Genomic DNA, 54097 nt, shown 5'->3' with positions numbered 1-54097 from the left:
ACTTCGCCAAGCATTTGCGGTGGTCAAGTTTAAAGAAGATTTCAATCCGAATTATCAACCTATTTTACGCTCAATGGCTTGACTTTTAACACAGTTCATGTAAATTTCAGGAGTAGCCATGGAAAATCGAGTGAAGAATTTGAAGGCATCACGTGGAAGTGCAGATGTTCGATCGTTTGGCCAGCTGATTTACCATTTTTTAACCAAATTCTGATCCCCTTCGCCTGGTAGGTATAGCGTAGTAAATTAGCTGTTTTTATTACCAGATTCATCAGTTCATCACTTAACGGTTTTTCAAGATCATAGATATAGGGGATGTGCTGCTTTGTACAAACCATGCAAATAGCGCCAGCTCTCGCCAATTTATGTTCATTCAGCATCACATAAAAATTTGTCGTCTCCATGATAATTTCAGTAATTTCCTGTCTAGAGGTGATATTACAGAAAAAGCAGTCCTTCATTGTACGGTAAAAATGGATTTAGTCGTCTCGTTTAGACTGTGACCCGGATGTCCATCCAGGTGGGGCAAATAGGTATTTCAGCACTTGTTTATACGAGTTTGCTTTGCGAATATCCCGGCCAATTGCTACCCATTCATGAAAGGCTAAGCTAATGGGATTATCTGCCGACACCGGGTTCATTAAGCCGTAGGTTGGTTGCCGTCCTTCTTCGACAAATGTGCCGAACAGTCGATCCCAGACAATGAGTACTTCTCCAAAATTGGCATCCAGGTAAACTTCGTCCGATGCGTGATGAACCCGGTGATGCGATGGGGTAACAAAAATATATTCAATCGGCAGCCAAAGTTTTCGGACCAATTCCGTATGGACACAATAGGTATATAAAAAATTCAGCTGCATCGTCGTAAAAACCAGTATCGGGGGCATCCCCAGAAACGGTAGCCAGCTATAAAAAAGCAGGCCCCCTGTAAAATTTGACGTCCAACCATGTCGTATACCTACCAATAGATTAAATTCCTGCGACGAGTGGTGGGTAACATGGGATGCCCAAAACCATCGTACTTTATGCGAAATGCGATGAAACCAATAATAGCTGAAATCAGTCGCTATAAAAGCCAAAAACCATACAAACATTGTTGGCTCCCAATCGAATAATCTATATTCTTCATAAATTAATAAAAACAGACCAACGCTCCCTGACTTTGTTAGCAAACTAATACCAATTTTGATTGTTCCCAAGATTACAGAATTAATCGAGTTTTTTACATCAAAAGTCTGTTTCCTGATTAAAAAGAATACCAACCACTCAATAACAATTGCAGCAACAGAAAATGGTATAGCATAAAATAAGATATTTGGAATGTTCATACAAACTACTCGTTAATACGTTAGTGTCAGTTTCTGTATTTTTGCAGCCATAAATTCTGGTTAAGAATACCTTCTGACGGTTAGTAACGTAACAGAATCGATCTATGATTTGGTAATTTCTATTTATGTATTGAATTGACTTACTTATAAAAGATGTATTCATTAAATTCACCAAAAAAATAAGGCAGCTTTGTATAGCCACTAAAACCCTGCTTTTTCAACAGGGCAATTATTTGTTTTATCGTCGCCTGATTTTGGTATTGATCATTAAAATGATTTTCAAGTTGTAGGCATTTTATGCTGAATAGACTGTCCTGATCTGAAAACAAGCCTGATAAACAGCTGTATTCGTGGCCTTCTACATCGATTTTTATAATATCGATTGTTCTTTTCAGCGAGACAGTTTTAAGAAAATCACTAAGACTAACGACACTAACTTCGTAGCTTTTTGAAATTAAATCGGTGGTTTTAATACCTAGTAAATTAGCTTTTTGCGCCGTGTAAAGGGACGAATAATTTATTTTCTCGAACGTGGATGTACTCATCAAGTTATTTTCGTAAAACAGCTTACTTCCACTAAAGTTCGAAACGCCGAGTTTGTAAATTTTTACATTGGTCAAATGGGAGTATTTGTTAACTAATTTAGTGTATAAATAAGGAATAGGTTCAAACGCGATTATCTCACAAGCAGGATTCAGTGATAAAAAGAAATCAACACTATGGCCTTTATTGGCACCAACATCAATAATAAATTGAGGTAGCGGGCATATTGCCTTGTATATTTTCCGTAAGGTGGGATATAAAAATAGTTTATCATGTAATTCTATTAATAAGGTAATCGTTTTGATTCGTCTACGTGTAATTGTTTTCTTTAACATTCTTATCATACAAGTACGATTTATGCTTATTACCTGATGCAAATAGGTTCGCCATTTACTGTGTATGCCTGTAATGCCAACCAGGAGGCATAATCAGATGCAATACTTTCAATTTGACTGTAGGCGCCCGCACAATATCGTTCCACAATAGTTTTATTTCTCCAAAGTGTACATCCCAAAAGCTGGAGGTATCAACCTGTCTGGTGACACCAAATTTCGTTACTCCGGATTGCTCAGAAACTTTATGAGTTCCAAAGACATAATCCCATAGAAGAGTTATTGAGCAAAAATTTTTATCTATATATCTTGGCTCTGATGAATGATGAACCCGGTGATGATCTGGTGTCTGAAAAAAATACTCAAATGGGCCAAGTTTTTTATTGAATGTGTCTGCGCTTATGTGTAACAGACATCCCCACACGGTATCTAGTATGTTGCACACGATAAGTATTACAGGATTAATGCCCAGTACTAATGGAAAAAAATTGACAAATACCGGTCTGATTAATAGACTTTCCAGTACGGAATGATTAAAGCCTACAAATAAATTCATGTGATTGGGGGAGTGATGTGGAGCATGTAAGCACCACAAGAGACGCACTTTATGGGCTAAGTAATGGTGAAGCCAGTAAAAAAATTCATAGATGATCAATCCAGCTACCCACCAGGCCCAGCTCAGCCTATAGGAATAAGGCAGATACCCCTTAATCTCGTCAAATAGTACGAGTATATTCAGGTTTGTAAATAAAACAATACTAGCCGTATTCGTAAACAGCAAGACAAGTAAGCCGATACCAGTTGTTCGTATTTCAGCTTTGTTTACAGTTGTCCGCTTCCAGACAATATAGACAACCTCGATTATGCCTATGAATAGAACAAACCCAAACAAAATACCTTTATAAAACACTAATTGACTGGTAAGCGAGTACAGATACTGATTCAAGATTCGTCGTGAGTATGGCCATTGTAGCTACTAGTTCATCACAAAAGTATACCTTTTTGCAGTATTTATTTTATATACTAATAATCTTATTAGCAATTAATGGTTATTTATACATGAACGCTCTATTTTATTGTATGAATGTGCGGTTACTCTTGTTTCATAGTTCTCCTGTATGGCTTTCCCACTCGATGTGTCTTACTTTCTAAAAACGGTTTGTTTAGTATTGTCAACTGAACGCCTGATCTATGGCAGATTTCCTATGTGTGCGATGCCTGCTTTGGCTACTATTTGTCTTTCTTCTACTAAATCAATCGAGCTCAGGTAACTAAGCAATTCATGGCAAATGGAAGAGAAATCCGATTCATATTAAGGTCCTTGCCAATCTGGGGATATAATTTCTAACGCGATTCTCTATACGTTTCTTGATGAAGTAAAGATTACTGGTTACCCGTTGTCTATCCTGTACGAATTGGTTCCGCACCAATGTCCTATTTAAATGAGTACGTCAGTCTGGGCCTATACCGTCTCGACGACTTCTCTACATATTTATTCTACACGCATGCGTCGCAACTTCTTAGGTCTTGTCAGTCTCCTCGTCGGCTTAACGATTCCGATCGTCTGGGAATATTTCCGGCACGGCCAGCCGTTTCCCAATGCCTTTGGGTGGCTGTTAATGATTTTTGGTCTGGGCCTGTCCGCACCGCTTTTAGTTGTCTATAGCCTGCTTGTCTATGTCTATACCGAGCTTCCGCAAAAGCGTTGGCTCTCCGGTATCGCTCTACTAATCGGCCTGGGCTGGATTCTGTTTATGATCTACAGTTTATCAACAGCCGTTGATTAGTGTCGATTTCTATATTCTACTAGAACAGGCCGACTGCCTTTTATTCGCTACAATCTGAAGCAATAAGTACAATTTACCAAACGGAATTCTGGTTTTCCCAAAAGTATACTACCACATGTCAATTAAATTCGTCACTTCAATTTGACCTTGTAGGATAATCCCCACTAGGCTGAGGCCTCCAACAAAAAGCCGAAGATTTGGGAATAAATAGCCTACTGATACTTTATCGAAACCGAGTGTATCTGGCTATGCGTATTCTGTATACCTGACACGCTAATGCCGACGCGGGGTGCTCGATCCCAACGGGGTAGAAATGAACCACTTATTGGCTGTGTTGTGATTGTTTGCGGGCTTCCGCCAGCCGTCAGCCAACTAAATTCATAAAACTGACCAACGTGACTCTTCGCTTGCAAGGTAACTGTCGCCGTTTTTTCGGAGATACGTTGTGTGCTAAGGACTTGTCGGATACCATCTTTCACTTGCCACAGTTCAAGCGAGTCATTGCATATGCCAAAACCAAGTGCATTGTCGGCGTCGCCATACAAGCAAATGCTCTGTAATACGTTTGGCTGCGGGGTTACTTCAGTCGAAAAGATATACGTTCCTTTTTTGATGACTAAACCCAAAAAGCTCCCCGTTGGGCTAGGCGCCACGTCGGTGATTTGCAACTGACCATCCTGAATTTTGGTCGGTGGTTCGGGCTGGCTTACGTCCCAAACCCAGGGAATAGAATTGGTTGAGTTGGAAAATTGAGCCGTTAGTCCGGGTTCTTTTTTCAGTGGGTCACCGCCAAACGATTCGGCTTGTGCGGGCGTTGTGACACCATATCGAAAAGTGGGCCACTGGGTTTTGTCATTCCAAACCAGCTCACTCAAAACTCCCTGCCGACCCGTAAACGTAAAATCGGTTCCGTTATAGGCATGATGTAAATAAACATATCGGTTATCGGGCGTGGTCACTACGGTGCCATGACCAGGACATTTCCAGGTATCATCGCTAATTAGTACCGGATTGCCTGAGAATTTCTCCCAGGGGCCACGTAGTGTTTTGGCACGGGCCAGGCCAACCTGATAGTTACATTTTGGTCCGCAACAGGTATTGCCTGAATACGTCATATAATAATAGTTGCCCCGTTTGAAAATGGCCTGCCCTTCGGCTCCACCAGCTTCCCAATTTGTGCGATCAGCGCTAATTAATGAAAAGTGCTGACCAATCAATTTTAGACCATCTGCTGACAATTCCGAACCCAAAATTTCAATGGATTTTCCCTTGTCGAGCCCGTACGCTTTCCAGGTGATATAGGGTTTACCACCTTCTTCAATAATAAACGGATCAATTGCTTCACTTGTCCACTCAATGAGCAGGCCATGATCGGTAAATCCACTGCGAATGTCTTTGGAAGTAGCTACGCCGATAAATGAGTGTTTGTCTGACTTCCGGCGAGCGGTGTAATAAAGGTAGTAAGTACCTTGTCGGTAGACTAGTTCGGGTGCCCAGAAGCTACCCATTGTCCAATCTGGGATTTTCTGGAAAACGGGTCCGACATACGTCCAGTTGACCAGGTCTTTTGAGGTATAGATTGGAAAGGCTGGTCCCCACTCCGACGAGGTTCCCACCGCGTAATACGTATCGCCAACGCGAATAATGGATGGATCAGCAAAATCACCGGCAATAACCGGATTTCGATAGGTAGCTGTAACGCCCGATTGTTTTGCAGGCTGCGCTATAGATTGTACTGCAATCAGGAAATAAAAAAGAGAACCTAATAAAATTTTCGGCATAAATGCTCTTGATAAATAGGGGCTATTGCGCAAAATAAGCCCTTTTTTTTGTGATGACAGATAAAAGCAGCTGACATCACTGTGATCACTAGAAAGAGTCTTAGCGGATTCAGGCAACGAGGGTTCGCCCTTTTTTTAGATACTGTCGTTTGTATTCCAGTGGAGTCAGACCCGTTACTTTTTTGAAGTGCCGGTAAAAATTCGAGACGTTATTAAAGCCGCAATCAAAGCAAATAACCTCCGTCGGAATTTTATCTTCGATCAATGCCCGGCAGGCATGGCTAATTCGTATTTCAATTAGAAAATCGTAATACGTTTTGTTGGTCATTAATTTAAAATAGCGACAGAACGACGTAACACTCAGGTTGCTGATCGCTGAAATTTCTTCCAGTGTAATATCCTGTTTGTAATTAGTTAGCGTGTAATTGCAGACCTTGTTCAGACGTAACGTATCGGACTCGTTCGACTGATAAAATACGGCTTGTCCATTCACAATCGGCTCGTATTCATCCGTTTCCGCCAGTGTTTTAAGGATCGAAAGCAGAATCATGATTTTATCAAGATTCGTGGCTTCGATAGCCCGGTGCATCAGTTCGACCAGTTTGGCATTGGCTTTCCCATTGATAACCATACCGCTTTTTGCCTTTTCAAAAAGCCGGGGCAATAGATACGCTTCGGGTAGTTTCAATAAATAATCACCCAGGCAAGTCGGCAGAAAATGAATAACGATGATTTCGATATGCTTATCCGGGTCATTCTGAAAATATTCGTCACCACTACGCCAGGTATGTGGCAAATTTTCGCCGACCAGTACAATCTCACCAGGGGAGAAATTACTGATTTTATCGCCAATAAACCGGACGCCCTCGCCCTTGATAATATAGTGTAATTCAAGTTCAGGGTGGTAATGCCAGATGTTTTTGAAATGAGGCAATACATCGTGCCGAACGGTATAAGAACTAGCCGAGTTGGCGGTTACTCTCCGAAATAAAGGTTTCATAGGACGGGCAAAAATGCTATTGCGAGTTTCATGTTTTATGTTTCAAGTTTCAAGCTCCAGACCGATTGCTCTTAAACGCTCGTTGGCCAGCCGCTAGATGGGCAGTTTGGAACTTGAAACCTTAAACCGCAAACCGTAAACCCTGATTAAGTGTACAAACCTAAACGAAATAATCCAAATTATTCATATTTTCTCTATGATAATTTCCTATAATGAATTGGTAAAAAAATGCAGTTGAAGCCCTAAAATGTACTATATTTTTGTATCGAATTATAGAAAAGTATAGTTTATTCCTGCTTTCGTCTGCTTTTAAGGACTTTCGACTGAAGATTATTACCTAAGCGAAATGGTCACCAACGAATCAGGGGAAATCGCCCTAAAAACCACTTTTGACAGCCTTTTCGATTATGAAACGTACGGTGCAAAACTCCCTTCCTAGCCTGTTTTTGGCCCTGATTAGCCTGGTTTCTGCCTTTGCACAAGAGCAAACGAAAGAAGAAAAGGAAGCGGCTTACGCGAAAGTAGCGAATGAGCGAGCGGCTAAAATCGTAACTGCATTGAGTTTGGCCGATTCGAAAGTAACGGCTCACGTTCAGGAAACAATTGCTCAGCAATATCGGAATCTGAACACTATTCACGAGAGCCAGAGAACGGCCCTGAGCAACGCAACCGAGCAGGTACAGAAAGATGCTGTCGAGGCCGAAACCGCGAATAAAATAGCTGCTTTACATAAAGATTATCTAGCTGCGCTTGGTCGCGATTTAACACCGTTACAAATCGATCAGGTGAAAGATGGGATGACCTATGGCGTAGTACCGATTACGTTTAAAGGCTATCAGTCCATGTTGCCCGACTTGACCGATGAACAGAAAAGTCAAATCATGGCCTGGCTGACCGAAGCACGGGAACGGGCGATGGATGAAGGAACATCGGAGAAAAAACACGCGATGTTCGGCAAATACAAGGGACGTATTAATAATTACCTGTCGGCGGCTGGTATCGATATGAAAAAGGCCAGCAAAGAATGGGAAGAACGTATTGCCAGAGAAGCTGGGAAAACCAAAAAGTAACCCCTGCTTACACGTATTTACTCAACTATAAATTAACGCTTTGCCTTAACTTTTAACTCACTTGTTAGTCATGAAATTGGCTTTACAATTGCAAAAACAAACAATCGTAACCAGCGCCTACAAGCTGGTTTGCGTACTGATTCTGGGCGGATTAACTGTAAATTTCGGTTATGCTGAAAAAACAGGAGCCTATTTTCCGTTGACCTCGCCGAAAAACGATGCCCCGCTAGAAAATATCACGGGTGTAGTAAAAGACCATAAAGGTGAGCCACTACCGGGTGTAAACGTCCTGATTAAAGGGACTAAAACGGGTTCGGTAACCGATATCAAAGGAACCTTTCGGCTCAACTTGCCGACCGGCAACGAGACACTGATTTTCAGTTATATCGGCTTTAAAACTCAGGAAGTGGGTGTAGCCGGTAGAACAAATCTGACGATCCAACTGGAAGAAGATGCCGCTGCGTTGGGTGAAGTTGTTGTTGTCGGTTATGGCGTACAAAAGAAAGCCAGCCTGACGGGCGCCGTTGTTGCGCTGGATATGAAAGCCGTACAGGATTTGCCCGTCAACAATTTATCGGCCGTACTGACCGGGCAATTACCGGGTGTTGGCGTTTCGGGGGGAACCAGCCGTCCGGGCGACAACGCGGTGATTACCGTTCGTAACCCAATTATTCTATCGAAAGATGGTGGTACGCTGCAACCGCTTTATGTTATCGACAATGTTATCCGCACGGCTGATGATTTTAACGCCATCGACGTATCGGAAGTCGAGAACATTTCGGTTCTGAAAGATGCGGCAGCCGCCATTTATGGAGCTCGTTCGAACCAGGGCGTCGTTGTCGTACAGACGAAACGGGGGAAAGCAGGAGCGCCAAAATTCAGCTACAGTGGATCTACGGGTATTTCCGATGCAACCCTACCGACCATGATGAATGGCGTACAGCAGGCCACTTACCTCAACGATCTGAACTATGCAGCGGGTAAATTGGCCTCTGATCCACTGATTTATACGCCTGATGAACTGGCCTATTTTAAGAACAATAATTACAATTGGTTGAAGACGGCCTGGCAGCCCTCAACGGTTCAGCGTCATGCTCTAAACGTGAGCGGTGGTAACGATAAAGCTACCTATTTTGCCGGTGCTTCGTATAACGCCCAGAATGCAAACTTCGACAATATCAATACGGGGAAATGGACATTCCGGGCGAGTGCTGATATGCAGATTACCAGAGGTTTAAAAGCCGCTCTGTCGTTGAGCAGTTATCTTGGTAACAAACGCATGTACTACTTAAAGCAGGGTGGTGAAAATGCAGAGAACGATATGAAAAGTCTGCTATATACACCCCAATTCAACCCACCTTATGTGAACGGATTGCCGATTCTGTTATCGAATTCAAGCAATACGAATACCATCGATGCCTTTAACTTCTTTGAGGTTCAGAACTCCGACAACTATACACAGACCAAAACAACCGGACTGAACGTAACCGCCAATCTTGATTACGAAATTCCTGGAATCAAAGGTCTGAAAGCCAGAGTACTTTATAGCCGCACGTTCGATAACAGCTTTGGGAAACAGTATGGTACGAAATACAATGTATATAGCTTCTCGATGCTTGGCGATCACAAGCACATTTACGGCGGTGATGTGATCAAAACAACCGTTCTGAACAATGGGGATCGCGTCCGGATAAACCCGAGTTATATCGATACGTATCAGTTCAATGGATACCTGAACTATGATCGTCAGTTTGGCAAGCATTCAGTTTCAGCCATTGCTTTCTTCGAGCAGGCCGAAACCCATACAGATAATGTAGCGGCTATGGCTGAGGGCGTAATTATTGGCGGACTGGATAATATGCGTTACGCAATCGGTACGCAGACGACCTCAGAGACCGAAACCGAAACAGGCTTCCTGTCGTACGCTGGTCGTATCAACTATAGCTACGCAGGCAAGTACTTGTTTGAAAGCGCCATTCGGTACGATGCGTCTACCAACTTCGCTCCTGAATATCGCTGGGGATTGTTTCCATCCTTCTCTCTGGGCTGGGTTATGTCAGAAGAGCCGTTCTTTAAGAATAATGTTCGCGGAATTGATTATCTGAAATTACGTGGTTCGCTGGGCTTTATGGGTGGAGATGCCACCAAACCGTACAACTGGTTGACCAGCTATTCAATCCAGACTGGTAAGGGCGCTGTATTTGGTGGAAACTCTGATCGTCCACTGATCGTATCGCCCAACAACGCGATGGCGAACCGCCAGGCTCGTTGGGATAATAACACTAAATACAACATCGGTTTAGACGCACAGTTCCTCAGAAATCGTCTGTCGGTTACCATTGATGGTTTCTATGATCATCGCTACAACATGCTGACGGCCTTAACCTCGTCGGTGCCGTTGCTGGTTGGCGCGACATTGCCTTCTGAAAACTATGCCAGTGTCGATGGCTTTGGAACGGAACTTTCGTTAGGCTGGAACGATAAAATCGGTAACGACTGGTCGTACAAAGTCAATACATTCTTTACCTGGAGTGATAACAAACAAATTCTGGTCGATGTCGATAGAGGTAAAATTGGTACTTATTTAGACCCAACCGGCCGTTCGACAGATGTAGGTGTTCTGGGTTATCATTACCTGGGCATGTTCAGAACGCAGCAGGACGTGGATACGTATCTGGAAAAAAATCCAGGCTATACACTCTTTGGAGCTGCACCAAAACCGGGTATGTTATATTATCAGGATGTACGCGGTCCGAAAGACGCTTCAGGGAATTATACAGCACCCGATGGTAAAATCACGACCGACGACCTGGATTATCTGAATAAGAAAGCCAGCAATCACTATGGATTTGGCTTCAATTTCAGTGCTTCGTACCGTAATCTGTCAATTGCCGCTACAATTGGTGGATCGTTTGGTGGACAGGCAATGGTGGAAGGTGATGCTCGTTCGCAGGCTACCGCTACGGCAAACCGGCCAGTGTTCTGGGCAGAACACTGGACCCCGGAAACACCGAATGCTGCCTATCCAAGCCCGTATTACAAAGACATCTATACGGTCGATTCTGAATTCTGGTACAGAAGCTCAACGCAGGCATCGGTTCGTAACCTCAATATTTCGTATGGCTTGCCAAATCGGTTAGCCGGAAAAGTTGGATTGAGTACGGTTCGTCTGTACCTCGTTGCGACCAACCCACTTAATCTGTACAATCCATACGATTATAAGGCGTATGCAGGTAACTATAACACTTATCCTGTACTTCGTTCGTACTCACTGGGCTTAAATCTTGGCTTATAACATCTTCAGATACAATGAAACTCTCCTATAAATTCCTGGCTGCTTTCTGCTCAACCCTGGCCTTGTCAGGTTGTATGAAAGTACTCGATAAAACCGACCTTAGTTCGACGAGCGGAGATCTGATCTTTAAAGATTCAACGCTCACGCAGATGAACCTCGATTACATCTACGACCAGAATTTGCCTGCTCCAATCGGATCTCTGGGACCAGAGCCAACGGGTATTAGTGGGTTGTCGGACGAATCTTTTGCGGAAAGTAAAATCCTCCAGGGTTCATTGCTGGTCAATGAAATTGGTGATTTTGGGACGAAACTCGATGCTACCAATAATTATGGTAAGATTCGGGTCATCAATACGTTCCTGAACGATGTGAAAAACGGCACGCTTCCACAGTATACAAAAAACAAGCTCCGGGCGCAGGCTCAGTTTTTCCGGGCCTGGCGTTATTTCGACCTCGTTCGAATATATGGCGGTGTCCCGCTCGTATTGAGTCCGCTGGCGGCCGTTGGGGTTGAAGCCAAACAGGCGGCATTTCTGCCCAGAAACAGTACCGCCGAGAGTTTTGCACAGATTGTTAAAGACTTGGATTCTACTATTGCTTCCGTACCCGGTCGCTGGGCTACGTCGAGCGATTGGGGGCGGGTTACCAAAGGAACAGCAGCTGCGTTAAAAGGGCGGACATTGCTCTATGCGGCTAGTCCACAGTTTAATCCGACCGACGACGTAACGAAATGGCAGACTTCCTATGATGCAAACAAACAGGCATATGATCTGCTGACCGCGAACGGATACGGGCTACACGCATCATTTGATCAACTGTGGTTCCAGGAGGTAAATAATCCTGAAGCTGTATTCATTACGGGCTATAACACGGCTACGGGCGATCAGTTGAAGAAAAATAACGGGTATGATAACGGAACCCGACCATCCTATGCCGGAACGGGTGGCGGTTCTAACCAGCCATCGTGGGAGATGGTCAAAGCCTTCCCGATGCTGGATGGGAAAAAGCCTGGTGAATCGACAAAATACACCTACACGGATCAGCTGTTCTACAAAAATCGCGATCCTCGATTCGATAAAACGATTGCCTATAATGGCGCAACCTGGCCATTAAATGGCAATACAGCCAACAAACTCTGGACCTATTTTGTAGGAGGCAAAACGATCGAATCTAGAGCAACAAATACTGGATTCTACACCCGTAAAGCCATTAACCCATCCGTGTCGGCTGGTGATGCGCAATATTCAGGTACCGACTGGATCGAAATTCGCTTTGCCGAGGTAATGCTGAATCTGGCTGAAAGCGCCGTGGGTATCAATAAATTAGAGGAAGCCTATACTCAACTGAAAGCCATTCGGAAACGGGCAGGTCTGGAAGCGGGCACTGATGGTCTGTACGGTCTGAAAGCGAATATGACCCGTGCCGAATTATTCGACGCCATTCTGTACGAGCGTCAGATTGAGTTTGCGTTTGAAGGCAAACGATTCTGGGATTTGCGTCGCTGGAAACTGATCGAGAAAACCTTGAATGGCAAACGGAGAACGGGCGTAACCATTAACCTGAAAACCACGGGTGTACCTGCCGATTTCGCCACCACACGCGATAATCTTAACTTGGATCAGGTATATACTGACTACTTTACAATAGCCTTCAAACAACTGGATACGAAGTACGATATCGCCTGGAAGCCAGAATATTACTTCTTCGCTATTCCGCAATCGGCCATCGACAACAACCCTAAACTGATTCAGAATAATACCTGGGGTGGTGCATTCGACCCGTTGAAATAATCTTGCAGAGAGTTAATTGGATTGTAGTCACCCTGCTTACCTTGTGTGGATATCACCAAGGCAGGCAGGGTTGATTTTTATATGTTATCGGTACTTTTTAATGCCCAATAGACGAGCACAGGTTGGAAAAATAGCCGTATAAATCGTTTCTGATCCGTATCTAAGCCGAAAGCACTTCGATGGTGAACATACTGAGCAATATTACCAGGGAAAACGGCTGTAAAGAATGAAGCGGCTACTTTGCCTATTGCCTGCTGGTGCTTTTCGTCGGTTAATACGAGACTACTTCCTAGCGCGATCTCGGCTATACCTGAATAGACAACTGTATCATCTTTCTTCAACGGAACAAAGTTGGGAACTTGCGCCCTGAATGCTTTACGGGCAATTGTTAGATGACTGATTCCAGCGAAAATTAAATTAGCGCCTAATAGAACCCTGGCGATTTTTTTTACATTTTTCTCATTCATAACCATAATGTCGAGTCGAAAAGATGAATGAGGCATAGTCAAGCGCCTATAGCCTCGACTATACTAACTTGTTGGAGCATTCCAGGGTTTTGGCGATTACGACTTTGGCACGTTATTACAGTTGTTACTCAACAATCCAGCGATTTAACAGATTATATCGCCCTTCCAGCACAACCTTATAAAAGCCAGTAGGCAACTTCGATACGTTGATAACGGCTTTTGATGAATTAAGAGGGACTTCAGTCATCAACTGATAAGAATCGGGTTTGCCTTCCTCAAAATGATTGGTTGTCGAGAGCCAGATTTTAACCGTCCCTTCTGGTTCGACCGGCGTCCAGGTAACCGTGATTGTTTTACTTTCCTTTTTCACTACAGGCTGAATCAGAGAGAGTTTGCCTGTTAGCGGAATACCATCGATTTCGAAAGATTTTTCTTTTGGAAGTTTAACATTCAGGTGATTGGCCATTGTCGGCATAATGTCGACAATGCCCGGTACTGATTTTCGGAAGTAATTATTGAGTCCTTTCGCATTGGTAACGATCCATGTACTACGCTCCCGGTCCGACTGACCGCCATGGTTTTTACCCGTATCAGCCGTCCGTCCGTGGTCGGTTGTGATAAACACTTGCCAGTCTTCGCCGTAGGTTCTTTGACGGTATTGTACCGCTTCCCAGAGACGACCCATCTGATCATCCATGATTTTTACGGCGTCGTAAAGCCGATCGCTATCGCCGTACTTATGGCCCATGTCGTCAGTATATTCAAGATAAACCCAGGTCAAATCAGGTCCTTGTTTTGTTAGATAAGCGGCTGCTGTATTGACTACTTTCTCGTCGATTTTATGAATGTACTGGGAATCGTTATCGTGCGGAAACTGAACCGTATCTTTCTCTAAACCATCCAACTTATAATCAATTCGCAGCGGTTGTGTTTCCTGTAATCCTTCGCCAACAAGCTTGGTCCGGTTGTCGAGCCAGGTTGAAAAAATGGCGGTTTTCTTTTTCGGATATTGATTTTTGAAAAATCGAAAAATTGTCCAGTAGTTATAATTCGGGGCTTTAATGTTGTTGTCCCAGACGTTGTGTTTATTTACCCAGGTTCCTGTTAATAAACTATTGTAGCCTACAGCCGAAATGGTCGGCGTTTGGGAATAGGTACCTTTCTGACCACCAACATGTGCCCGGGCGTAACCGCCTACTTTAGCAATAGCATCTAAATGCGGAGTTTCTACCTTTTCAATTACATCGGTCGGAATGCCATCGACAATTATAAATAGGGCTTTTTTCTTAACGGCCTGTCCATTGATTACCGAGATCTGAAGGAGACTGATAATCAGTAATAAAAATGCTTTATGAGTAGGCATTGAGTGGCTAAATAGACTTTTACGCAAGTTAGACGATAAAACCTCAAAAGCGCCACTAACAGAATCGTATGATAGTTATGATTTTTTAAAGATTTCGTTAAGGCATCGTTACCGTAAAAAGCATAACTATCATAAATTCTATTTCTATCTAAACAATGACATTCAAACGGAGATCTTTATTCTTAAAGCTGCGCCAGAAATGCCATCGTATCTACGCCATCTGCATAATCGCTCAGACTAGGCCTCTGGGTCTGCCCAAAGGCAACTGTTGATAACGTTGTATGTCCAGAAAACCAGTTTTGTGCAGAGGCAACAACCTGAATCTGTTCGCTGCGTTCGACTAGCCAGGCAGCTGCGTCGGCCTGTGCTCGATATGGTTGATAATACAAGACCGAAATAGGAGAGACTAGTCCAGTATTTTCAGTGAGCAACATATACCCATTGTCTAAATGGGGAACGGCATTGATAAGGTAAATCGACTTATTATAATCGTAATTATTCTGGTATTTATGGTTATCCAGGTAGGCTTTTGCGTTGGGTTCCAGGGTTCGTAGTAACGGCGTAAAATCGTAATCGTCAGGAACGAGTATTGTCGATACATTACGGCAGCCAAGGCCGTAGTAATCAGATATATCGTGACCTAATTTCTGGAATTCATCCTCATTTTCTTCGCCCATTAATAAACCGACCGATGTGCGGTTTTTACGGATAATATGCGGCTTTTTCGCAAAGTAATACTCGAAATAGCGCGATGTATTATTACTGCCGGTAGCAATAAATGCATCGGCTGCATTGAGCCGTTCAGCCTCTTCGATCCATTCTGTGAAGGCAGGATTGAGCTCCTTTAATTTTTGTATTAAATAGTGGATAAGTACAAAATCCTGACTACTTAGTTTGGCCAATAATTTATGCCCACTGATGAGCACGCAAAGCAGATCGTGGAAGCCGACAGCTGGAATATTGCCTGCCATGACTACCCCAATCGAACGGGGTGTTTCGGGGGTAGATTGATAGGCACTAAGCCAAGCTGTCAGCTTATCTGCCGAAAGAAATTCGTCTGCAATGGCATGTAAGGCATTCAACGAATTGGCAGGTGTAAACCAGTTATTTTTATGATGAGCCCGGTACGCAATTTCCAGTAATTCAGGTTGCGCGTCAGCGGAGCGTAGAAAGTCGCCCAGGGCTACGAACGTTTGCAGGCGTTCTGTTTGAAGCATGAATTGGATAATCAAATGGAATACACCATCAACTAATGTAATTTAATTTTAGTTTGACGCCAACCTTTAAATAGTTATATTTGTTGTCTGATTCAAGAAGTTACAGAATTACCGTACATAAATTTGTATTGCTCATGGCAATCATGATTACCGACGAGTGCATCAACTGTGGTGCCTGCGAACCTGAATGTCCCAATACGGCCATCTATGAAGGTGGTGTTGAATGGACATGGGGTGGTGGAACTGAGCTGACCGAAGTCGATTTCGGCGATGGAACCGTAGTGAGTGGTAAAGATCCTCAATCTCCTGTTTCAAACGAGTTCTATTATATTGTAGCCGACAAATGCACAGAATGCATGGGCTTTCACGAAGAGCCTCAATGTGCTGCTGTGTGCCCGGTTGACTGCTGTGTGCCAGACCCGGATCACGAAGAAGACGAAGAGACGCTATTGTCGAAAAAGGCATGGCTTCATGCTGAAGCTTAGTTAGTTATAGGTTTATCATTTTTGGCAAGGCCCGCTCATGAATTTGAGCGGGCCTTGTTGTGTTTTGCCAAATCTTAAAGCCGTGAAAAGGAAGAACTTACCTGATAAAATAGTTAGTTTTTAAAATAAAATAATATTTGGCGAATAGATTAATATGCCAAATATAATCTATTTAAAGATTTTATTCAATATTTCAGTATTTATACCAGATTTAGTAGCATATTTTAAACAATATTGATAAAAAAACACAAAAACACCTATTTTTTTTGGACTATTACTTGCGGATAATAAATTATGTAACAAAATTTGCTTCGAAATAAGACCACGGTAACCGCTCTGCACAACCAAATTTATAGTATGAAAAAAGCAATTTTACTTCTTAGTTCTTTGTTTTTAGGTTTTGCCGCTCAGGCACAGGATTCCACAGCTACTTCGGGGAAATTTACGTTCTCTGGATACTTAGACACGTACTACTTCGGGAACTTCAATAACCCCAAAAGCCAGTCGAACTTAGGGTTAAGCGGACCTGGAGTTGCTGGTACTGCTCGGGCATTTGACCAAAAAGCTGGCCAGTTTGGTATCGGTTTAATTCAGGCAAAAGCAGTTTACACAGCCGATAAAGTTGATGCTGTAATGGACTTGGCATTTGGTCCATTTGCTGACTTAGGGAACTACGGCAACAATGTAGGATTTCTGGGAGCTGGCTCAACCTCGTTAGCAATCAAACAGGCTTACATTACCTTCAAGCCATCCAGCAAATTCTCCATTACGGCTGGGCAATTTGGTACCCACATCGGCTACGAAGTCATCGACGCTCCTGTTAACTACAACTATTCGCTTTCCAACCTATTCAATAATGGCCCATTCTATCACATCGGTTTAAAAGCACAATATGCGTTCAGCGATCGGGCATCTTTAATGGTAGGGGTTGTCAATAACGTTGATAACATCTTTGATAACAACAAAAAGAAAGGCTTGATCGGCCAGTTCTTCTTTGCGCCGGTTTCTGGATGGAATGTATATCTGAATGGTATCTTCTCGAACGAAGCATCGAATGATATCACTAACCCGAACGGAACGGTAGCCGTGAAAGCTGACGATGCCAGCTATATGGTGCTTGATTTAACGACCACTTATCAGATTACATCGAAGTTCTTCCTGGGGTTGAATGCTGCAACTGGTTCGCAAAAAGGTGATTATCAGGGTTACGGTGGTCCGGCTACTTCAGGAACCTGGGGTGGGTTTGCCGTCTATTCAAACTATGCCTTCACGGATAAATTTGGTCTAGGCGTTCGGTATGAGAGTTTCGACAACAAAAAAGGCGTACGGGCTCTGCTTGATGCAACTGGTGCCGGTGCTAGTGTGAACTCAATCACTGTGACAGGCAATATCACGGCTGCTGACGGTCACGTGCTCCTTAAGCCTGAACTCCGGATCGATAGCTACTCCGCTAATAAATTCGAGAAAAACGATGGTTCATTGTCGAAATCGCAGGCCACGCTGGGTATGGCAGCCATCTTTAAATTCTAATCCGTATCCCCCGTTTTCTTAACCTATTTTTCAATTATTTCAGTACAACAAAAAACCTCAATTATCATGCAAAAGCCCAATTACGTTCCTCTGATTTTGCTGGGAATATTCGCTGTTCTCGGCGTGTTGCCTGGCTTTAATGGCGTTCCTACGCAAATCGTGACAGAAGGTATCAACAGTGGTGATACAGCCTGGATGCTTGTTGCGACAGCACTCGTATTGTTAATGACGCCTGGTTTAGCGTATTTCTATGGTGGTATGGTCAACAGCAAAAACGTGATCTCTACCATGTTGCAGAGCTTTATCGCCATGGGAGTAATCAGTGTGTTGTGGGTAGTTGTCGGATTCAGCCTGGCGTTTGGTACGTCGATTGGTGGATTCGTTGGTAACCCAATGGATCACTTCATGTTCAAAGGCGTACTCGACGGAAAACCCTGGTCGCTGGCGGCTTCAATTCCGTTGGTTGTCTTTGCGTTCTTCCAGCTGAAATTTGCCGTTATCACCCCTGCTCTTGTAACGGGCTCGATGGCTGAGCGGATCAACTTCCGGTCGTACGTATTATTTATGATTCTGTTCAGCCTGTTCGTTTATGCTCCATTGGCGCATATGACCTGGCATCCAGAAGGAATTCTATTCAAGCTCGGCGTACTTGACTTCGCTGGGGGTACAGTTGTGCATATGTCGGCCGGTTGGGCTGCTCTGGCGGGTGCTTTGTATCTGAAACGTCGGAAGTCGCAAATCGAAGCCAGCTATTTCCCACCAGCGAACATTCCATTCGTTTTGTTAGGTACAGGTTTGCTGTGGTTCGGTTGGTTTGGCTTCAACGCGGGTTCTGCTGTAGGGGCTACTCCGCTGGCTGCTTCGGCTTTCGCTACAACAAACACGGCTGCTGCGGCTGCTGGTCTGGCCTGGGTATTGTTCGATGCGGCTAAAGGCAAGAAAGTATCTGCTCTTGGTTTCTGTATCGGTGCTGTTGTTGGTCTGGTTGCTATCACGCCAGCGGCTGGTTTTGTCACGGTTCCAACTGCCATCTTTATCGGAACTGTTGGTGCGATCATCTCGAACTACATTGCTCATCTGCGGTCGAAATCAACGCTGGATGATACACTAGACGTATTCCCTTGCCACGGTGTTGGTGGTATGGTTGGTATGGTTATGACGGGTATTTTCGCTAGCAAAGGTGTAAACTCGGCTGTTGTTGACGAAGGTCTTGCATTTGGTCAAACTACCTTGTTCGTGAATCACATGATTGCGCTGGTAGCTGTATCAGTCTTTGCTTTCGTAATGTCGTATGTCCTGCTGAAGGTAACGGATCTGATCCTGCCATTGCGTGTAACCGAAGAAGATGAGAAAGTTGGTCTGGACGTAAGCCAGCACGATGAGTTCCTCATTGAAGCAGAATAATTGAATGGGTATGATATAGGATATATTCAACAAAGAGTATATCCTATATCATACATCATATACCATACATCTAATAGTAGCTATACGTAGTAGTCATACCTAATACGACCTATACTAGCATTCATCGACAGAGCCACAGGCACCCTGTCTGGCCATATGTCTGGCAGTTTTATCTGTGGTTTTGTTGTACTCATGGAGCCGCTCCCGCTTGGGGGCGGTTTCCTGTTTTTACAGGATCAGTTAATAATTGGTCGGGGTTAATCTCAAATAGCTTATAGGTGAACCGCGATTAAAGCGACTATCGCTGGCATTGCCTGTACCCAAAAAATGGATTTCTGCGCTGTGAGAGCACCAAAAACGCCAGCTACGATAACGCAGCTAAGAAAGAATATCGCAACATATATAGACCAGGCAGTATTCTGAATCAACAACGACCAGATCAGGCCAGCCGCTAAAAAGCCATTGTAAAGTCCTTGGTTGGCGGCTAGCGATTTGGTAGGTTCGAATAAATCAGATGGGAACGACCGAAATGTTTTGCGCCCTCTGGTTGTCCAGGCAAACATTTCCAGCCATAGAATATAGATGTGCTCAACAGCAACAAGGCCAATCAGAATTTTTGCGATAAGATTCATAGGAATTAGTGTAGGAAAATATGGAGTATGCTAGCGCATAAATACCTAATTGGTTGGTATTTACTGTGTGACGATTTAACGTTCTGCGAATTAGTAACGCTCAGTGATGCTCCAATACAAGTTCAGGCTCCTCAACTTCCACTAACCCTTCCGCATTAATTGCTGTTAAACGCACAGGAAGCGTTTCGTTGATGAGTAGCGGGTCGTATTTAGCCACAACCCGAACGTAATTTTCGGTAAAGCCCTGCATAAGCCCATCCTGAACGTCCTCTTCAAATAAGACAGTAGCTTTCTTGCCGAGTTGAGATTCATAAAAAGCTCTACGCTTCTTATCGGATAAAATATGCAGCATTTTCGACCGTTCAGCACGCACATGGCCAGCTACAACTGGCTTAATACCTAAGGCTGTTGTAGCTGGGCGTTCGGAGTAGGTAAATACATGCAGATAGGAGACAGGAAGTTCATTTAGAAACAAATACGTCTCTTTGAACTCCACATCGGTTTCGCCGGGATGACCCACAATTACATCGACCCCGATGCAGGCATGGGGCATCAACTCCTTTATTTTCTGTACGCGATCAGCATACAGTTCGCGCTTATATCGGCGACGCATCAGGCCCAGCACTCGATTACTGCCCGATTGCAAAGGCACATGAAAATGAGGAACAAATCGCTTCGATTGGGCCACAAACGCAATTATTTCATCCGTAAGCAGGTTGGGTTCGATGCTCGAAATTCGGAAACGCTCAATACCTTCTACCTCATCCAATGCTTTTACCAGATCGAAAAAAGTTTCCTGCCGGTGGGGCGCCACCCCAGTGCCATTGCCCAGCCCAAAATCGCCGATATTTACGCCCGTCAGGACAATTTCTTTTACACCCCGCTTTGCAATTTCGTGGGCCGCTTTTACAACGTTGGCGACCGTATCGGAACGACTTTTTCCCCTCGCCAATGGAATTGTACAATAGGCACAAGGGTAATCGCAGCCATCCTGAACTTTCAGAAACGTACGAGTTCGGTCGTTAAGCGAGTAGGAGGCATGGTACTCAATAGCTTCTTCAATTGGTGAGTTAAATACCTGCGCTGGTTGGCCCGTCGGCACTTTCTCGAACGTCGACATGATTTCGTGTAGCCGAAATTTCTCAGAAGCTCCTAAAACCGCATCGACGCCCGGAATTTCAGAAATTTCCTGTGGTTTCAATTGGGCATAACATCCCAGAATAGCCACGTACCCATCCGGATTTATTTTCTGTGCTTCGCGAACGATTTTCCGGCATTTCTTGTCGGCGTTATCGGTTACGGAGCAGGTGTTTATGATGAAGATATCGGGTTGCTGGTTGAATTCCACACGCTCATAACCATGCTGCTCCATCAAACGAGCAAGGGTCGACGTTTCGGAGAAATTCAGTTTGCAGCCGAGTGTATAAAAAGCAACTTTTTTCACAGCGAATAATATATCCTGCAAAGTTACAAAAAAACGACGGGCTGGGTTCCGTTCCGGCGACTGCAGGGGGTAGGTTATTGTAGTTTAGGAGTAATGTAGATGCCAAATAGCGAATGAAACTCGTTGTGTTTGTATTTTTGATGTACGTATGCATTTGTTTTATCAGCCTCACATAGATTCGTTACAGTCAGTTAATGTCTTATCCGACGATGATTCTCGCCATGCGATCAAAACGCTGCGCCTTGGCATCGGTGATGCGATTGCCGTAACAGATGGGCACGGAAATTGCCACTCAGCCGTTATTAGTCAGGCAGATGCCCGCCGATGCGGATTTCGGATAACGGATACCCAAACAACGGCACCGCGTCCATTTTCCATCCGAATTTGCGTAGCACCTACAAAAAATCTGGACCGTATTGAATGGTTCGTCGAAAAAGCTGTTGAAATTGGAATTGAGCGAATCAGTTTCTTTTTCGGACAGCATTCTGAACGGCGTATACTCAAACTGGAGCGGTTGGAAAAGATTGCCATATCGGCGATGAAACAATCGTTGCAATCGTTTTTGCCCCAATTGGATGAGGCTGTTCCGTTTACCGAACTAGTAAAAACAATCCAGGAAGAAGGCCGGTTTATTGCACATTTGCCTACAAACAAACCACCTGTTAACTTAGCAAAAGTGGCAATGCCAGAAAGTCAGTACGTTGTGTTAATCGGTCCGGAAGGTGATTTCTCGGAACGTGAAATTCAACAAGTTGTTGACGCTGGATTTCGGATGGTAACGCTCGGATCGAATCGATTACGTACAGAAACTGCCGCCCTAACAGCTTGTCAGTTACTCAATTTTATAAACGCATGAAAACACTTCTTGCTTTAGTTCTCTTACTGCATTCGTCATTCCTGGCGCCGAATTCGCAATATGCTTATAAAATTGCCAAGCTGAAATATGGTGGTGGGGGCGACTGGTACGCTAATAAAACGGCATTGCCTAATCTGATCAAATTCGCCAACGCTAACTTACGGATGAATATATTTCCGGAAGAAGATATTGTTGAGCCGGGCAGTCCTGACATTTTCGGCTATCCGTTTGTACATATGACCGGCCACGGAAACGTGACGTTCAACGATAACGACGTACAGAACATACGCCGATATCTGATATCGGGAGGGTTTTTACACATTGACGATAATTATGGTCTGGATAAGTTCATCCGCCGGGAGATGAAGAAAGTATTTCCTGAACTAAATTTTGTCGAGTTGCCTTTCAATCATCCTGTGTATCAGCAGAAATTTAAATTTCCAAACGGCTTACCCAAAGTTCATGAACATGATGGGAAAGCTCCGCAAGGTTTCGGTTTGATTTATCAGGGACGATTAGTGTGTTTCTACAGCTACGAGTGCGATTTGGGCAATGGCTGGGAAGATCAGAGTGTATACAATGATCCTGAACCTGTTCGCCAGCAGGCTTTACGCATGGGCGCTAATCTGTTGCAGTACGCAACAACAGTAATTAATTAAAGTATTATTTTGAGATAGGAATCTTAATCCGACGAAAATCCGTTAATTTTGTAGGAATATTCTCAGTGACTTGTTATTTCACCCTTTAATCAATCAACATTGTGATTGTACTGGCCGCGTTCATTGGGCATTGGTATCTGTCCCTGTTCTGCCAAACTTTTTTTCTACACCGATACTCAGCCCATAAAATGTTCTCAATGAGCAAATTTTGGGAGCGGTTTTTCTACGCCTTAACCTATGTGTCCCAAGGTTCGTCGTATTTGAGTCCACGTGCGTATGCGGTATTACACCGGATGCACCACGCCTTCAGCGACACCGAAAAAGATCCTCACTCCCCTCATCATACCAAGAATGTGTTTACGATGATGTGGAAGACGAAAAATATTTACAACGCTGTTCTCCACCGTAAATACGCGATCGAAAAGCAGTTTGACCGGAATTACCCAGAATGGAGTTTCATTGAAAAAGTGGGCGATTCGTGGGTGTCGCGGGCTGGCTGGGGCGTTCTCTATAGTGTATTCTATATTTTCGCTTTCATATACCTGGATATGCACTGGGCGTTTTTCTTCCTGTTACCTGTGCATTTTGTAATGGGACCTGTGCACGGTGCGATCATCAACTGGAGCGGTCATAAATACGGCTACTCGAATTTCGATAATCAGGATAAATCGAAGAATTCGCTGATTCTGGATGTGGTTATGATGGGGGAGTTGTTCCAGAATAATCACCACAAACGTCCAAACGCTGCCAATTTTGGAGCCAAATGGTTTGAGTTCGATCCTACCTATCCGCTGATTGGTATCTTACACAAACTGCATATAGTTCGACTTCGCCCATCGGCTGAAGCGAAAAAGGCTCAGCAGGAAGTAGGCCACGACCGACGAGTCGAGCTTGAAAAAGAAGCAGAAGCTTAGCATTTAAATATAAAAAAGCTCCCCAAATGAGTGATTTGGGGAGCTTTTTTTATTGGAAACCCCGTGACTGTGTCCTCACATTCATCCATGCGTCAGCAAAACATTCCATCCGGAAGGGTGACTGTGAGGACACAGTCATAGGAAGATAGTACTATCCAGAAGGAATTTCCTACAACAATACCTTCGCTACGTCCTGCCAGGATTTTACGCGTTTGAAGCCTACTTCATCCCGGTTGTGTAAGGCATCGAATAACAGTCCTTCGCCTTGAAATGTGCGTAAATTACGGGCCATATCGTCAATTAGATAAGCGGTATTAAGTACACTTTTATCGCCCATGAAAATATAATTCCGCCAGGAAATAGCTGGAAAATGCTCTTGAAGCCAATCCCATTTTTCTCGAAGTGAATTCGGGAATTCCTGAGCAGCTGAAGCTATAAAAATTTCGTATTTCCCCATCAGATCAGCGATTACGTCTTGAGCTCCTTCCATTACGGGAATGTCAGCAAAGAACCCCGGTTCATATACTCGCTGGGAGATCGCCTTATACTCATGTTCATCAAATAGTTCGTGGAAAGACTTTTCTTTCAATTCCTCAAGCGTGTAGCGAGGCATTTCTCCCTCCAGATAAAGCCGGATAAATTTGGCGTGGGTGTCGGCCATGACATCATCCATGTCAATAGCAATGCGTTGTTTCATATATGTCTGAACCAGAACCGGGATTTAATGGATTTAGGGATTAATCTGATTTTGTTTTTTCGCTTCAAAGAAGCGCCTTCTACAAAATCTGTTTAATCCTAAAATCAGCTAAATCCCGGTTTGAATTGTTCTAAGTAATCGGCGACGCGCCGGACAAATTGACCACCTAATGAGCCATCAACTACTCGGTGATCGTAGGAGTGCGATAGAAACATCAATTGACGAATGCCAACGAAATCGCCCTGGGGTGTTTCGATAACGGCTGGCTTCTTGACGATAGCGCCAAAAGCCATAATAGCGACTTGTGGCTGCACAATGATTGGCGTTCCCATCAGATTCCCGAATGTGCCTATGTTGGAGATGGTGTAGGTTCCACCCGCCAGATCGTCGGCAGTAAGCTTATTTTCGCGAGCACGTTTAGTCAGATCGTTTACCTTTTGGGTTAAGCCTACGAGGTTGTATTGATCAGCATTGTGAATGACCGGAACAATCAGATTGCCGCTGGGTAATGCGACTGCCATACCAATGTTTATAGCCTTTTTAACCAGAATCGAATCACCTTCGATGGATATATTGATCATCGGAAAATCCTTGATCGCTTTTACTACCGCTTCTACCAGAATAGGCGTAAATGTTAGATTCTCGCCTGTTTGCTGCTTAAAATGATCTTTGACCCGCGTTCGCCAGTCCACCACAGACGTCATATCCGCTTCTACAAATGAGCTTACATGCGGAGAAGTCTGTTTGGATTCCACCATCCGTTGCGCAATCATTTTGCGCATCCTATCCATCTGAATGATGTCAGTTTGCCCATTTAAGGAGCCTGAAACTGGCGATATGGCTTTCGGAATAACCAGCGTACCACTAACTAAGACTTGATTTTTTACTGCCTGTCCCGTGTTTTCTGCTCCCTGCGATACACGTTCCGGGCGATTATTAAGATAAGTCAGAAGATCTTTCTTAGTCAGGCGATTGTGTGCACCCGAACCCGGTATTCGGTCCAGTTCATCACGTGCAATCTTCTCCTCCCTGGCAATATTCAGCACCAATGGAGAATAGAATCGATTCTCGAAATGAGTTGGGTGGGCTGTTGTAGGATGCACCGCCGGACGACTACTCATGGCCGAAATACTAGCCTCAAGCTCGCGGGCTGATTCCGAAACCTCGTGGCTTACGGTCTCAGGCTGAACATTCGCAACATCGCCAATACCTTTCGGAGTTTCTGCGCCTTCAGTAACTGGCCCTTCAGTAACCGGATCTGATTCGCTACCTTCCAACTCATCCGATGACACTTCGATTCGGGCAATTGGCGCACCAATGGCTACCACATCACCATCGTGTACCAATAATTCTTTCAGAATGCCCGAGCGGGGAGCTGGAACTTCAGTATCAACTTTATCTGTAGCTACTTCCAGCACCGATTCGTCGGCTTCAATACGGTCGCCGGGCTGCTTAAGCCAGGTGATTACCGTGCATTCCATTATACTTTCGCCCATTTTGGGCATAACCATGTCAATCAGAGCCATCTTGTTTAGTGATGAACGATGAGTGATGAATGATGAGTGATACGTATTACACATTTATCACTCATCGTTCATCACTCATAACTAATTAGTTCTTCCCGCAACATATTTAACAGATACGTGCTGGTTAATTGAATATTTTGATCGCGGTATTGACCGAGTTTAAGTAAGCGTGTTATCGTTCCTTTGTCTGTAGCACAGGCAATCCACACGGTACCCACGGGTTTATCAACTGTGCCTCCGTCGGGGCCAGCAATACCGCTTGTAGCAATACCAACGTTGGTGCCTAGTGCCGCTCGGACACCTTCGGCCATTTCCCGGATAGTTTCTTCGCTTACTGCCCCGAACTGCTCAAGCGTTTCAGGTTTTACACCTAACGACGTTACTTTTACGGCATTGCTATAACTGACAATACTTCCCCAGAAATAAGCAGACGAGCCTGGTACTTTGGTAATTTGGGATGATACATATCCACCTGTACAACTTTCAGCTACGCCAAGCGTCAAGTTTTTCTCTTTTAATAACTTGCCAACAACCACTTCGAGTTCATCGTCATCGAAACCGAACACGTTTTTGGCAATCAGTGGCATAACGTTCTCCACCTGATCAGCCAACTCCTGATCAAGTAGTAAATTGTCATCACCAGTGGCCGTCAGACGAAGTTTTACTCCGCCAAAACCAGGTAAATAAGCTAATTTAATGTGATCGGGCAAGGCATCTTCCCAAGCTTCGATCCGCTCAGCCAGAAACGATTCACCAATGGCAACCGTACGAATGATCTTATGCTTAATAATTGGCGTTTGAAAATGCGAAGTTAGCCGGGGTAGAATTCGATTCGTCATGAGATTCTTCATCTCAAACGGAACGCCTGGAAGCGAAACATAAACTCGCCCTTCATGCTCAAACCACATACCGGGAGCAGTGCCCCAATCGTTCTGAATATAAACGGCATTTTCAGGCAGATCGGCCTGAGCACGATTCAGATCGGTCATTTCGCGGCCTCGTTTCGCGAAAAAACTGGTCACAAAAGCCAATGCATTGTCGTTGCGAACCATGCCTACGCCAAAATACGTACAGAGCGTTTTCTTCGTAATGTCGTCTTTGGTCGGGCCGAGTCCGCCCGTAATAATGATGACATCGGCGCGTTGGTGGGCTTCGTGCAGAACTTGCAAAATGACGTTAGCCTGATCGCCAACGGATGATTTTCGGACGGTACGAATGCCGATATTGGTGAGTTCGGTTCCGATCCACTGGGTATTTGTGTCAGTGATTTGTCCGAATAGAATTTCATCACCAATGGTGATTACTTCGGCACGGATGGTGTTGGTCATTCGTTAAAGAAAAGATAATGCATGGCGCATAATGACCTGCCAAAAACGGTTGAATGACGTAATGATGAATTTATTCTGCTGATTATCAGTCTGCTAAAAATAAATTTTCATCGACCATTATACCTTATGCATTTGTGCGTGTCAAAAGTACGAAAAAACGATTTAGTGCCATTGACTGTTAGTAAATGGCAACCTGATTTATCAATCATGAAGAAACGTATTCTTACGGCGGCATTGCTGGCCCTGGTTCTTAACCAAACGAGTTTCGCGCAGGATTCAACTCGTCAGAAATCATCTGGTGGTGGGATTTTTGGTAAGATTCTGGACGCGGTCACCCAGCCATCAGCCGGTACATCGGGCGGTTTAACGAGCACTGATATTGCCTCTGGTTTGAAAGAAGCCTTGCGAGTAGGCGTAACAAATGGATCCAATCAGGCGTCGAAATTAGACGGCTATTTTAAAAACCCATTGTTGAAAATTGCGTTTCCGCCCGAAGCTCAGAACGTAGCCACCAAACTTCGTCAGATCGGATTTAGTAAGCAGGTCGACGCTTTTGAATTATCACTCAACAGAGCAGCGGAAGATGCGGCTAAAAAAGCGGCTCCCGTGTTTGTAAAAGCCATTACATCAATGAGTATTCAGGATGCGGTGGGTATTTTGCGGGGAACCGACGATGCTGCTACGCAATATCTCCGACGTACTTCCGGGGAGCAATTGGTGACCGAGTTTACGCCAATTATTGATAGTACGCTCAAGAAAAATAACGCGACCAAGTATTATGCTGATCTGGTCAACACATACAACAAAATTCCATTTGTGCAGAAGGCCAATCCAAACCTGACTCAGTATGCAACAGGAAAAGCGGTTGATGGGCTATTTATTTTGGTAGCACAGGAAGAAAAGAAAATTCGGGAAAACCCGGCCGCGCGGGTAACCGATCTGCTCAAGAAGGTTTTCTCGAAGCAGTAGTCAACATGATGAGTAATCACCCCAAGGTCTGTGTCCTCATAGACCCTCTGCCGGATGGTAGTAGTTGCTGACGCGAGTGGGTCTGTGAGGACACAGACCTTGGAGGGGTAAAAAAAAACATCCCGAAAGTCCAGTGCTTTCGGCATGTTTTTTTTACCCCTCCATGTACGAGTCGTTGTTGATGTACTCAAGTTTGTTGTTCCAGACTAAGGCAATTTGCATGGCACGTTGACGTACCTGTTCGGCCGTTTCACCCGTGAAATTCTCAGAAAGCGTTTGTGTGAATAATTGTAGCCAACGTTCAAAATGATCGATGGTAAGCGTATGTTTCTGATTGACAAGTAAATGAGGTCGAAATGGGTGACCATCATACGCGTTATTGCCAAGAATGATTGACTCCCAGAACGCGTACATTTTCGGTAAATGTTTCGACCAATCCACCTGTGCTACATCGGTAAACACTGGCCCAAGTAGCGGGTCGACCTGCACTTTTTCGTAAAATGAATCCACAAGGAATTTAACCGCTTCCGGTGAATCCAGAGTTTTCTTTGACATGCTTCTGCGCTTTATTTGAAAACAGAAGCTTAAGCCGAAAACGTTTCCTGATAGGCCTCTTCCTTAAATCCCAACGCTATAATGTTTCCGTTCTCTTCAATCAACGGGCGACGAATAACGGACGTTTTGTCGAGCATGAGTTGTATTGCGTCTTCGCTATTAGTCGGTTTTTCATCGTCGGGAAGTTTTTTCCAGGTTGCTCCCGCTCGGTTCACCAATTCCTCCCAAGGCTTTTGAGTAAGCCAATGCTCAATCGTTTTCCGGTCGATACCTTGTTTTTTGTAATCATGAAATTGGTAATCAACACCATGATCAGCCAGCCAGGTGCGGGCCTTTTTCACAGTGTCACAATTGGGAATGGCATATAGCGTATACATTATATTCAACTAATTTTTGCTGCGAAATTAGTGTTTTCTCACGCGGATTTTATTCTAATTTCGCACGTATTCTTAACCCTGATTTCTTGCTGCATGATAAATTTTGCCCGACAGACCGCCCTGATTACTGGAGCTGGAACTGGCATCGGATTCGCGATTGCGAATGCTTTAGTCAAACAAGGCGCTAATGTACTGTTAAATGATTACAACGAAAATGCAGCTATCAGTGCTGCTCAGCGAATTCAGGAGGAAAGTCAGTCTATTGAATCAGGTACTTGCGAAGCCTATCCGGGTGATGCGTCGGATGTGGCTTTCGTTCGGCAATTGGTAGATAGTGCTGTTTCTCGGTTCGGCTCGCTGGACATTGCCATTGCAAATGCAGGCATCACTATTTTCGGCGATATATTTACAACCACTCCCGAAGCTTTTCAGAAAATAGTTGATCTGAATTTACGGGGTAGTTTTTTTCTGGCGCAGATGGCTGCAGCACAAATGCGTGAGCAGGGAAGAGGAGGAAGCGTATTGTTTATGTCATCGGTTGTAGGACATATAGCTCATCCGGGATTACCCGTTTATAGCATGACCAAAGCGGGTTTGGAGATGCTGGCAAAGCAATTGGTTATCGATTTTTCACCGTTGGGCATTACAATTAACGCTATTGCTCCCGGCGCCACGCTGACAGAACGAACCTTAGACGATCCGACTTATATTCCAACCTGGTCGCGCATCACACCAATGGGAAGACCTGCCACAGTTGATGACATTACCAATGCGGCTCTTTTTCTCGTTTCTCCAGCTTCTCGGCACATAACCGGTCAGAGCTTAGTGGTTGATGGCGGTTGGACAAGTGTCGGCATACCACCAGTTCAATGAGTGAACGAGCGAATAACTAGATTAGCACTCTTTCGCTCATTATTTTCTCCCCAGTGTAATCAATACAACGCCAATTAGGGCGACGATGGCTCCGATTAAAGATTGACTTGAAAAAATTTCTCCGGCAAATAATGTTCCTAATAGCATAGCTACTACGGGATTGACGAAGGCATACGTAGCCAGCAACTGAGGTGGAGCATTTCGGGCGAGCCACGAATAGGAAGAAAAACCGATAATACTCCCGAAAATGATAAGATATATCATAGAGCCAATGGCTTTGGCTGGCGCATCCAGAATGCTAAGTGGCGTAATTGGTTCCAATATCAAACTCAGCAGTAATGTAGCAATACCGCCAACAATCATTTGTATGCCGCTGGAAATGGTAGCTGATGGTAATGAGAGTCGGGGTGTTAGGAGGGTTCCGATGGCCCAGATAAAATTGCCAAAAGCGACGAAGGAAGCCCCAATTAGTTTGGCGTCGAGACCACCTGCGCTTTCCATTTTATCAGGTTTAACAAGTAGAAAAATGCCAAGCAGACCCACTAACAATCCCGCTATTGCGAGATTACTTGGGCGTTTTCGACCAAATGAAATCCAGTTGAGTGTAAGCAAATAAACAGGTAATAAGCCACCCAGAAGGGCCGCCATCCCGCTTGGAATATATTGAAGGCCAATCGATAAACACCCATTGGAAATCGCTAGTAACAGAATACCGATAAATCCTGCTGATTGCCATTGCTGGCGGGTCGGACGGGGTGTTCCTGTCAGGCGGGCATAGCCATAGAGGATAGAACCAGCAATCAGATACCGCACGGCAACCATATACAGCGGAGGCATCCGTTCGGTCATGAAATGAATGAACAGATACGTTGACCCCCATAGAATATATACCGAAATAAGGTTCGCCCAGAGTGAAAAACGGGTGGGTGTTGTGGAGAGGGGAGACGTAACAGCTTGCATACAATTGACCGACTAATACCGCTGGAACACAAAATTATTGGATTTTTCTCCGTTTATACCTCGCTTTTTTATTATTTATAAGATTGATTATGAAAATTCTAAGCAGAATATTATTTGGTAAAGATGTTGTCAGAATTTGATCTGAAAAGCGAAAAACAGAATTTTGTCCTTCTGACGAAGGAAGAATCTTAAAGTAGCCCTAGTTGTGAGTCAGGAAACCTAAAGATTCTTCCTTCGTCAGAAGGACAAAATTATTATAAGCTTACACCAAGCTCTTCACCAACTTCCTTGAGCGCCTGGATAAATTCAGGTGAAGGTGGACCTTGCGGAGCCGGGGGGAGCGTCAGATAAAAAGCGGGTTTGGCTAAACGTGGATGGCAAAAGAATTTCTCAAAACCAGCTGGCGTTATGGTCAGAACTGTTTTCGCCGTTGGCGTTAATACGTTGAACGTGTGCGGAATATTCTTGGGCATCAGTACGTAATCGCCCTTTCTGGCCGTAAAGACATGCTCCCCAATCGTGAACTGGATAGATCCATCCAGCAGATAATAGGTTTCATCTTCACGAGAATGTGTATGCATGGGTGGCTCCATACCCGGCTGGAGAGTTACTTCAAGTTGAGCATAGCGACCATTAGTCTGCTCGCCACTAACGAGAACGTTTACTAAGGCATGGTTATACCAGAAGGCATTTCGTAGGGTGTTGGCCTGTTTCGTCACAGGAGCCAAAACTTCTTGATTATTCATTGGATTTGCGTTGATTAAAAATGAATGAAGTTTGATTAACCTGTAGGCTAGTTGCTGATCAGGTAGTCAAAACTAGAAACACAACGCTGGGTAAAGAAGGCATAATCCGATGAACTGTCAAAAGTGCCATATGAAACGTTATTATCCTTTTAAAACCGATTCTACCTGCAAAATCTAGTACGTTACTTGTGTATTGTTCGCTTCCAGTTGCTTAATCAAAGATGCGTAAGGACTATTCATTGCTTCCTGACCAAAAATTGGATTACTTCCGAGGTACAATTTCTTGAGTTTTCTAAGAGAAAGTAACATGCTAGGGAACGTCTGTAAGTTATTGTTATTCAGAGATAACTCTTCTAATGTCGATAAAGAGCCTAACACATCGGGCGCTATGCCATACCAATTATATCCTAAGTCAAGTACACGAAGATTTTGGAATCGTTTGAATTCATCGGGAAGTTGGCTCAGGTGATTATGATGCGCATATAAAACCTGCAATCGACGGAGTTTAGTGAGCGAAACGGGTAGACCTCTAAGTTCATTATGAGCAACCGCCAACTGCTCCAGACGTTTCATTCGGCCTAGTTGAGGAGGTAATTGAATAAACTTGTTGTAATATAAATCCAGCACTTTTACATGCTTTAACTTGCCGATGGTTGCAGGTAGCTTGGTCAATCCAGCGTTGTACAGATTCAGATCGGTTAATCGACGCATTCGGCGGAGTGTTTTTACATCGGCATCTGCTAGATCGTTTAGCTTATTATTTCCCATCCACAAACTTTCAAGTCGGCGATTTTGCCGGACAGATACGGGAATTTGAGTGAGCTTGTTTCCTTGCAGATTGAGTGACCGAAGGTGCTTGTTTCGGGTGATGAACACACTATCATTTGGAATCACATTGCGGAGTACACTAAGCCGCTTTAGGGTAGGAATATCGGCGGTCAGCCGGGCGGGTAGCTCGTGAAGCGCGTTGTTGGATAAATCTAGTTCTTCCAACTTGGGGAATCGGTAAACAATTTCCGGCACGCTTGTTAAATCCAGCTGATTAAATGCCAACATCGTAACCGTATCGGGACGGGTCGTTTTCCTGGCTGCTTCGAGAGTACTAATGATACCCGCTCCCCGCCGGACGGTACGGGGTGTACTAACCGATTTGCCGTATTGCATCATCGTTGTCACACGAAACGCAACATTTCCCGTGGCTGGATAAGGAGTAGTTGAATAGAAATCGTTGAAGCATTTAATCATCGGAGCCAGCACCGAATCGGGCAAGTTACGATCTGGACGCAGAATGGCGTAGGCAGGGATTCCATTTGGCTGATAGTATTCGTATGCAAGCAGGCTGAATCCTTTTTGCGGAATGTCATTTCGCTTTTTAAGGAATGCCTCAAGTTGTTTCATACGCTCCCGCATTGCTTCAAAGGCTCCCGCAGAATTGCTTCGGAATACGTCAGTTAAGGGCGTGAATTTTTTATTAAGCGCAGACTGACTTACCTGATACGTAGCCGTATCCTTCAGCATCATTATTTTTCCCTGTGCTACAGCGGATAGTGAAAGAAGCCCAAAAACTAACAGGAAGACGTGTCGTTTCATGATTAACGTATAGTTTAGGTAAATAACGATATTTATAGTTTAAATTACCAAAAAAGAACCGGGATTTAGCAGATTTATGGATTAAACGGATTTTGTAGAAAGCGCTTCTTTGAAGCGAAAAAACAAAATCAGCTTAATCCATAAATCTGCTAAATCCCGGTTCGGATTAATTCTTACCGCCACTCACGGAGGAAGCAGGTTGTTTTTCTGCGGCCTTCTTCGCTGCTTTTGCAAAATCACCCGCTTTGATGATCGAGATTTTCGACGGGTCGATGTGTTTTTTCATGGCTGCATTTACCTGCTCAGGCGTAAGCGCTTCCAGTTTCTTCTCGAAATCAGCGTCCCAGGCCATCGTTCGGTTTAGATAGAGATAGTTGTTCAGCGTACTACTCAAAGCCGGATCTTGTGCTCTACCAACCATGCGAGATTGCAGAAGACCAGAACGGGCGGCTTTGATTTCGTCAGCCGTGAAGCCCTCTTTTACTGCTTTGTCCATTTCCTCCCGGAATGCCTTTTCCAGACGCTCAGCATTTTCGGGATTGTAGATAGCATAGGTCATAAACATGCCCGTTTTGTCGAACGGATTGGCTTGTACTTGCGAGCCAACGCCATAGCTAATACCTTCTTTCTGACGGATACGAACAGCTAATCGCGAGTTCAGGAAGCCCCCACCAAGCATATAATTGCCTAATACCAGTGCTGGATAATCCGGATCATCGTCTTTCAGAGGCAGGTTGACGCCCGCTACCATAAACGCGTTGGCTTTGTCAGGCGCTTCGATGCTTTGGGGAGTTGGTTTGATATCATTGTAAGGCGACACCAGACGACTAAACGGCTTCTTCGCTTTCCAGGTGCCGAATTCATCCGTAATAACTTTACGAATGCCTGTTTCATCAAAATCACCAACGGCGGCAAAGGTTGCATTCTGAGTACCATAGAAATCTTTGTGGAACTGTTTCAGCTCGTCCAGTTTCAGCGCTTTTACATCGGCAACATCTTCATCGGGTGTTGATGTGTACCGTACATCTTCTTTCGGATACGGATTCATCTGACGCTGGAACGCCGTGAACGCTAACGATTGGGGTTCAGAACGTTGTGCTTCGATTTGGGCCAGTTGTTCCTGCTTCAGTTTTTCGAACTCATTTGGGTCGAAGGCTGGATGCTTTAGAATATCGCCGACAATACGCAGTACTGCCGGTAGATTTTCTTTAGTTGTTTTGATGCTGACATTGACCTGATTACTACCACCAAATATGCCTACCTGTGCTTTCAGCTTATCGAATTCATCTTTGATTTGCTGGCGAGTTTTTGTCGTGGTGCCTTTGTCGAGCATCGATGCCGTGAAGACCGAAATTGCGCTCTTATTTTTCAGACTATTCACATCGCCGTAGCGCATTGTTAAGCGGGCGTTTACTTCATTACCTCGAGTCGTTTTTGGGAGTAGCGCCAACTCAATGCTATTGGGTTGCTCAATACGTTTCGTCCGTCCGTCGATGTTAGCGGGCGAAGGATCGAATGCTTCACCACTCGCCATCGTAGCCCGACCTTTATAATTTTTTACTAATGCCTCAATATTCGGGGCATCAGGCGTTTCGACGCGATCAGGAGTTTGTTCTGGAATGAACATACCCACCGTCCGGTTCGAGGGTTTGAAATAGTATTTCGCAATACGCTGTACATCAGCAGGCGTTACTTTTTCAAGCGCATCCCGGTAGAGGAAACCAAGCCGCCAGTCGCCTGTAGCGATGTATTCGCTCAGCGTCCGACCAAGTCGTTCGACATCTTTGAAGCTTAACTCAACATCTTTCAGCAACTTGGCTTTCGACCGTTCGACTTCATCTTTCGTCGGGGCTTTAATTGCTACTGAATCCAATGTTCCAAGTAGCGTAGCTTTCGCATCGTCAATCGATTTATCTTTCAGCAGTTCAGCGGCAAAGTAAACGTAGCCTGGATCTTTCGTCATGAACGAATACCCATACTCCTGCGACGCTTTTTTGGTCTCGATAAGAGCCTTATACAAGCGACCGCTCGGCTCATCTGTTAGTAGATCGGTCAAAACGTCCATCGCCGGATAATCGGGGTGGGAGCTTGGCATGATGTGATATAATGCCGAAACAACTTTCGTATCACCAACACGACGAAGGACTACGTCCCGCTCACCATCCTGAATAGGCTCAACGCTATAGGTTGGCTGCAGTACACGCGTAGGTTTAGGGATTGGGCTAAAATATTCGTTAACCAGCGCCAGGGTTTTGCCTTCATCGATCTTACCAGCTACTACCAGTACGGCGTTATCGGGCTGGTAGTATTTTTTGTAAAACGCCTGGAGGTTTTCAATAGGTACTTTTTCCAGATCGGAACGGTTACCAATGGTTGATTTGCCGTAGTTGTGCCACAAATAAGCTGAAGATACAACCCGCTCATTCAGAACGTTTTGAGGGGAATTTTCCCGCATCTCGAATTCATTCCGAACGACCGAAAATTCGGTTTCCAGATCGCTTTTCTTAATGAACGAATTGATCATCCGATCGGCTTCCAAATCGAGGGCCCATTTCAGGTTTTCGTCGGTAGCGGCAAAGGTTTCGAAGTAGTTCGTACGATCGAGCCAGGTAGTACCGTTCGGGCGGGCGCCATGCGAGGTTAATTCCTGCGGAATATTCGTGTGTTTGGTCGACCCTTTAAACACCATATGTTCCAGTAAGTGAGCCATACCGGTTTCGCCCAGACCTTCGTGTCGGGAACCAACCAAATAGGTAATATTGACTGTAACTGTTGGTTTTGATGGATCAGGGAAGAGCAGGACTTTGAGGCCGTTTTTCAGGTTGTATTCGGTGATACCTTCCACTGATGCGCCTTTGGTAACGCCTTCGGGCAGCGTAACAGCGGCTGCCTTGTCTTGTGCTGTTACGAGGGATAAATTCCCCATCAGCAGCGTAGCCACTATCAACCCTGTACGTTTCCATCCAGACCGAACGGACGCTGGCTGATTCAGATGTGCTTGCATAAATAAAGTTAGTTGGGAGTACGGTAAACTAGTTGTATAGTTACGAAGAACGAGATAAATCCTGCCTTTGTCAACAGGTTTTATACTTTTTTTACTAAAACGATGATGAACGGTAGACTCGTATGATCTATTCTTCCAGCCAGTGTCGAAAAGTACCCGCTTTTTCCTTACTGATTAGCACCTCCAGGCCATCGTTGGGGGTTTTTAAGTGAACCTGCAACTTGCCGCCATCGACATGCCGATACCCAGAAACGGCTTCGAGATGGATAATACACTGGCGGTTGGCTCGAAAAAAGCAGTTAGGATCGGCTAATTCTTCCAGCTCATCGACGGTTTTGTAATCTGTAATCAGTTTTTTGCCATCTGTCGTAACAAGATAAATCAACTCATTTCGCAAAAAATACGCGACTTGATCTTGGGGTACCGATATGATTTGGCGGAGGTGATGGCCGGAGAATCGACGTTTGTAGTGCGGAGCCGTCGACTGATCGGACAGATGATTCAGGAAATGCTTGAAATGTTCTTCAAAGCCGGAAGTTCCATGCATTGCCCAACGATGAAATTTTGCCAGAGCTGCTTTTAACTCTTCAGGATCAATTGGTTTGAGCAAATAATCGAGACTATTCAGTTTAAATGCCCGAATGGCATATTCGTCGTAGGCTGTCGTGAATATTACCGGCGTATTGAGATTGATTTGCCGAAAGGCTTCAAAACTAACACCATCCGAAAGCTGAATATCAGAGATGACGAGGTCTGGAAAAGAGAGCCCTGATGTTCGGCGGTGCTGAAAATAATCGCAAATTGCCTGAACACTGGCTAACGGCCCTTCAATGAGCGCACTCGGCTCCAATTGCTGCACCAGTTTCTGTAATTGCCTGGCAATGAGCGGCTCGTCTTCAATGAGTAGAATGTTCATATTATTGCCGGATTAACTGACGCTTGAGTAGTCCGCCAATAAAACTACCAACGAAGGTTAAAATAATGGAACCATATAGACCAAATAATTCCAGTTCACGGTCACCGCTGGTTTGAGGAAGGGTCGTGAAAAATGTATACCCAACCCAGATTGCCGAAGCCTGTAAAATGGCCAGCGACCAGCCTTTTCTCGGCTCTATAAAACCAATGACAGCGGCAGCAATGGCGGCCAATAAATAGGGTAGATGAATAACTGTAGTCTTTTTGATGACAACTAGCAGAATCGCGCTGTTGACCAAAATCAGAAGTATGTGAGTAATAAATTCACGATCGAAAAATAGACGCTGACCACTGCCTGGCCTGGTTTTTGACGTGTTAGTAGTTTGCCGAAGTGTACTGGCACGCTCAAAATCTTGCTGGGCTTCAACGGGTTGCTGGAGGTTTTGTCGTGCCAGTCCGCGCCATTTGAATGAATCGGCTTGCGTACCTTTTGAGTGAAATACGGCTTTGTCAAATTCAAGAAACGCACCTTTGTCGTCGTGTTGATTATACAGAATTTGACCCATTTCCAAGTGTAAATCGGCAACAGTATCGTCGTAACTTTCTCCGGTTTTGAGTGCAGAAAGCGCTGCTGATATATCGCCTAAAGCGCGATAGCACCGAGCCATATACAGATAAGCAACACTCGATTTCGGCTCTTTTTGAAGGTAGTCTGTGAAAAACGCTATTGCTTCGTTGAATTGGCTGTTTGTGTAAAGTTTAATGCCAACTTGTAGTTTATCAAAATCCTGCTCCGATTTCGTTCGCAAATCGGCGTAATAGCGTAAGTAAATGATATAGCCAATAATAACCGCCGTTACCAGAATCTCCATTTTTTTAGTCTAGCGTGTTGATGTGTTGAACTTTAACGGGTGTATTTCCCTGGGATGTCAGTAGGGGAATGCGTACAAAAAATAGCGTTTCTGACTCATTAATCTCGACGGGTTGTTTGCTGAGAAAGCTATATAGTAAAGTTAAATTTTCCAGCCCCTGTTTGTTCGAAGTTTCCACTTGGCGTTTGCGCTGAATTGGATTCGAAACATACAAATAGCCGTCATTGGCGCGGATCGTTACTGTAAGAGGATGCGCTTCACTGATGACGTTGTGTTTAATCGCATTTTCAAGTAGAATCTGAAGTGTAACTGGCACAATCTGTTGGTCGAGCACATCGTCATCAATCTCGTAATTGACAACAAATTGACCATCAAAGCGAGTTTTTAGGAGCGATACGTAATTTTTAATGAATGTAAGTTCCGTTTCCAGAGGTACTAACGCTTTTTCCTTGTGTTGCAAAACGTATCGAAACACCTTCGATAATTGCTGTAGAAACTGCCGGGCCAGCGCTGGATTATCATCGATCAAACTGTCGAGCGACGAGAGACTGTTGAATAAAAAGTGAGGGCTGATCTGATTTTTCAGGCTATCGAGTTGAACCTGTACTTTTTCCTTTTCCAATTCTGCGGCCCGGACTGCGTTTTCCTGCCAGCGTTTTAATAAATGGTTAGCAATAAAACCCAGAATTATTACCGTGTTGACAAGAAAGATTGTCACGGCAATGATAATGACCGAAAATTTGTTGAATGGGTTTAATTCAGGCAATATGTCGTTAATAACCTGATTAACAAGGAAATATCCGGTTATAAATAATAGGGTCTTGACAATACCCCAGCCTCCAATTAATTGTACAGCAATTCGCCATCGAATGTTTTGTTCAAATGGTAATCGCCGATTTAACCATTCGTTGAAAAAGTAATGAAAAATCCAGACTAGGTTTAGTACGAAAAAAGAAAGCAGAAAAAGCCAGAATTGAAGTTGCCAGGTGATTGTGGGCATGATCCATTGCCGGGCAACCACACCCGCCAGGGCCATCCATACCAAGAGGACTTCAACGTATTTATTGAACTTTATTTTCATGACTGGTAATGATCATTCCGTCCGACATTTCAATCACACGGTCGGTTCCGTCGGCAAAATCAGGGTCGTGCGTTACGGCGATAATGGTCTGCCCTTTCCCGGCCAAATCGCGAAAAATATCGAAGACATTTGCCGTATTGGCTTTGTCCAGATTACCCGTCGGTTCGTCGCCCATGATGATGGTAGGGTCGTTGATCAGCGCGCGGGCAATAGCTACACGTTGCTGCTGCCCACCCGATAGTTTGCTGGCTGGTTTGCGGGCGAAGTCAGCCATGCCAATAATTCGCAGTTTTTCCATTGCCCGTTCTTCCACTTCTTTCTCCGGATATTTACCCAGTTTCAGACCCGGTAGCATCACGTTCTGTAACGCTGAAAATTCAGGTAGCAGAAAATGGAATTGAAAGACAAAACCAAGGTGCTCATTGCGAAAATGCGCCAGAAAATCCTGACTACGTCCGGTGAGTTTTGTCCCAGCCATCTCAATTTGCCCTTCGTATTCCGTGTCCATGGTCGAAAGTAGGTACAATAACGTTGATTTTCCACAACCCGATTTTCCTACAATCGACAGAAATTCACCTTTTTTTACCTCAAACGTAACATCCTTCAACACCTGAAATTTCTCCGGGTCGTAGAAGTATTTGTTAAGATGGCTGGCGGAAAGAACAGTCATTTTTAGTGATGAGTGATGAACGATAAGTGATGAGTTTTAGAGAAGGAAACAGACGGGAAAGTTCATGGCTCATCACTAACCACGCAGTATCGAAACCGGGTCCACTTGCGCGGCTTTTCGTGATGGGAAAAAACCAGCTAAAACAGTAGTAATGACACCGAATAAAATACCCATAATGTAATACTTAGCGTCGAAAATGACGGGAAATGTCTTGATACTCAGGAAATCACCTGCGTCGAATGGGGTGATTGACAATGTGTAGCTCAGTCCAAAACCGATCAGAAGCCCTAATAAACCACCTGAAAAACCGATAAAAACGGCTTGTAGGAGGAAAATAGCCACAATGTCTTTTCCGTCGAAACCGGTGGCTTTCAGGATGGCGATGTCTTTGATTTTATTAATGACGGTCATGTTCATGATGTTATAAATGCCAAAACCCGCAACAACCAGCAACGTCATCGACACCACAAACGTCATCACGTTGCGTATTTTTTCGCCCGCCAGAATAGCCGTGTTAGCCGTTGCCCAATCTTCTGTATAATATCCGTACATCGCCCGCATTTTTCTCCCAAATGGAAGCGCTTGCAATGGATCGATCATTTTGATGTGAATGTCGGTGATGTAGCTAGGGTCTTTCTGAAGCATTTCCTGGACGGTCGATAGGTTGGCGTAGCTCTTGGTGTTATCGACCGTACCGACGCCGAAACCAAACGTACCAACGACGCGCAAAATTCTTGTTCCACCTGCTGGCGTCGTTACACTAACTTTATCGCCAATCTGAACATTGAGTTTTCGAGCCAGTACAACGCCCATAATCAGTCCGTCTGGATTGGTTTTTAGGGTATTGATTGAACCTGATTTAAGTCGGGATTTTAGATTGTAAAGTCGATTCTCCCGATCAATGTCAACGCCGGAAATCGTGCCAGATAATTGAATGGGGCCATTGTTGTAAAAGGCCTGCGTTGCAACCTGGGGCGATACCCCTAGCACGCCAGCTTCTTTCTCGATCCGCTCGGCAATGGTAATTCCGTTTCGAATTCGAGCTTGCTCATCTTTCGGTTTCTGGTGATGAACCACATTAAACTGACCGGGATTCAGTTGCTCCACCAGACTTGGTCGTTGGGTATTTACTTCGTTATACATCCGAATGTGCGGACTGGCATCCAGCGCCGAATCTTCCAGAAACTGGTTGACGCCCTGCATAAACGAAATCATCGTAATGAACATAGCAATCCCGAACGTAACGCCGAGCATCGCAACGAGCGTTTGCCGCTTTTTCGCCAGCAAGTGTGTCTGGGCAATCTGTGACGCAATCCGAATGTTCATGGCTGGTGAGTGATGAATGATGAACGATGAGTTTGCCGACGCATGTAAAATATGTTAGCGTCAGCAAACTCATCGTTCATCATTCATCACTAGTTTTGTTTTGTCAGATAAGCCCCCTTTCACCTCTACATAGTCGAAGTTTTCGGCGCCTTTCTGGAATTTAATTTTTTGCTGTTTCCCGTCCTGTTCAACCAATACACTGTCGGTGCCGATCACATACGATTTCGGAATGGTCAGTACGTGTTTTTGTTGGCTGATCACGATGTTGGCTTCCACTGTTAAGCCATAGTAAGCATCTGGTTTTTCCTCCACAAACTCAGCATCAACACGGAATGACTGGTCAGTGCGATTCAGTTTCGGAAAAATTTTGCTGACACGCGCTTTAAATACTTTGTTCGCATATACATCGGCTTTCAAAATCACTTCCTGACCAATACGAAGTCGCCCGAAATCGCTCTCATCGACGGATAGTTGGGCATATAATTGATTGCCACTACCAACTAATGCTAATTGATCACCGACACGAACTACTTCGCCGGGATCTTTATAGACCTCGTACACCTTGCCGTTGACGAAACTGCGAATGCGCGTGTTACGCCCCGCCACTTCTGAGCTAACTAGCTGACTGCGATTGTTTTCTACATCTAGCCGAATCTGGTCACGACTGCGTTGTAGTGTGTTTAGCTGCGCCCGAAGATTGTTTTTTGATAGTGTATAATTGAGCTCGACCCGTTCCAGTTCAGCTTTAGAGGTAGCGTTTTGGGCGTATAATTCGCGATAACGATTATAATTAATTGAGTCGTTAGCGAGTCGGGTGCGGGCATTGCGTACCTGTGATTCCTGTTCGGCTAACACAGGTGAATTGGCCCCCAGGTTTGCACGCGCTTGCCGATACGCATTAGCCGCTGCCTGCTGACGCGCATCTTCGGAAGCACTTTCGAGCACAAACAGCAACTGATTCTGCCGAATGGAATCCCCTTCATTGACAAGCCGTTTCTGTAAAACACCAGCGGCATCGGCAGTGACGTTGTATTCATTTCTCGGATACACATTTCCAGATGCGTATACGGCTTCAGTCAACTCGCGATAGGTTGGTGAGGTGCCTTCTTCGGACCGTTTACACGCTACGAATAACAGTAAAAAAATGAGTATAGAAAGTATAGTTTTCATCGGTATATCGCTAAACCTAACAGGTTTCAAAAACCTGTTAGGTTTGTTTTACTGGCCATTTCGAATTTGTAAAATCGTCTGATTAATGAACACGTTCGACAGGTTATTCAGGTAGCGGTTCTGGGCAGTCAACGCTTCGTTGAATACGTTCAGGTACTGATCGTAAGCGAACAAGCCTGAGCGATATTTAACCAGCGCAATCTGCACGTTCTGATTGCTGAGTTCGTAGTTCTGCCGGTTCAGATCCAGCGAGCGAACGGCCTGATTGTATGTATTTCGAATGTCTTCATTGTCCGTTTGTTGCTTGTTTTTTTCGTAAGCGAGGGCGATTTCGGCGGCTTTTAGTTGTAGCCGAGCACGGGTTAAATTGCTATTCCGTAGTCCACCTGTATAAATCGGCCAGTTGAATTGGAGTCCAGCTACGCCAATCTGAAACCACGGCTGGCTGGTATTCAGAAAGTTAAGCTCATTTCGTTGCGCCTGTTCCGTAAATCGGCCATAAGCTGAGAGCGTTGGCCAGCGTTGCAGCCGTTCGCGATTTAGTTGTAATTGAGCCAGGTCAATCCGCATTTGTTGAAGCGTAACCTGCGGACGTTCAGCCGTTGGTAAGGCGGTCGCTGAGACGAGCGAACCAATTGGGCGTGTAGCCAGATTTTCCGAGAGAATCAGGCTATCGGTAGGAGCCAGGCCCAGTATCAGTTTAAGCTGATTCAGGTTTCGCACATAGGTCAGTTGATTCTGATACAGTACATCAGCTGTGGTCAATTGAACCGAGCGAATCCGATTATATTCCAGTGGTTCAATGAGTCCTTTATCCAGTCGGTCACGGGCAATCTGGGTGAGCGTATCGGCTGCCGACAGATTCCGTTGGGTTAGCGCAATTGCTGATCCTGTCAGTAAAGTTGCGTGATAAATACGAGCGGTTTGCGTCGAAACTTCGTCTTGTAATACTAGATTCTGCCCGTCGGTAATCTTCAGATTCTGATCTGTAATGCCAATGTCAGCGCGCGCAGGACGATTTACAACAGGTACCGTGACTTCAGCGCCAGCGGCTAATACATAAGGCAATCCAAATTGCAACGTACGAAAATCGCCCGCTTTTCCACCCAAAAATTCGGCTGGAACCAGCTGGACAGGCAAGGCAAAATTGTAATCGAAATTGGTGAAGAAACGAGCTTGAGGTAGTAAGGTTGCTCGTGTAGCCGATGGTTGTTGCCCCTGAACCTGCCGATTTTGACGGGCATTAATCAAGTCAGGGTTATTCCTGCGGGCCAGCGTAAGTGCTTCCTGTACTGTTGCTACAATCGTCTGAGCATCAGTGGGAAAGGCCGATAACGAGTAGAGAAATAAGGTAATTAGTATAAACCGATTCATAACCAGATCGAATGGTTGCCCAAAGGAAATAGGTTTTTGGGAATCAGGCGGAACGAATTTTAACGAAGCAGAGAAAAGTACACATCAAACTGCCGTTTTTAAGCATGAATAGCCATCGTTGTCATACGTACCAATAGACAAAAGAGAGCTAGATGATCGACTAGATTTTACTCGTCAACCTTAGTTGTGCAACCTGATACAATCAGGTATTGAGCAGCTGCATAGGTAGTCATGATAAACCAGGTTGCACCCGTAATGGGCTGTAGGAACTTGTCGACCGCAATAGCGGAATCCGATAAAATAAACAGGATGGCACCGATAGCCACCCAAGTATAACCAGCCAAACCCCGTCGCTGGAAAGCCAGTACGCCCATGATACTCAGGCAGAAAACGTAGCCGACTACCGGCCACCATAAAGGCGTTAAGTCTGGATTTCGGAAGAATTGCGGTTTTACTAGAAAGAGGAAGATACCGTCGTAAATAACGAACGGAATAGCGGTCAGCGAAAACGAGCGAGGGCGAATGGAGCGCCCGCTGGCCTGAATTGACAGCAGGAACGATCGGCTATAGCAAATTTGCATCACCAGAAAAGAGCCTAATCCCAGTGCAAACAAATCCATTTCCTGAATCATCAGAAAGACATCGCCCAGTAGCGCGAATGTCATACCAATCATCAGCCAACGGGTTGAGCCAGTAAAGTTTATAGACCGGAATTGTTGCCAGACATAATAAAGCAACATGCCCATAATCAGCGGTTTACAACCATAATGGAGCAGTTTAATACCCAGCGTATCGCCAAGCATTTCAAGGATCGTAACGACTGTAAACAGGATTGTGAATAGGAGGGTGGGTTTCCGCGTCATTGGGTGAAGGAATGATTTAGTTTAGGCAGGACTAGCAAACCTTTCGACAAGTATGGAGTTAATAAAGTATACTCAACAAAAGAGCACTATCATGGATAAGTTACAGAAGCTTGAATTAATGAACAAAGTTGTTCGAGAGCTTGAAGATTTGCAAAACAGCCAGACTGCTATCATCTCGAAAATCAGCCAGATTGAAGTAGACAACATGAACGGGCTGAATGATCGACGACTGGAAAAAGATTTGAGTGATATGCACGCCAAAATTGCCGAAAATAATGACGCTATCACCGAAATCTTTGCGTATTTCGAAGGTAAGCGCGACGACTTCGGCGAGAAGAACCGATCTGCTATTGAAGCAATCGAAGCCGCTGCGGCCGTTGAAGCAACGCGCTAGAGAACGATTTTATATAGAAGTCAGAAGCCAGCTTATATAAGCTGGCTTCTGGTGTTTTGGGACAGTTCGATGAATGTCTTTATGATTTAACAGCCTCTCAGCCGTTTTACTAATTAGTCAACGTGGTGTAGTGAGTCTAAGTAAGTAGAAAAATCCCGTATTTTTCCTGTTTTTGTGGCATAGGCGAGTTTTATATTTGGGAGTACATAAAACTTGTCATTTTTTATGAAAATTCGTTTTCTAATTCTAGGTCTTTTTCTATTCCATCTAAAAACATTTGCCCAAAAGGATATTAAGACTTATAGACGTGCTGAAAAGGAAAAAAACAACAAGTCGAGTAGTCTTTTTACTATATACAGCGCCTTATCTAATTACTCTTTGCTAGGGGCCAATTCTTGGCGAAAAGTAAATAAAGAACTGTTATTTAAAAGAAGAGATAGTCTGATATCTAATAGTGCTTTCTCGAAACTAATTAAGCAGGATATAGCTTTCGCGGTCATTGGCAATCAGTCGCCAACGCCTGGACTGAGTTTAGATCTGAGCGAACAAACATCATTCAAAATAACAGGTCTTATTCCATCAAAACGCAAGATCGTAACATTAGATCTAACAGCGAGCCGGGCGGAGGATAATGTTCCTTTATTCGATAAGGGGAAATTTAATGCTCAAATCAGTACGAGCCTAAGTTTTCATATTATTCCTGCGGGACAATGGCGTCCTTTTCTAAATAAGCCCGATATCACTCTTGGTAATAAATATTCGTTTCGTGACGAAGACTTTGAGATGATGACAGAGTTAGTAAGAGCTGACAAAGAAAAATTTAATAATGATTTACTAGATACAGTCGCTGTACTTGGCGCATATATGAAATTAATCCAGCCAAATGGATTACAAAGTGTTTTTCTGAGAGATAGCCACTTGGAACAGGAAGTTATCGATCAGCAAAAAATAGTAGCCGATGCAAAAAATCTATTTGACCAGAAAGAGCGAGATAAAGCTACTGGCCAGGAATATCTACAGGCTAGAGCTGCCTTTAATACTGCGAAACGAAAACTGGAGAAATTACAGGTAGAAGAAAAATTGATTAATAAAAAAGCATTTGATGCAATAATAGCAAGGTATATCTACCTCACTAAAGATGAAGTGATAAGTACGATTATGAACGGGAATCGGGTAGATCTATTTTTTGATTTGGTTTCGACCTATTTTCCTCTCAGCGGTAAATTCGATACTGTTGTAAAACAACGAGAAGCTATTGAAAAATTAACACAATGGAAAGCGGACAAACTATTGGCCGATATGGATGATGCTTGTCAGACGTATTTGCATCGTATAGAATCTAAAGAAGATGTCGAAATCAAACGTAGTCGACCATTATGGACAAGAAAACAATTAAACTGGTTCACTATAACAGCAAAGCCTATTATTTATACCTTGAATTCATTCAGTAATGATAGCTTGGCTAAACCAAAAGATGTTAAATCTTCTTCTTTATCATTTTTTGAATTTAGCGTTCCGTTTTGGTATCAGTTCTACGACATTCGTGAAGCAGGGGGTAATTTATGGCGAATCGGGGCTACCGTTAATTTTGGCAGTAACCGGAAATCGTTTACTGAAGTTAAATATATTACTCGTGATACACTTGTGTATTATCCTAACAATACAGTAATAGCTGAGGAACAAACAGCAGGTATCTTTGATAATGGTACAATACGACGCAATAAGATATATGTAAATTATTACGCAGAATTTTATCGATTACCAAGAAAAAGCTTTGTGCCAGGTTATTCTGCAAGGCTTTCTTTTGCACGAAATGCCATTTTTGGCAGTGATACAGATCGAAAACTACGTTTTGAATTAGGTAGTGTTTTGAATATTTTAACTTCAGAAAAAGATAAAACGATTTTTACTATTCAACCGTACGTAGCCATATCAAACCTACTTTATGAAACTGTGAAAGATGGTGATAATGTCCGCAAAAAGGAAGTAGGAGAAAAAACAAGTGCGGGCATTCGAGTAGGTATTCCAATTCGACAACAATTAGTTGTAGGTCGGCATCGATAAATGTTTTTTGATTGCTTCTTGATATTCAGAAACTTTAGTTATATAAGCTTGACCTTAGCGGCATGAAACGTTTAAAGGTCAAGCTTAGTAGTTCCTTATTCCTTTTGCTCTAGCAATTTCTGAAGCGCACGTTTCCCGTCTTCGTTAGTTGGCGATAAAACAATTGATTTTCGGTACATAGCTATGGCCTCTTCTTTTTTGCCAGTCTTTTCCAGGGCAATCGCATAACTGTCGTATGTGTTGCCGCTTTTTGGGTAAAGCAACGTATTCAGTTTAAACGCTTCCAGTGATAAGTCAATATGGTTGGGCATAGGTCCACTAAGCAGATCGAAGCCGAGCCGATTCATTTCCAGTTCGTCAACGTAGTAATTTGTCGTATCATCTTTTAACGTATTGAATGTACTGGCCGCAAAATCAGCTCCCTTCCTGACTAGCGCTTCACCGTAAATCCGCACCAGCGATTGCTTCGTTTGAATTTTTAGCGGGGCCGTACCATTCAGAATATTGGAAACCGAAACCATCACCTGAATTGGATTATTATCGGTGTTGTCGTAAAAAATAATGGTTTGATCGGCTGTCAGGTTGCGATGCAGAAACGTCGTCAGGCCAACGATATGGCCGTCGTGAAAGACAAAATTGTTAACGGGTTCGGTCTTGCTGTTGTACACCGTCCAGCCCAAGCCATATGAACGCGTGCTGGCGCCCATTCGAAAAGCTTTTCCATTATTTAAGGTTACCGGCGTAAAAGCGGCTTCCAATAAAGTAGGGCTCAGCAACTTCCCGGCAGCCAACGCCCGATCAAATTTCCATAATTCCTGAATAGTACTGACTACATTTCCAGGGCCATACATACCCAGGAAATTATAATACGTATAGTACTTGCGATGATCCAGAGAATCAACATTATGATAAGTAGTAAAGTAAAATGCCGGCCGTACGTATCGGGTTGTGTTGGGCATTGGACCTGATCGGACATATGTGGTTGGCATGCCCGCTGGTAGAAACACATATTTCTTCATGTAATCTCCAAACGACATCCGGCTAATTTTTTCCACCAACTTAGCCAGCAGGATATAATTCATATTATTATACCGCCAGTCGTCGCCGGGCTGGCCAGAGAGTGATTTTTTCTGTTCAAGGAGATGGGAATAGACTGTTTGGGCGGTAAGCAGTTCGTCGGGATGTTGACTTATATAAGCGTTTTCCTGCCGTTCTACACCTGGCAGGCCAGACGTGTGTGTCAATAAATGGCGAATGGTAATTGTCGGGTATGGGAAGTCTGGAAAGTGAGTTATGAGTGCATTCTCTAGATTCAACTTCTTCTTTTGCACCAGTTGCAGGACTGCAATGGCTGTGAACGGTTTGGATAGCGAAGCCAGATTGAAATGAGTAGTATCGCTATTGGGAATACGCTGGTTAACATCAGCGAACCCCGCTGACTTCTGGTAAATAATCTGCCCTTTCTCTGCCACCAAAATGCTTCCATTGAATAAGTGGTGTTGAGCCAGCACCGTTAAAGACGAATCGATTCGGGCTACCTTGTTCTGGGTGGTTAACGTTGCGGTTTGGGCAAATACGCTTGCAGCGGAAGCAGTCAAAAGTAAGAGAAACAGGTACTGGAACATTGGTTTTGTTGTCATGATGTTTGTTGTGTTTGGATTGAATTGACTAATTGAAAGACGTTTTTTAGGTAATCAATAAGAAATTATTCTTATGTTTAAGCGTCTGATTACCAGAATTTGAAGCAAGGATAGAAATTTTTCTTAGAAATAAGAAACGATTCTTAGTTTTGTTAAGAAACTTTTCTTAGGTTTGGTCTATGAAAGCGAAGAAAGACCAGCATAGCATACCATCGGAGCCGACAAAATCGGAGCTAGAGATTCTACAAATCTTGTGGGAGTTTGGGCCATCAACAGCTCGATTTGTAAATGACCACCTCAACCAGCATAAGCGACAAGTTATTTATATGTCGACGTTGAAGCTGATGCAGATTATGGTCGAAAAGGGACTGTTGAAAAAGGATGAAAGCCAGCAAAAGCATATTTATTGGGCTGCGGTGGAAGAGTTGAAAACGAAGGGATTTCTGCTCGATAAGGTGGTCGATTCGTTATTCAATGGTTCGGCGGGAAGCTTAATGATGCAGTTGTTGGGCAATAAGAAAATTGACTCCGCCGATATGGAAACATTGCGGGAATTAGCTAAAAAACTGGACAACAAACACTAATACACAATGAACGTAACAGTTGTAACACGCTGGATTCCTGAACCGCAGATCAAGGCGATTTGCTGGACACTCGTGCACTCCCTCTGGATTGGGCTACTGGTTGCCGCATTGGCTGGGCTGATCATGATGCTTACACAAAAGGCATCGGCGCGACTTCGGTATCAACTTTTATGTGGCTGCCTTCTACTATTCGTCCTGCTGACGGGCTCTGTTTATTACCAATTGTCAATCGATACGTCGACCCAAATGGCTGGAAATATAGTGCCCAGTATTGAAGTAACGGCTGATGCTCCGTCGAGGCTAAATAGCACATTGATTGAGCATAACATGCCCTTTGTTGATCAATTTATCCAGATCATAAACACCAATGCGCAATGGATTTTTGCTATCTGGTTATTGTTTTTTGCCCTGAAAAGCCTAAAACTGATCAGCGGAATGGCCTACATACACCGTATCCGGACCTACCGCGTATATGCGCCCGCCGATGCGTGGCAGCAAAAGGTTCAGAACTTTAGCCAACGGTTGGGTATTCATCAGTCAGTTACGGTTTTGCAATCGCAACTGGTGAAAGTTCCGGTTACGGTTGGCGTGTTGAAGCCGGTTATTTTACTACCTGTAGGGCTACTTTTTCAGTTACCCGCCGAACAGATCGATACGATTCTGTGGCATGAATTGGCCCACGTTTTCCGGCGCGATTATTTAATGAATCTACTTCAGAGCCTGGTCGAAACTATTTTCTTTTTCAATCCAGCGCTGCTTTGGATTTCTTCTCTGATCCGCGAAGAGCGCGAAGCCTGCTGCGATGATATCGTGCTGGCGCAGAGTACCAGCAAAAGCAATTACCTGGAGGCTCTGCTGGCGTTTCAGCAGGATACCTATCAACCGGCCAGTTATGCCATGCCGTTAGGCTTCCGAAGTAAGCAGTTAATGGATCGGCTCAGACGGATTGTAACGCAAGAAAATAAACGGTTGAGTGTCGTCGAAAAAATTGTGCTGTCATCCGGATTGATCCTACTGACGGCTTCGGCATTTGTCTATCACGATGCGTCTGATGGTCAGTTGAATACGAAGCATGTAAAGGAGAATAGTATAGCTCTGGTAAAGCCGAAATCCGTAGACAAAGCCATTCCACAAAAGGATAAAAACACGTTTGTACGGATTCCTCGTCTGTACAAAAAAATGGTGGCAGATACACTTCCAGTAGCCAAAGCTGAGCCTATCGTGAAAATCGATAGTAGTCTGACTTTCACCAGTATTCTTTTTGAGAAGTCAAATGAGGATATGGCGAACCGGGAAATGAGAGTGAAAGATGACAAAGGGAATTTGTATCAACTGAAAATTGCGGACAATAGACTCATCTCTCTGACTATCAATGGTAAAGAAATCGAATCAAACGATCTCTCTCACTACAACAATCTAGTGCACCAGATTGATGAGGCATTAGTTATAAAACGGCGGGAAAAGCGCGAATCAATCGATCAGAAAATTGCTCAAACGAAGGTCGAACGTGAGCAGTTCCTACTGCGTAATAAAGAAGCCCACCAGGCTAAGTGGCGCTACAAACAACAGATAAATCCTACGGGAGTGCCATCTAAAGAATGGCCTGCAACATTCGAAGGTAAAAAACGATGGTCTGCCGAATCGGCTAAAAAAGAATGGCAACCGGGTGCAAAAAAGAAGCCTGTTGACGTACCAAATGACCCTATTGCACAACAGCAAATTCAGCCAAAGAAAAAACTACCTGCACCTCTCGATATTAGCTACGATCAGGAACGTGTCCGTGGTGTTATAGCTGCGCTCATTGCCGAGAAAATTGTTTTTAATGCTGAGTCTGTCGATTGGTTCGGTTTAAGTAATGATGAGTTGATTGTGAATGGGCAAAAACAGCCTGATGCACTTCAGCAACGATTAAAAGATCAGTACGGGGTTAAACCAAACTATGGATTATACTATGGACCTATTAAAATGATAGGTAAGGGAATAATTATGGATAAAGAGGATATGAGTCGTTAGCAACGAATCGTCGTCCCCTGTTCGTGAAGCGCTGTTGCTGGTTCCCCAAACTCTCTTTTAAATGCACACGAAAAGCGGGGTAAACCGTCGAAGCCTAAATCCTGAAAGATATCTGTTGGTCGTTGGCTCTTTTCGTCAATCAGGAAATGAGCTTCCTGCAACCGTCGTTTCAACAACCAACGATTGGGCGTTTCATCAAAAATGGTTTTGGAATCTCGTTTGAATGCCGACAAACGTCGCCCGGTAAGAAAAGCAAAACGTCCCACTCTTTATTGCAGAGGTTACTATTCGTATTTATCAACCCCAGCGAAGCGTCAGCTCTGGCTATTTTGATGGTAGGAGCTCATAGGATCTTTTGTAGCTGGTGAAGACTTTAAAAGTCTTAATGTAAAAAATACGGAATGATAGAAAAGCGTAGTAGATTCGTACCGATTTGTTAAACCCTTGCTTTACCAGAATTATATGAATCTACGAAATCGGCTACTGATTTTCAGTTGTATGCTACTGCATGGAGCGGCTCTTTTGGCTCAGGTTCCCAGAATGCCGCCAGTTAAATCGCCGGAAGTGACTGAAGGAGGATTGATTTTCCGACTGCGAGCGCCGAATGCCAAAGAAGTTGTTCTTGACATCGAAGGCATTTCAAAAGAAACAATGACCAAAGACGATCAGGGTATTTGGAGTTTTACCAAAAAGCTCGAACCGGATGTTTACGATTATGCATTTGTTGTTGATGGACTTCGCATTCCTGATCCGGCCAATCCTGTAGCTAAGCCCTGTTACCAATGCAACGGACAGAGTCTGGCTCACATGCCGGGGCCGGCTTCATTGAGTTGGGAGATAAAAGATGTGCCGCGAGGTATTGTCGATCATCACGTCTATCGGTCGGCGGTGATGGGTGAGGATCGGGATTATTATGTGTATCTGCCCCCGAATTATGATCCCAAACGCAAGGAGCCATATCCAGTATTTTTCCTGCTACACGGGGCTACGGGTACAGCCTTGTCATGGATCGTAAATGCACAGGCGAACATCATTCTGGACAATTTAATTGCAGAAGGTAAAGCCAAACCCATGATTATGATCAATACGTTGGGGTATGGTGGGAATGAAAAATACACGGCAGAAGTGCTTCAGGAGATTATCCCACAAGTAGAAAAAACCTACAACGCAGCCAAAGACAGAACTCAGCGGGCAATTGTTGGTTTGTCGATGGGCGGTGGTACCGCTTTCTATACGGGCCTGAACAACCTGGATCATTTTGCGTATGTCGGTGGCTTTAGCAGTGCTGTCGGCTTTGGCGGAGGACCTCGTCCGGCAGCAACGGCTTCCCCGGAAGAGCAGACAAAAGCGATGATGGATAGTTTTGCCAAGACCTATCCAAAATTGGATGAGAGCGCCAATAAACAGCTAAAATTATTATGGATTTCCTGCGGAGCCGATGACTTCCTGCTTCAGAATAACAAGAACTTCAAAGAATATCTGACGTCAAAAAAGGTAAAATTCAAAGAAGTAAACACGCCGGGGGGACACACCTTCATGGTATGGCGAAGAAACCTTACTGACATTGCTCCGCTACTATTTCGCTAACGCTTATCACGTACCTAAACATTTCGCCTTGCGTCAGCTATTTAGGTTAACGCAAGGCGAAATCATGTTATGCCTGTTCCGTTGTGGCTGGTAAATCACGGAAAACTTTGTAATCGGCGTAGAATGTACCGAAGGGCACGACGGATGCCAGCAAAGCCATAAATGTTTTACCAGCAGGCCAGCCATACTCGGTTTTTGCCTGGATAATTGTCAGTACGTACAATACAAACAGTAATCCGTGAATAGGGCCGAGAATTTGTACCGCTTCGGGATGTCCACCAATTCGTTTCAGCGGAACGGCAATGAATAACAACAGTATGTACGAAAGTCCCTCTGCAAAACTGACGATACGTAGCCGGATTTTAGGTGAATTGAAAAAGTGCATAGTTGCTTAGATATTAATTGTCTTTCCCTCTGCTAAAACAGGAGAGGAGTTAGGTTAAAAACTGCGGAACAAAGGTCGATTGGCGAGCGGAGAAAAAGGCCACGGAATCGCAATAAAGATAAGCAGCAGACTAATAGTGAAATAAATAGCTGTTGTTTTGAACTTCTGTTCGGGGGTTTTCTGCCGTTTTGCCTTGCTCGATCCAATGGTCATAACAACTACTGAGGTAATCATCAGTCCAATGTGAATGAGTGCAAAAAACGGAAATTCCCGGCCTTCCTGAAACGTAGGGTGAGTCTTCCAGTAGTAACTTACAATTGGACTTTTAGCGTACAGATAAAACCCGACCAGCAATTGCGTATGCGCAATCGACGTAGCCACAACGCGTAGGATTTGATCGATGGATTGATACGCGCGCTTGCTGGCTAAGCCGGAAATACTACTTCCGAGCGAGGCCAGTAAACTTCCCAGCACGAGCCAGCGTAACGCATTGTGTACAACTAAAAGAATTGGATAAATCATGGAAAAGACCGAACCAGTAAATTGCTGCAAAGTTCGGGTCGTTATCTCGAAATCGGGTAGGCGAAATCGGGCGAAGATTGGTCAAAATCAATCATTGCTGAATATGTCGATTGCG

General features: G+C 44.3%; 50 protein-coding genes (1 of these 50 only partly in view). 17 read left to right on the top strand and 33 right to left on the bottom strand.

Going from position 1 to position 54097, the window contains the following annotated elements; all coding sequences use genetic code 11:
- Positions 1-95: 95 nt before the first annotated feature.
- The 4 genes from ACYVE4_RS12885 to ACYVE4_RS12870 all read right to left on the bottom strand — a co-directional run bounded on the left by ACYVE4_RS12885 (position 96) and on the right by ACYVE4_RS12870 (position 3149).
- Positions 96-461: an HIT family protein gene (locus ACYVE4_RS12885; RefSeq protein ID WP_461040363.1), complete on the bottom strand. Its 366-nt coding sequence runs from the start codon at positions 459-461 to the stop codon at positions 96-98.
- Positions 462-479: 18 nt separating this feature from the next.
- Positions 480-1094 carry a sterol desaturase family protein gene (locus tag ACYVE4_RS12880; protein WP_461040361.1) on the bottom strand — a complete coding sequence of 205 codons (615 nt, stop codon included), beginning with the start codon at positions 1092-1094 and terminating at the stop codon, positions 480-482.
- Positions 1095-1468: 374 nt separating this feature from the next.
- A complete protein-coding gene (locus tag ACYVE4_RS12875; protein ID WP_461040360.1) occupies positions 1469-2215 on the bottom strand; it encodes an FkbM family methyltransferase in 747 nt (248 codons plus the stop codon).
- Between the two features lie 46 nt (positions 2216-2261).
- Positions 2262-3149 (bottom strand): sterol desaturase family protein, encoded by an 888-nt coding sequence (locus ACYVE4_RS12870; protein ID WP_461040358.1) that lies wholly within the window; start codon positions 3147-3149, stop codon positions 2262-2264.
- Between the two features lie 496 nt (positions 3150-3645).
- Here ACYVE4_RS12870 and ACYVE4_RS12865 point away from each other — a divergent pair, with 496 nt between their 5' ends.
- Entirely contained in the window at positions 3646-3990 is a 345-nt protein-coding gene (locus tag ACYVE4_RS12865; RefSeq protein WP_461040357.1) for a hypothetical protein, read from the top strand.
- 212 nt (positions 3991-4202) lie between these two features.
- On the opposite strand, the gene ACYVE4_RS12860 is transcribed toward ACYVE4_RS12865, so the two are convergent.
- Together ACYVE4_RS12860 and ACYVE4_RS12855 are read right to left on the bottom strand one after the other, a co-directional pair.
- A complete protein-coding gene (locus ACYVE4_RS12860) occupies positions 4203-5771 on the bottom strand; it encodes a glycoside hydrolase family 43 protein (RefSeq protein ID WP_461040355.1) in 1569 nt (522 codons plus the stop codon).
- A gap of 109 nt (positions 5772-5880) precedes the next feature.
- The gene (locus ACYVE4_RS12855) at positions 5881-6771 is read right to left on the bottom strand and encodes an AraC family transcriptional regulator (protein WP_461040354.1); all 891 of its coding nucleotides are present in this window, start codon (positions 6769-6771) and stop codon (positions 5881-5883) included.
- A gap of 407 nt (positions 6772-7178) precedes the next feature.
- Between ACYVE4_RS12855 and ACYVE4_RS12850 the strand changes: the two genes are divergently transcribed.
- From ACYVE4_RS12850 to ACYVE4_RS12840, 3 genes are all read left to right on the top strand, one after another.
- A complete protein-coding gene (locus tag ACYVE4_RS12850) occupies positions 7179-7841 on the top strand; it encodes a DUF3826 domain-containing protein (RefSeq protein WP_461040352.1) in 663 nt (220 codons plus the stop codon).
- A 70-nt stretch (positions 7842-7911) separates the two neighbouring features.
- On the top strand, positions 7912-11136 hold the full coding sequence (locus tag ACYVE4_RS12845; protein WP_461040350.1) for a SusC/RagA family TonB-linked outer membrane protein: 3225 nt from the start codon (positions 7912-7914) through the stop codon (positions 11134-11136).
- A 14-nt stretch (positions 11137-11150) separates the two neighbouring features.
- Positions 11151-12926: a RagB/SusD family nutrient uptake outer membrane protein gene (locus tag ACYVE4_RS12840; protein ID WP_461040348.1), complete on the top strand. Its 1776-nt coding sequence runs from the start codon at positions 11151-11153 to the stop codon at positions 12924-12926.
- 77 nt (positions 12927-13003) lie between these two features.
- Here the strand turns inward: ACYVE4_RS12840 and ACYVE4_RS12835 are convergent, their stop codons facing one another.
- From ACYVE4_RS12835 to ACYVE4_RS12825, 3 genes are all read right to left on the bottom strand, one after another.
- Entirely contained in the window at positions 13004-13393 is a 390-nt protein-coding gene (locus ACYVE4_RS12835) for a DoxX family protein (protein WP_461040399.1), read from the bottom strand.
- A 124-nt stretch (positions 13394-13517) separates the two neighbouring features.
- Positions 13518-14756 carry an alkaline phosphatase family protein gene (locus tag ACYVE4_RS12830; RefSeq protein WP_461040347.1) on the bottom strand — a complete coding sequence of 413 codons (1239 nt, stop codon included), beginning with the start codon at positions 14754-14756 and terminating at the stop codon, positions 13518-13520.
- Between the two features lie 182 nt (positions 14757-14938).
- The gene (locus ACYVE4_RS12825; protein ID WP_461040345.1) at positions 14939-15973 is read right to left on the bottom strand and encodes an acyl-CoA reductase; all 1035 of its coding nucleotides are present in this window, start codon (positions 15971-15973) and stop codon (positions 14939-14941) included.
- Between the two features lie 134 nt (positions 15974-16107).
- Here ACYVE4_RS12825 and ACYVE4_RS12820 point away from each other — a divergent pair, with 134 nt between their 5' ends.
- The 3 genes from ACYVE4_RS12820 (at position 16108) to ACYVE4_RS12810 (ending at position 19392) form a co-directional block, all read left to right on the top strand.
- Entirely contained in the window at positions 16108-16458 is a 351-nt protein-coding gene (locus tag ACYVE4_RS12820) for a 4Fe-4S dicluster domain-containing protein (RefSeq protein WP_461040344.1), read from the top strand.
- 357 nt (positions 16459-16815) lie between these two features.
- Positions 16816-17988: a porin gene (locus tag ACYVE4_RS12815; RefSeq protein WP_461040343.1), complete on the top strand. Its 1173-nt coding sequence runs from the start codon at positions 16816-16818 to the stop codon at positions 17986-17988.
- A 66-nt stretch (positions 17989-18054) separates the two neighbouring features.
- Positions 18055-19392 (top strand): ammonium transporter, encoded by a 1338-nt coding sequence (locus ACYVE4_RS12810; protein WP_461040341.1) that lies wholly within the window; start codon positions 18055-18057, stop codon positions 19390-19392.
- 272 nt (positions 19393-19664) lie between these two features.
- Here the strand turns inward: ACYVE4_RS12810 and ACYVE4_RS12805 are convergent, their stop codons facing one another.
- The gene (locus ACYVE4_RS12805) at positions 19665-20024 is read right to left on the bottom strand and encodes a DUF1304 domain-containing protein (protein WP_461040339.1); all 360 of its coding nucleotides are present in this window, start codon (positions 20022-20024) and stop codon (positions 19665-19667) included.
- Positions 20025-20124: 100 nt separating this feature from the next.
- The gene (mtaB, locus tag ACYVE4_RS12800) at positions 20125-21468 is read right to left on the bottom strand and encodes a tRNA (N(6)-L-threonylcarbamoyladenosine(37)-C(2))-methylthiotransferase MtaB (RefSeq protein ID WP_461040337.1); all 1344 of its coding nucleotides are present in this window, start codon (positions 21466-21468) and stop codon (positions 20125-20127) included.
- Between the two features lie 148 nt (positions 21469-21616).
- Between mtaB and ACYVE4_RS12795 the strand changes: the two genes are divergently transcribed.
- The 3 genes from ACYVE4_RS12795 (at position 21617) to ACYVE4_RS12785 (ending at position 23897) form a co-directional block, all read left to right on the top strand.
- A complete protein-coding gene (locus tag ACYVE4_RS12795; RefSeq protein WP_461040335.1) occupies positions 21617-22324 on the top strand; it encodes a 16S rRNA (uracil(1498)-N(3))-methyltransferase in 708 nt (235 codons plus the stop codon).
- Positions 22321-22983, top strand: a complete 663-nt coding sequence (locus ACYVE4_RS12790; protein ID WP_461040334.1) for a DUF4159 domain-containing protein — start codon at positions 22321-22323, stop codon at positions 22981-22983. The genes ACYVE4_RS12795 and ACYVE4_RS12790 overlap by 4 nt, the downstream gene beginning before the upstream one ends.
- Before the next feature lie 101 nt (positions 22984-23084).
- Positions 23085-23897 (top strand): acyl-CoA desaturase, encoded by an 813-nt coding sequence (locus tag ACYVE4_RS12785; protein WP_461040333.1) that lies wholly within the window; start codon positions 23085-23087, stop codon positions 23895-23897.
- A 169-nt stretch (positions 23898-24066) separates the two neighbouring features.
- On the opposite strand, the gene ACYVE4_RS12780 is transcribed toward ACYVE4_RS12785, so the two are convergent.
- From ACYVE4_RS12780 to ACYVE4_RS12770, 3 genes are all read right to left on the bottom strand, one after another.
- Positions 24067-24594 (bottom strand): 5' nucleotidase, NT5C type, encoded by a 528-nt coding sequence (locus ACYVE4_RS12780; protein ID WP_461040331.1) that lies wholly within the window; start codon positions 24592-24594, stop codon positions 24067-24069.
- 104 nt (positions 24595-24698) lie between these two features.
- Positions 24699-26120 (bottom strand): dihydrolipoamide acetyltransferase family protein, encoded by a 1422-nt coding sequence (locus ACYVE4_RS12775; RefSeq protein WP_461040330.1) that lies wholly within the window; start codon positions 26118-26120, stop codon positions 24699-24701.
- A 71-nt stretch (positions 26121-26191) separates the two neighbouring features.
- Positions 26192-27448, bottom strand: a complete 1257-nt coding sequence (locus ACYVE4_RS12770) for a competence/damage-inducible protein A (protein ID WP_461040328.1) — start codon at positions 27446-27448, stop codon at positions 26192-26194.
- A 204-nt stretch (positions 27449-27652) separates the two neighbouring features.
- On the opposite strand from ACYVE4_RS12770, the gene ACYVE4_RS12765 reads away from it, so the two are divergent.
- Positions 27653-28417 carry a DUF4197 domain-containing protein gene (locus tag ACYVE4_RS12765; RefSeq protein ID WP_461040397.1) on the top strand — a complete coding sequence of 255 codons (765 nt, stop codon included), beginning with the start codon at positions 27653-27655 and terminating at the stop codon, positions 28415-28417.
- 153 nt (positions 28418-28570) lie between these two features.
- Here ACYVE4_RS12765 and ACYVE4_RS12760 read toward each other — a convergent pair whose 3' ends face one another.
- Positions 28571-28972 (bottom strand): group III truncated hemoglobin, encoded by a 402-nt coding sequence (locus ACYVE4_RS12760; RefSeq protein ID WP_461040327.1) that lies wholly within the window; start codon positions 28970-28972, stop codon positions 28571-28573.
- Positions 28973-29001: 29 nt separating this feature from the next.
- Positions 29002-29349, bottom strand: a complete 348-nt coding sequence (locus tag ACYVE4_RS12755) for an ArsC family reductase (RefSeq protein ID WP_461040326.1) — start codon at positions 29347-29349, stop codon at positions 29002-29004.
- Positions 29350-29442: 93 nt separating this feature from the next.
- Between ACYVE4_RS12755 and ACYVE4_RS12750 the strand changes: the two genes are divergently transcribed.
- Positions 29443-30222 carry an SDR family NAD(P)-dependent oxidoreductase gene (locus ACYVE4_RS12750; RefSeq protein WP_461040324.1) on the top strand — a complete coding sequence of 260 codons (780 nt, stop codon included), beginning with the start codon at positions 29443-29445 and terminating at the stop codon, positions 30220-30222.
- A 39-nt stretch (positions 30223-30261) separates the two neighbouring features.
- Here the strand turns inward: ACYVE4_RS12750 and ACYVE4_RS12745 are convergent, their stop codons facing one another.
- The 12 genes from ACYVE4_RS12745 to ACYVE4_RS12690 all read right to left on the bottom strand — a co-directional run bounded on the left by ACYVE4_RS12745 (position 30262) and on the right by ACYVE4_RS12690 (position 44793).
- Positions 30262-31182 (bottom strand): EamA family transporter, encoded by a 921-nt coding sequence (locus ACYVE4_RS12745; protein WP_461040322.1) that lies wholly within the window; start codon positions 31180-31182, stop codon positions 30262-30264.
- A gap of 254 nt (positions 31183-31436) precedes the next feature.
- Positions 31437-31928, bottom strand: a complete 492-nt coding sequence (locus ACYVE4_RS12740; RefSeq protein ID WP_461040321.1) for a cupin domain-containing protein — start codon at positions 31926-31928, stop codon at positions 31437-31439.
- 174 nt (positions 31929-32102) lie between these two features.
- Positions 32103-33518 carry a leucine-rich repeat domain-containing protein gene (locus tag ACYVE4_RS12735; protein WP_461040320.1) on the bottom strand — a complete coding sequence of 472 codons (1416 nt, stop codon included), beginning with the start codon at positions 33516-33518 and terminating at the stop codon, positions 32103-32105.
- 166 nt (positions 33519-33684) lie between these two features.
- Positions 33685-36444, bottom strand: coding sequence for a M16 family metallopeptidase (locus tag ACYVE4_RS12730; protein WP_461040396.1), 2760 nt, complete (start codon positions 36442-36444; stop codon positions 33685-33687).
- Between the two features lie 205 nt (positions 36445-36649).
- Positions 36650-37438, bottom strand: coding sequence for a LytR/AlgR family response regulator transcription factor (locus tag ACYVE4_RS12725; protein ID WP_461040318.1), 789 nt, complete (start codon positions 37436-37438; stop codon positions 36650-36652).
- Between the two features lies 1 nt (position 37439).
- Positions 37440-38309 carry a tetratricopeptide repeat protein gene (locus ACYVE4_RS12720; RefSeq protein WP_461040316.1) on the bottom strand — a complete coding sequence of 290 codons (870 nt, stop codon included), beginning with the start codon at positions 38307-38309 and terminating at the stop codon, positions 37440-37442.
- A gap of 4 nt (positions 38310-38313) precedes the next feature.
- Positions 38314-39390: a sensor histidine kinase gene (locus ACYVE4_RS12715; RefSeq protein ID WP_461040315.1), complete on the bottom strand. Its 1077-nt coding sequence runs from the start codon at positions 39388-39390 to the stop codon at positions 38314-38316.
- A complete protein-coding gene (locus ACYVE4_RS12710; protein ID WP_461040313.1) occupies positions 39371-40060 on the bottom strand; it encodes an ABC transporter ATP-binding protein in 690 nt (229 codons plus the stop codon). Before ACYVE4_RS12710 ends, ACYVE4_RS12715 begins: the two co-directional genes overlap by 20 nt.
- Before the next feature lie 75 nt (positions 40061-40135).
- Positions 40136-41386 carry an ABC transporter permease gene (locus ACYVE4_RS12705; protein ID WP_461040312.1) on the bottom strand — a complete coding sequence of 417 codons (1251 nt, stop codon included), beginning with the start codon at positions 41384-41386 and terminating at the stop codon, positions 40136-40138.
- 69 nt (positions 41387-41455) lie between these two features.
- Positions 41456-42556: an efflux RND transporter periplasmic adaptor subunit gene (locus ACYVE4_RS12700; RefSeq protein ID WP_461040310.1), complete on the bottom strand. Its 1101-nt coding sequence runs from the start codon at positions 42554-42556 to the stop codon at positions 41456-41458.
- Positions 42557-42604: 48 nt separating this feature from the next.
- Positions 42605-43930: a TolC family protein gene (locus tag ACYVE4_RS12695; protein WP_461040309.1), complete on the bottom strand. Its 1326-nt coding sequence runs from the start codon at positions 43928-43930 to the stop codon at positions 42605-42607.
- 167 nt (positions 43931-44097) lie between these two features.
- Positions 44098-44793, bottom strand: a complete 696-nt coding sequence (locus tag ACYVE4_RS12690) for a lysoplasmalogenase (RefSeq protein WP_461040308.1) — start codon at positions 44791-44793, stop codon at positions 44098-44100.
- Positions 44794-44884: 91 nt separating this feature from the next.
- Here ACYVE4_RS12690 and ACYVE4_RS12685 point away from each other — a divergent pair, with 91 nt between their 5' ends.
- Positions 44885-45187 carry a hypothetical protein gene (locus ACYVE4_RS12685; RefSeq protein ID WP_461040306.1) on the top strand — a complete coding sequence of 101 codons (303 nt, stop codon included), beginning with the start codon at positions 44885-44887 and terminating at the stop codon, positions 45185-45187.
- A 225-nt stretch (positions 45188-45412) separates the two neighbouring features.
- Positions 45413-47251: a hypothetical protein gene (locus ACYVE4_RS12680; RefSeq protein WP_461040305.1), complete on the top strand. Its 1839-nt coding sequence runs from the start codon at positions 45413-45415 to the stop codon at positions 47249-47251.
- A gap of 95 nt (positions 47252-47346) precedes the next feature.
- On the opposite strand, the gene ACYVE4_RS12675 is transcribed toward ACYVE4_RS12680, so the two are convergent.
- A complete protein-coding gene (locus ACYVE4_RS12675) occupies positions 47347-48891 on the bottom strand; it encodes a serine hydrolase (protein ID WP_461040303.1) in 1545 nt (514 codons plus the stop codon).
- Positions 48892-49070: 179 nt separating this feature from the next.
- Here ACYVE4_RS12675 and ACYVE4_RS12670 point away from each other — a divergent pair, with 179 nt between their 5' ends.
- Positions 49071-49475, top strand: coding sequence for a BlaI/MecI/CopY family transcriptional regulator (locus ACYVE4_RS12670; RefSeq protein ID WP_461040301.1), 405 nt, complete (start codon positions 49071-49073; stop codon positions 49473-49475).
- Between the two features lie 6 nt (positions 49476-49481).
- Entirely contained in the window at positions 49482-51488 is a 2007-nt protein-coding gene (locus ACYVE4_RS12665; protein WP_461040299.1) for a M56 family metallopeptidase, read from the top strand.
- Here the strand turns inward: ACYVE4_RS12665 and ACYVE4_RS12660 are convergent.
- Positions 51485-51754 (bottom strand): helix-turn-helix domain-containing protein, encoded by a 270-nt coding sequence (locus ACYVE4_RS12660; protein WP_461040298.1) that lies wholly within the window; start codon positions 51752-51754, stop codon positions 51485-51487. The genes ACYVE4_RS12665 and ACYVE4_RS12660 overlap by 4 nt on opposite strands.
- A 196-nt stretch (positions 51755-51950) precedes the next feature.
- Between ACYVE4_RS12660 and ACYVE4_RS12655 the strand changes: the two genes are divergently transcribed.
- On the top strand, positions 51951-53075 hold the full coding sequence (locus ACYVE4_RS12655) for an esterase (protein ID WP_461040296.1): 1125 nt from the start codon (positions 51951-51953) through the stop codon (positions 53073-53075).
- A gap of 67 nt (positions 53076-53142) precedes the next feature.
- Here the strand turns inward: ACYVE4_RS12655 and ACYVE4_RS12650 are convergent, their stop codons facing one another.
- The 3 genes from ACYVE4_RS12650 to ACYVE4_RS12640 all read right to left on the bottom strand — a co-directional run.
- Complete coding sequence (locus tag ACYVE4_RS12650; protein ID WP_461040295.1) at positions 53143-53460, bottom strand: DUF3817 domain-containing protein; 318 nt, start codon at positions 53458-53460, stop codon at positions 53143-53145.
- Positions 53461-53514: 54 nt separating this feature from the next.
- Positions 53515-54012 (bottom strand): hypothetical protein, encoded by a 498-nt coding sequence (locus ACYVE4_RS12645; protein WP_461040294.1) that lies wholly within the window; start codon positions 54010-54012, stop codon positions 53515-53517.
- A 61-nt stretch (positions 54013-54073) separates the two neighbouring features.
- Positions 54074-54097 carry the 3' end of a helix-turn-helix domain-containing protein gene (locus ACYVE4_RS12640; RefSeq protein ID WP_461040293.1) on the bottom strand. The gene runs 885 nt beyond the window's last position, so 24 of the gene's 909 nt are visible here — the last part of the coding sequence; the start codon falls outside the window, past its right edge — the gene reads right to left on this strand; the stop codon is at positions 54074-54076.

Source organism: Spirosoma harenae (assembly GCF_054776975.1).
This window is presented reverse-complemented; position numbering and strand designations above follow the sequence as displayed.

Bases quoted from the DNA above. Each gene is read 5' to 3' on its own strand.
- ACYVE4_RS12885 (WP_461040363.1), bottom strand. From the start codon at position 461: ATGAAGGACTGCTTTTTCTGTAATATCACCTCTAGACAGGAAATTACT.
- ACYVE4_RS12880 (WP_461040361.1), bottom strand. From the start codon at position 1,094: ATGTTTGTATGGTTTTTGGCTTTTATAGCGACTGATTTCAGCTATTAT.
- ACYVE4_RS12875 (WP_461040360.1), bottom strand. From the start codon at position 2,215: ATGATAAGAATGTTAAAGAAAACAATTACACGTAGACGAATCAAAACG.
- ACYVE4_RS12865 (WP_461040357.1), top strand. From the start codon at position 3,646: ATGAGTACGTCAGTCTGGGCCTATACCGTCTCGACGACTTCTCTACAT.
- ACYVE4_RS12860 (WP_461040355.1), bottom strand. From the start codon at position 5,771: ATGCCGAAAATTTTATTAGGTTCTCTTTTTTATTTCCTGATTGCAGTA.
- ACYVE4_RS12855 (WP_461040354.1), bottom strand. From the start codon at position 6,771: ATGAAACCTTTATTTCGGAGAGTAACCGCCAACTCGGCTAGTTCTTAT.
- ACYVE4_RS12850 (WP_461040352.1), top strand. From the start codon at position 7,179: ATGAAACGTACGGTGCAAAACTCCCTTCCTAGCCTGTTTTTGGCCCTG.
- ACYVE4_RS12845 (WP_461040350.1), top strand. From the start codon at position 7,912: ATGAAATTGGCTTTACAATTGCAAAAACAAACAATCGTAACCAGCGCC.
- ACYVE4_RS12840 (WP_461040348.1), top strand. From the start codon at position 11,151: ATGAAACTCTCCTATAAATTCCTGGCTGCTTTCTGCTCAACCCTGGCC.
- ACYVE4_RS12835 (WP_461040399.1), bottom strand. From the start codon at position 13,393: ATGAATGAGAAAAATGTAAAAAAAATCGCCAGGGTTCTATTAGGCGCT.
- ACYVE4_RS12830 (WP_461040347.1), bottom strand. From the start codon at position 14,756: ATGCCTACTCATAAAGCATTTTTATTACTGATTATCAGTCTCCTTCAG.
- ACYVE4_RS12825 (WP_461040345.1), bottom strand. From the start codon at position 15,973: ATGCTTCAAACAGAACGCCTGCAAACGTTCGTAGCCCTGGGCGACTTT.
- ACYVE4_RS12820 (WP_461040344.1), top strand. From the start codon at position 16,108: ATGGCAATCATGATTACCGACGAGTGCATCAACTGTGGTGCCTGCGAA.
- ACYVE4_RS12815 (WP_461040343.1), top strand. From the start codon at position 16,816: ATGAAAAAAGCAATTTTACTTCTTAGTTCTTTGTTTTTAGGTTTTGCC.
- ACYVE4_RS12810 (WP_461040341.1), top strand. From the start codon at position 18,055: ATGCAAAAGCCCAATTACGTTCCTCTGATTTTGCTGGGAATATTCGCT.
- ACYVE4_RS12805 (WP_461040339.1), bottom strand. From the start codon at position 20,024: ATGAATCTTATCGCAAAAATTCTGATTGGCCTTGTTGCTGTTGAGCAC.
- ACYVE4_RS12795 (WP_461040335.1), top strand. From the start codon at position 21,617: ATGCATTTGTTTTATCAGCCTCACATAGATTCGTTACAGTCAGTTAAT.
- ACYVE4_RS12790 (WP_461040334.1), top strand. From the start codon at position 22,321: ATGAAAACACTTCTTGCTTTAGTTCTCTTACTGCATTCGTCATTCCTG.
- ACYVE4_RS12780 (WP_461040331.1), bottom strand. From the start codon at position 24,594: ATGAAACAACGCATTGCTATTGACATGGATGATGTCATGGCCGACACC.
- ACYVE4_RS12775 (WP_461040330.1), bottom strand. From the start codon at position 26,120: ATGGCTCTGATTGACATGGTTATGCCCAAAATGGGCGAAAGTATAATG.
- ACYVE4_RS12770 (WP_461040328.1), bottom strand. From the start codon at position 27,448: ATGACCAACACCATCCGTGCCGAAGTAATCACCATTGGTGATGAAATT.
- ACYVE4_RS12760 (WP_461040327.1), bottom strand. From the start codon at position 28,972: ATGTCAAAGAAAACTCTGGATTCACCGGAAGCGGTTAAATTCCTTGTG.
- ACYVE4_RS12755 (WP_461040326.1), bottom strand. From the start codon at position 29,349: ATGTATACGCTATATGCCATTCCCAATTGTGACACTGTGAAAAAGGCC.
- ACYVE4_RS12750 (WP_461040324.1), top strand. From the start codon at position 29,443: ATGATAAATTTTGCCCGACAGACCGCCCTGATTACTGGAGCTGGAACT.
- ACYVE4_RS12745 (WP_461040322.1), bottom strand. From the start codon at position 31,182: ATGCAAGCTGTTACGTCTCCCCTCTCCACAACACCCACCCGTTTTTCA.
- ACYVE4_RS12740 (WP_461040321.1), bottom strand. From the start codon at position 31,928: ATGAATAATCAAGAAGTTTTGGCTCCTGTGACGAAACAGGCCAACACC.
- ACYVE4_RS12735 (WP_461040320.1), bottom strand. From the start codon at position 33,518: ATGAAACGACACGTCTTCCTGTTAGTTTTTGGGCTTCTTTCACTATCC.
- ACYVE4_RS12730 (WP_461040396.1), bottom strand. From the start codon at position 36,444: ATGGGGAATTTATCCCTCGTAACAGCACAAGACAAGGCAGCCGCTGTT.
- ACYVE4_RS12725 (WP_461040318.1), bottom strand. From the start codon at position 37,438: ATGAACATTCTACTCATTGAAGACGAGCCGCTCATTGCCAGGCAATTA.
- ACYVE4_RS12720 (WP_461040316.1), bottom strand. From the start codon at position 38,309: ATGGAGATTCTGGTAACGGCGGTTATTATTGGCTATATCATTTACTTA.
- ACYVE4_RS12715 (WP_461040315.1), bottom strand. From the start codon at position 39,390: ATGAAAATAAAGTTCAATAAATACGTTGAAGTCCTCTTGGTATGGATG.
- ACYVE4_RS12710 (WP_461040313.1), bottom strand. From the start codon at position 40,060: ATGACTGTTCTTTCCGCCAGCCATCTTAACAAATACTTCTACGACCCG.
- ACYVE4_RS12705 (WP_461040312.1), bottom strand. From the start codon at position 41,386: ATGAACATTCGGATTGCGTCACAGATTGCCCAGACACACTTGCTGGCG.
- ACYVE4_RS12700 (WP_461040310.1), bottom strand. From the start codon at position 42,556: ATGAAAACTATACTTTCTATACTCATTTTTTTACTGTTATTCGTAGCG.
- ACYVE4_RS12695 (WP_461040309.1), bottom strand. From the start codon at position 43,930: ATGAATCGGTTTATACTAATTACCTTATTTCTCTACTCGTTATCGGCC.
- ACYVE4_RS12690 (WP_461040308.1), bottom strand. From the start codon at position 44,793: ATGACGCGGAAACCCACCCTCCTATTCACAATCCTGTTTACAGTCGTT.
- ACYVE4_RS12685 (WP_461040306.1), top strand. From the start codon at position 44,885: ATGGATAAGTTACAGAAGCTTGAATTAATGAACAAAGTTGTTCGAGAG.
- ACYVE4_RS12680 (WP_461040305.1), top strand. From the start codon at position 45,413: ATGAAAATTCGTTTTCTAATTCTAGGTCTTTTTCTATTCCATCTAAAA.
- ACYVE4_RS12675 (WP_461040303.1), bottom strand. From the start codon at position 48,891: ATGACAACAAAACCAATGTTCCAGTACCTGTTTCTCTTACTTTTGACT.
- ACYVE4_RS12670 (WP_461040301.1), top strand. From the start codon at position 49,071: ATGAAAGCGAAGAAAGACCAGCATAGCATACCATCGGAGCCGACAAAA.
- ACYVE4_RS12665 (WP_461040299.1), top strand. From the start codon at position 49,482: ATGAACGTAACAGTTGTAACACGCTGGATTCCTGAACCGCAGATCAAG.
- ACYVE4_RS12655 (WP_461040296.1), top strand. From the start codon at position 51,951: ATGAATCTACGAAATCGGCTACTGATTTTCAGTTGTATGCTACTGCAT.
- ACYVE4_RS12650 (WP_461040295.1), bottom strand. From the start codon at position 53,460: ATGCACTTTTTCAATTCACCTAAAATCCGGCTACGTATCGTCAGTTTT.